The sequence below is a fragment of the Haloarcula sp. CGMCC 1.6347 genome, from assembly GCF_037078395.1.
Taxonomy (GTDB): domain Archaea; phylum Halobacteriota; class Halobacteria; order Halobacteriales; family Haloarculaceae; genus Haloarcula; species Haloarcula amylolytica.
Map to the genome: position 1 here is coordinate 1225501 of NZ_JAYMGX010000001.1, position 54104 is coordinate 1279604.

Annotated in this window: 59 protein-coding genes and 3 tRNA genes (2 of these 62 only partly in view); 30 read left to right on the plus strand and 32 right to left on the minus strand. The window is 65.0% G+C overall.

Features of this window, described 5'->3' with window-relative positions; translation table 11 throughout:
• Positions 1-310 carry the 5' portion of an Rrf2 family transcriptional regulator gene (locus VI340_RS06480; protein ID WP_023843253.1) on the minus strand. It extends 221 nt beyond the left edge of the window, so 310 of the gene's 531 nt are visible here — the first part of the coding sequence; its start codon is at positions 308-310; its stop codon lies off the left edge, out of view.
• Positions 311-386: 76 nt separating this feature from the next.
• Complete coding sequence (locus VI340_RS06485) at positions 387-1931, minus strand: alkaline phosphatase family protein (protein ID WP_336358040.1); 1545 nt, start codon at positions 1929-1931, stop codon at positions 387-389.
• Positions 1932-2053: 122 nt separating this feature from the next.
• Here VI340_RS06485 and VI340_RS06490 point away from each other — a divergent pair, with 122 nt between their 5' ends.
• Positions 2054-2479, plus strand: a complete 426-nt coding sequence (locus VI340_RS06490) for a DUF5796 family protein (RefSeq protein ID WP_050038025.1) — start codon at positions 2054-2056, stop codon at positions 2477-2479.
• A gap of 42 nt (positions 2480-2521) precedes the next feature.
• Here the strand turns inward: VI340_RS06490 and VI340_RS06495 are convergent, their stop codons facing one another.
• On the minus strand, positions 2522-2656 hold the full coding sequence (locus VI340_RS06495) for a DUF7128 family protein (RefSeq protein ID WP_004517924.1): 135 nt from the start codon (positions 2654-2656) through the stop codon (positions 2522-2524).
• A gap of 85 nt (positions 2657-2741) precedes the next feature.
• Here VI340_RS06495 and VI340_RS06500 point away from each other — a divergent pair, with 85 nt between their 5' ends.
• Positions 2742-4862, plus strand: a complete 2121-nt coding sequence (locus VI340_RS06500) for a CDC48 family AAA ATPase (protein ID WP_008309275.1) — start codon at positions 2742-2744, stop codon at positions 4860-4862.
• A 255-nt stretch (positions 4863-5117) separates the two neighbouring features.
• Here VI340_RS06500 and VI340_RS06505 read toward each other — a convergent pair whose 3' ends face one another.
• From VI340_RS06505 to VI340_RS06550, 10 genes are all read right to left on the minus strand, one after another.
• Positions 5118-6137, minus strand: coding sequence for a DUF4349 domain-containing protein (locus tag VI340_RS06505; RefSeq protein WP_336358041.1), 1020 nt, complete (start codon positions 6135-6137; stop codon positions 5118-5120).
• A gap of 78 nt (positions 6138-6215) precedes the next feature.
• On the minus strand, positions 6216-7034 hold the full coding sequence (locus tag VI340_RS06510; RefSeq protein ID WP_336358042.1) for a carbon-nitrogen family hydrolase: 819 nt from the start codon (positions 7032-7034) through the stop codon (positions 6216-6218).
• Positions 7031-7462, minus strand: a complete 432-nt coding sequence (locus VI340_RS06515) for an SRPBCC family protein (RefSeq protein ID WP_336330470.1) — start codon at positions 7460-7462, stop codon at positions 7031-7033. The genes VI340_RS06510 and VI340_RS06515 overlap by 4 nt, the downstream gene beginning before the upstream one ends.
• Positions 7463-7910: 448 nt before the next feature.
• Positions 7911-8138 carry a DUF7123 family protein gene (locus VI340_RS06520; protein WP_004592831.1) on the minus strand — a complete coding sequence of 76 codons (228 nt, stop codon included), beginning with the start codon at positions 8136-8138 and terminating at the stop codon, positions 7911-7913.
• Positions 8139-8202: 64 nt separating this feature from the next.
• Complete coding sequence (locus VI340_RS06525) at positions 8203-8433, minus strand: DUF7525 family protein (protein WP_239642279.1); 231 nt, start codon at positions 8431-8433, stop codon at positions 8203-8205.
• 54 nt (positions 8434-8487) lie between these two features.
• A complete protein-coding gene (locus VI340_RS06530) occupies positions 8488-9522 on the minus strand; it encodes a phosphate signaling complex PhoU family protein (RefSeq protein WP_004961528.1) in 1035 nt (344 codons plus the stop codon).
• A 107-nt stretch (positions 9523-9629) separates the two neighbouring features.
• Complete coding sequence (locus VI340_RS06535; RefSeq protein WP_336358043.1) at positions 9630-10700, minus strand: ATP-NAD kinase family protein; 1071 nt, start codon at positions 10698-10700, stop codon at positions 9630-9632.
• 196 nt (positions 10701-10896) lie between these two features.
• The gene (locus VI340_RS06540) at positions 10897-11592 is read right to left on the minus strand and encodes a competence/damage-inducible protein A (protein ID WP_008309260.1); all 696 of its coding nucleotides are present in this window, start codon (positions 11590-11592) and stop codon (positions 10897-10899) included.
• An 80-nt stretch (positions 11593-11672) separates the two neighbouring features.
• Positions 11673-11747 (minus strand) — tRNA-Glu (locus VI340_RS06545).
• Between the two features lie 140 nt (positions 11748-11887).
• Positions 11888-13099 (minus strand): helix-turn-helix transcriptional regulator, encoded by a 1212-nt coding sequence (locus VI340_RS06550; protein ID WP_336330467.1) that lies wholly within the window; start codon positions 13097-13099, stop codon positions 11888-11890.
• 319 nt (positions 13100-13418) lie between these two features.
• Here VI340_RS06550 and VI340_RS06555 point away from each other — a divergent pair, with 319 nt between their 5' ends.
• From VI340_RS06555 to VI340_RS06570, 4 genes are read left to right on the plus strand one after another with little or no spacing between them, the layout of a single operon-like run.
• Positions 13419-14534, plus strand: a complete 1116-nt coding sequence (locus VI340_RS06555; protein WP_336358044.1) for a branched-chain amino acid ABC transporter permease — start codon at positions 13419-13421, stop codon at positions 14532-14534.
• Complete coding sequence (locus VI340_RS06560) at positions 14531-15814, plus strand: branched-chain amino acid ABC transporter permease (RefSeq protein WP_336330466.1); 1284 nt, start codon at positions 14531-14533, stop codon at positions 15812-15814. Before VI340_RS06555 ends, VI340_RS06560 begins: the two co-directional genes overlap by 4 nt.
• Positions 15807-16637, plus strand: coding sequence for an ABC transporter ATP-binding protein (locus VI340_RS06565; RefSeq protein ID WP_336358045.1), 831 nt, complete (start codon positions 15807-15809; stop codon positions 16635-16637). Before VI340_RS06560 ends, VI340_RS06565 begins: the two co-directional genes overlap by 8 nt.
• Positions 16634-17389 carry an ABC transporter ATP-binding protein gene (locus VI340_RS06570; protein ID WP_336330464.1) on the plus strand — a complete coding sequence of 252 codons (756 nt, stop codon included), beginning with the start codon at positions 16634-16636 and terminating at the stop codon, positions 17387-17389. The genes VI340_RS06565 and VI340_RS06570 overlap by 4 nt, the downstream gene beginning before the upstream one ends.
• A gap of 31 nt (positions 17390-17420) precedes the next feature.
• Here the strand turns inward: VI340_RS06570 and VI340_RS06575 are convergent, their stop codons facing one another.
• From VI340_RS06575 to VI340_RS06585, 3 genes are all read right to left on the minus strand, one after another.
• Complete coding sequence (locus VI340_RS06575; protein ID WP_049942891.1) at positions 17421-18791, minus strand: ABC transporter substrate-binding protein; 1371 nt, start codon at positions 18789-18791, stop codon at positions 17421-17423.
• Positions 18792-18979: 188 nt separating this feature from the next.
• Positions 18980-19591: a superoxide dismutase gene (sod, locus tag VI340_RS06580; protein WP_008309249.1), complete on the minus strand. Its 612-nt coding sequence runs from the start codon at positions 19589-19591 to the stop codon at positions 18980-18982.
• A 182-nt stretch (positions 19592-19773) separates the two neighbouring features.
• Positions 19774-21171: a cryptochrome/photolyase family protein gene (locus VI340_RS06585; RefSeq protein WP_008309248.1), complete on the minus strand. Its 1398-nt coding sequence runs from the start codon at positions 21169-21171 to the stop codon at positions 19774-19776.
• Positions 21172-21214: 43 nt separating this feature from the next.
• On the opposite strand from VI340_RS06585, the gene VI340_RS06590 reads away from it, so the two are divergent.
• Positions 21215-22072, plus strand: a complete 858-nt coding sequence (locus VI340_RS06590; protein ID WP_008309247.1) for an enoyl-CoA hydratase/isomerase family protein — start codon at positions 21215-21217, stop codon at positions 22070-22072.
• Positions 22073-22221: 149 nt separating this feature from the next.
• On the plus strand, positions 22222-22740 hold the full coding sequence (locus VI340_RS06595; RefSeq protein ID WP_008309246.1) for an Lrp/AsnC family transcriptional regulator: 519 nt from the start codon (positions 22222-22224) through the stop codon (positions 22738-22740).
• 80 nt (positions 22741-22820) lie between these two features.
• On the opposite strand, the gene VI340_RS06600 is transcribed toward VI340_RS06595, so the two are convergent.
• A complete protein-coding gene (locus VI340_RS06600) occupies positions 22821-23102 on the minus strand; it encodes a UPF0058 family protein (RefSeq protein WP_004517945.1) in 282 nt (93 codons plus the stop codon).
• Positions 23103-23173: 71 nt separating this feature from the next.
• Positions 23174-23389, minus strand: coding sequence for a ribbon-helix-helix domain-containing protein (locus tag VI340_RS06605; RefSeq protein WP_004517946.1), 216 nt, complete (start codon positions 23387-23389; stop codon positions 23174-23176).
• A 267-nt stretch (positions 23390-23656) separates the two neighbouring features.
• Between VI340_RS06605 and VI340_RS06610 the strand changes: the two genes are divergently transcribed.
• On the plus strand, positions 23657-24994 hold the full coding sequence (locus VI340_RS06610; protein ID WP_008309243.1) for an isochorismate synthase: 1338 nt from the start codon (positions 23657-23659) through the stop codon (positions 24992-24994).
• Entirely contained in the window at positions 24991-26769 is a 1779-nt protein-coding gene (gene menD, locus VI340_RS06615; RefSeq protein ID WP_336358046.1) for a 2-succinyl-5-enolpyruvyl-6-hydroxy-3-cyclohexene-1-carboxylic-acid synthase, read from the plus strand. The genes VI340_RS06610 and menD overlap by 4 nt, the downstream gene beginning before the upstream one ends.
• 4 nt (positions 26770-26773) lie before the next feature.
• Here the strand turns inward: menD and VI340_RS06620 are convergent, their stop codons facing one another.
• Together VI340_RS06620 and VI340_RS06625 are read right to left on the minus strand one after the other, a co-directional pair.
• On the minus strand, positions 26774-27721 hold the full coding sequence (locus VI340_RS06620) for a J domain-containing protein (protein WP_008309240.1): 948 nt from the start codon (positions 27719-27721) through the stop codon (positions 26774-26776).
• 58 nt (positions 27722-27779) lie between these two features.
• Entirely contained in the window at positions 27780-28088 is a 309-nt protein-coding gene (locus VI340_RS06625) for a hypothetical protein (RefSeq protein ID WP_049942890.1), read from the minus strand.
• 95 nt (positions 28089-28183) lie between these two features.
• Here VI340_RS06625 and VI340_RS06630 point away from each other — a divergent pair, with 95 nt between their 5' ends.
• A complete protein-coding gene (locus tag VI340_RS06630) occupies positions 28184-29143 on the plus strand; it encodes a 1,4-dihydroxy-2-naphthoyl-CoA synthase (RefSeq protein WP_336358047.1) in 960 nt (319 codons plus the stop codon).
• Between the two features lie 21 nt (positions 29144-29164).
• Here VI340_RS06630 and VI340_RS06635 read toward each other — a convergent pair whose 3' ends face one another.
• From VI340_RS06635 to VI340_RS06655, 5 genes are read right to left on the minus strand one after another with little or no spacing between them, the layout of a single operon-like run.
• The gene (locus tag VI340_RS06635; protein WP_004517952.1) at positions 29165-29515 is read right to left on the minus strand and encodes a helix-turn-helix transcriptional regulator; all 351 of its coding nucleotides are present in this window, start codon (positions 29513-29515) and stop codon (positions 29165-29167) included.
• Between the two features lie 27 nt (positions 29516-29542).
• The gene (locus VI340_RS06640) at positions 29543-30280 is read right to left on the minus strand and encodes an NRDE family protein (RefSeq protein ID WP_008309234.1); all 738 of its coding nucleotides are present in this window, start codon (positions 30278-30280) and stop codon (positions 29543-29545) included.
• Between the two features lie 51 nt (positions 30281-30331).
• Positions 30332-31843: an AMP-binding protein gene (locus tag VI340_RS06645; RefSeq protein ID WP_336358048.1), complete on the minus strand. Its 1512-nt coding sequence runs from the start codon at positions 31841-31843 to the stop codon at positions 30332-30334.
• Complete coding sequence (locus VI340_RS06650; protein WP_336358049.1) at positions 31836-32882, minus strand: mandelate racemase/muconate lactonizing enzyme family protein; 1047 nt, start codon at positions 32880-32882, stop codon at positions 31836-31838. Before VI340_RS06650 ends, VI340_RS06645 begins: the two co-directional genes overlap by 8 nt.
• Positions 32879-33838 carry a 1,4-dihydroxy-2-naphthoate polyprenyltransferase gene (locus VI340_RS06655; RefSeq protein WP_336358050.1) on the minus strand — a complete coding sequence of 320 codons (960 nt, stop codon included), beginning with the start codon at positions 33836-33838 and terminating at the stop codon, positions 32879-32881. Before VI340_RS06655 ends, VI340_RS06650 begins: the two co-directional genes overlap by 4 nt.
• Before the next feature lie 136 nt (positions 33839-33974).
• On the opposite strand from VI340_RS06655, the gene VI340_RS06660 reads away from it, so the two are divergent.
• Entirely contained in the window at positions 33975-35594 is a 1620-nt protein-coding gene (locus VI340_RS06660) for a long-chain-fatty-acid--CoA ligase (RefSeq protein ID WP_014040321.1), read from the plus strand.
• Between the two features lie 157 nt (positions 35595-35751).
• Positions 35752-37998: a hybrid sensor histidine kinase/response regulator gene (locus tag VI340_RS06665; protein WP_336358051.1), complete on the plus strand. Its 2247-nt coding sequence runs from the start codon at positions 35752-35754 to the stop codon at positions 37996-37998.
• 150 nt (positions 37999-38148) lie between these two features.
• On the opposite strand, the gene VI340_RS06670 is transcribed toward VI340_RS06665, so the two are convergent.
• From VI340_RS06670 to VI340_RS06685, 4 genes are all read right to left on the minus strand, one after another.
• Positions 38149-38583, minus strand: a complete 435-nt coding sequence (locus VI340_RS06670; RefSeq protein ID WP_101350036.1) for a hypothetical protein — start codon at positions 38581-38583, stop codon at positions 38149-38151.
• Positions 38584-38808: 225 nt separating this feature from the next.
• Positions 38809-39111 carry a hypothetical protein gene (locus VI340_RS06675; protein ID WP_008309221.1) on the minus strand — a complete coding sequence of 101 codons (303 nt, stop codon included), beginning with the start codon at positions 39109-39111 and terminating at the stop codon, positions 38809-38811.
• Positions 39104-40120: a DUF7490 domain-containing protein gene (locus VI340_RS06680; protein ID WP_336358052.1), complete on the minus strand. Its 1017-nt coding sequence runs from the start codon at positions 40118-40120 to the stop codon at positions 39104-39106. The genes VI340_RS06675 and VI340_RS06680 overlap by 8 nt, the downstream gene beginning before the upstream one ends.
• A gap of 77 nt (positions 40121-40197) precedes the next feature.
• The gene (locus VI340_RS06685) at positions 40198-40980 is read right to left on the minus strand and encodes a DUF2797 domain-containing protein (protein ID WP_008309219.1); all 783 of its coding nucleotides are present in this window, start codon (positions 40978-40980) and stop codon (positions 40198-40200) included.
• A 48-nt stretch (positions 40981-41028) separates the two neighbouring features.
• Here VI340_RS06685 and VI340_RS06690 point away from each other — a divergent pair, with 48 nt between their 5' ends.
• Positions 41029-41484 (plus strand): YbhB/YbcL family Raf kinase inhibitor-like protein, encoded by a 456-nt coding sequence (locus VI340_RS06690; protein ID WP_008309218.1) that lies wholly within the window; start codon positions 41029-41031, stop codon positions 41482-41484.
• Between the two features lie 8 nt (positions 41485-41492).
• On the opposite strand, the gene VI340_RS06695 is transcribed toward VI340_RS06690, so the two are convergent.
• Positions 41493-42419 (minus strand): NAD-dependent epimerase/dehydratase family protein, encoded by a 927-nt coding sequence (locus tag VI340_RS06695; RefSeq protein ID WP_008309217.1) that lies wholly within the window; start codon positions 42417-42419, stop codon positions 41493-41495.
• Between the two features lie 117 nt (positions 42420-42536).
• Between VI340_RS06695 and VI340_RS06700 the strand changes: the two genes are divergently transcribed.
• The 13 genes from VI340_RS06700 (at position 42537) to VI340_RS06760 (ending at position 52205) form a co-directional block, all read left to right on the plus strand.
• Entirely contained in the window at positions 42537-43199 is a 663-nt protein-coding gene (locus VI340_RS06700; protein WP_336330449.1) for a DsbA family protein, read from the plus strand.
• Positions 43196-43735 (plus strand): tRNA (cytidine(56)-2'-O)-methyltransferase, encoded by a 540-nt coding sequence (locus tag VI340_RS06705; RefSeq protein ID WP_008309214.1) that lies wholly within the window; start codon positions 43196-43198, stop codon positions 43733-43735. The genes VI340_RS06700 and VI340_RS06705 overlap by 4 nt, the downstream gene beginning before the upstream one ends.
• Positions 43736-43793: 58 nt before the next feature.
• Complete coding sequence (locus VI340_RS06710; protein ID WP_008309212.1) at positions 43794-45146, plus strand: sulfatase; 1353 nt, start codon at positions 43794-43796, stop codon at positions 45144-45146.
• Positions 45143-45697: a dihydrofolate reductase gene (locus VI340_RS06715; RefSeq protein ID WP_336358053.1), complete on the plus strand. Its 555-nt coding sequence runs from the start codon at positions 45143-45145 to the stop codon at positions 45695-45697. The genes VI340_RS06710 and VI340_RS06715 overlap by 4 nt, the downstream gene beginning before the upstream one ends.
• 96 nt (positions 45698-45793) lie before the next feature.
• On the plus strand, positions 45794-46045 hold the full coding sequence (locus tag VI340_RS06720; RefSeq protein ID WP_008309209.1) for a hypothetical protein: 252 nt from the start codon (positions 45794-45796) through the stop codon (positions 46043-46045).
• A gap of 191 nt (positions 46046-46236) precedes the next feature.
• A complete protein-coding gene (gene tfe, locus VI340_RS06725) occupies positions 46237-46767 on the plus strand; it encodes a transcription factor E (RefSeq protein ID WP_008309207.1) in 531 nt (176 codons plus the stop codon).
• Positions 46767-47441, plus strand: coding sequence for a DUF2110 family protein (locus VI340_RS06730; protein WP_008309204.1), 675 nt, complete (start codon positions 46767-46769; stop codon positions 47439-47441). The genes tfe and VI340_RS06730 overlap by 1 nt, the downstream gene beginning before the upstream one ends.
• Positions 47442-47451: 10 nt before the next feature.
• Entirely contained in the window at positions 47452-48234 is a 783-nt protein-coding gene (locus tag VI340_RS06735; protein ID WP_008309202.1) for a DUF5803 family protein, read from the plus strand.
• A gap of 81 nt (positions 48235-48315) precedes the next feature.
• On the plus strand, positions 48316-49155 hold the full coding sequence (locus tag VI340_RS06740) for an NOP5/NOP56 family protein (protein ID WP_336358054.1): 840 nt from the start codon (positions 48316-48318) through the stop codon (positions 49153-49155).
• Complete coding sequence (locus tag VI340_RS06745) at positions 49152-49784, plus strand: fibrillarin-like rRNA/tRNA 2'-O-methyltransferase (protein ID WP_008309199.1); 633 nt, start codon at positions 49152-49154, stop codon at positions 49782-49784. Before VI340_RS06740 ends, VI340_RS06745 begins: the two co-directional genes overlap by 4 nt.
• 107 nt (positions 49785-49891) lie before the next feature.
• Complete coding sequence (locus VI340_RS06750) at positions 49892-50971, plus strand: glutamate--cysteine ligase (protein ID WP_008309198.1); 1080 nt, start codon at positions 49892-49894, stop codon at positions 50969-50971.
• Positions 50972-51083: 112 nt separating this feature from the next.
• Positions 51084-51647, plus strand: coding sequence for a winged helix-turn-helix domain-containing protein (locus VI340_RS06755; protein ID WP_008309197.1), 564 nt, complete (start codon positions 51084-51086; stop codon positions 51645-51647).
• Positions 51648-51716: 69 nt separating this feature from the next.
• Positions 51717-52205 carry a phosphopantetheine adenylyltransferase gene (locus VI340_RS06760; RefSeq protein WP_008309196.1) on the plus strand — a complete coding sequence of 163 codons (489 nt, stop codon included), beginning with the start codon at positions 51717-51719 and terminating at the stop codon, positions 52203-52205.
• On the opposite strand, the gene VI340_RS06765 is transcribed toward VI340_RS06760, so the two are convergent.
• A complete protein-coding gene (locus tag VI340_RS06765; RefSeq protein ID WP_008309195.1) occupies positions 52206-52514 on the minus strand; it encodes a transcription factor TFIIB in 309 nt (102 codons plus the stop codon).
• A gap of 86 nt (positions 52515-52600) precedes the next feature.
• Between VI340_RS06765 and VI340_RS06770 the strand changes: the two genes are divergently transcribed.
• Positions 52601-52685 (plus strand) — tRNA-Leu (locus VI340_RS06770).
• Between the two features lie 320 nt (positions 52686-53005).
• Entirely contained in the window at positions 53006-53233 is a 228-nt protein-coding gene (locus tag VI340_RS06775) for a DUF7511 domain-containing protein (RefSeq protein WP_239642278.1), read from the plus strand.
• 264 nt (positions 53234-53497) lie between these two features.
• On the opposite strand, the gene VI340_RS06780 is transcribed toward VI340_RS06775, so the two are convergent.
• A tRNA-Leu gene (locus VI340_RS06780) sits at positions 53498-53582 on the minus strand.
• Positions 53583-53713: 131 nt separating this feature from the next.
• On the opposite strand from VI340_RS06780, the gene VI340_RS06785 reads away from it, so the two are divergent.
• Positions 53714-54104, plus strand: partial view of a helix-turn-helix domain-containing protein gene (locus VI340_RS06785; RefSeq protein ID WP_008309193.1) — the 5' portion only. Its footprint extends 113 nt past the window's final position; the window shows 391 of its 504 coding nt (coding positions 1-391); it begins with the start codon at positions 53714-53716; the stop codon falls past the right edge of the window.

Sequence of the window (54104 nt, forward strand, 5' to 3'; positions counted from 1 at the left end):
TTTCCTCGACGGTGACGTCGACACGCTCGTAGTCGTGGGCGACGACGACGCTCTCGGCCTCGTCTATCTGCTGGCGGTCGATTGCGTCGAAGGCCTCGGACGTCGGCTTGTACCCGCCGGTCGGGCCGGGAATACCTTCGACGAGTCCCAGCGAGGTCAGACTCTGCATCTGGTTCCGTACCGTTCCGGGGTTCCGGTCGATCTCCTCAGCGATTGTCTCGCCGGTAACTGCCTCACCGGTCTGTTGATACCTGTTTACCAGCGTCGTAAGCATTGTTCGCTGGCTGTTGTTCAGATCGATGCTAACCATACCGGTGTGTATCGGGAGCGGCTACTTATCCCATTGGGTTCACTCATTTGAACGCCGGTCGAACTCACAGACGGACCTACTCCATGTATCCCAGTTGTTTCAGCCGGTCTTCGACGGCGTCGCCGTCGTCGCTTCCGAGGGCGTCCTCGATACTGAGTGGGGCACGCTCGCCGACAGCGGGGTCCTGGGGGAACACCGGGAGCACCTCGCCGCGCATATCAGTCGGGACAGCACAGCCGTGGGCGGCCAGCACCGTCGGCGCGATGTCGAGAATGCTGATACGGTCGAGTTCGCCCTGTGGTTCGAAGTCCGGCCCGCTGGCGGCGAAGATTCCGTAGGGCGTGTTCTCGGCCGCCCAGCGGTCGGGGCCGCTCTGGATGGCCCCGCCGCCGATGCCGTCGTTGACGTGGACGCCCGGGCGCTGGTCGACGACGACCTCCGGGCCGGCGTCGACGTAGGGGCCGTTGTACACGTCTTCGCCCCTATACACGTCAGTGAACAGCGGGCCGTGCTCGTCTTCCACCTCGCGGAGGTCAGCCATGAGCGACTCACGGACCGATTCCACGTCGAATCGGGGGTTGACGTACACCGGCCCCTGTCCGCTGGCGACGACCTTTGTCTGCTCCAAGTCGATGGCTTCGAGTTTGCGGTCCCGTTTGACGCCGTCGCGCTGCGGGACGAGTTGCTGGATGGACTCCGGAACGACGCGAGCGAGCGTGTCGACCAGCCCGGCGCGCTTTGCGACTGCGAGCAGGTTCTCGCGGTCGAGCCCGATTCGAGTGAGTACGGCGTCGACGCTCGTATCCCGGACCTGGTAGCCGTTCTCGGCCAGCCACTCGTTGATGTAGAACTCCGTCTGGGTCGCGTCACAGCCGTGGTCGGACATCAACACCAGGTTCAGGTCCTCGCGGTCGTCGAGCCGGCCGACCCACTCGTCGACGAGCTGCCACGCGCGCAGGCTCGGCTCGTCGTCCCAGAAGAAGTGATGCAGGACGTTCAGATAGAACAGCGTCACATGGACGAAATCGAGATCCCGTTCGTCCATGAGTGTCGTGGCAACCTCGAAGCGCTTCTCTAGCAGGTCCAGAATGGCCTCGACCTCCGCGCCGCGCTCGTCGTTCGAGGACAGCAGCGGGTCCGGGTGGACGCTGTAGTCGAACCGGGATTCCAGTTCCTCGGCCAGTTCCGGCGGCGAGGTGTAGCCGGAGCTAATCGACCGGTACTCCCCCTCGACGGCGTCCGGGCCGCCGGCGACGACAAGGTCGTCGATGTCCCGCGGGGGGTACATCGTCGGCATGTTGACCACGCCGGCCGATTGCCCCTCGTCGTTGAGGTAGTCCCAGAGTTCGGCGGTGTCGTAGTCGCCGCCGTTCATCACGGTGATTTCGCCCGCGTCGAGGTCGACGTTCTCGAACCAGAAGACGCCGAACCCGCCGGGGTCCTTGCCCGAGGAGTAGCACTTCCAGTTCGGGAACGTCACCGGCGGCAGACAGCTTCGCGTCCCCGCCCAAGTGCCGGTGTCCCGCAGCGCGGCCAGGTTCGGGAGCTCGCCGGTCTCGATCCACGGGTCGAGCAGTTCCCAGCTCGCTCCGTCGAGTCCGACGACGAGGGTCTTCGTCATGTTGAGACGGAGACAGGCGAGTCACTAGTCCCTTTCGCACCCCGTCCGATGGGGTTGGAAACCGACCGCTCGGTCGAAACGGACAACGCGTCACTTTTGAGCGCGCCGCCGGAACTGACGGTATGAGCAACCGGTCGGACATCGCACCGGACACCGTCTCGGTCGAGTTGACCGAGGACGGCGTCGTCGTGGAGTACCTCGACGGCCGCCAGGCGTTCTATCACGGCGTCCCAACGGCGGTCGAAGGGAGTATCCAGACTGCGCCGGGAAAAGACACACACGTCCTGATTACCGACGAGACGGAGACGTCGGGCATCCTCGTGTACGTCAACGACCTCCGCACACATGACGATATTCTCGAAGAGACAGGCGTCGGACGGGTCATCCTCGACGACGGCGAGGAGGACGAACTGTTCCCCGGCGTCACGGTCCGAGACAATCAGATGCGGACGGAAGTAGACGTGGACTACGACGTAACGAACGGCCGCGTGTTCGTCTTCGAGGAGGACGAACTCGGCGAGCGGAGCTTCGAGATCGTCGAAGCGTAATACCGGTGGTAAGGTGACGCGTGATTGTGGGGTCGAGGACCGCTACTGGATGTAGGACGGGTCTTCGTCGTCACAGTTCTCCTCGTGCTGGCGCGCGTCGCTCTGGTCGTCGAACATCAGGCCACAGGTCTCGCACTTGTACCAGGTGACCTCGTCTCGCTCGGTTTGGACAACCATACCTGAAGATCCGACGGCCGACCGTATATTATTTTCCCGCAACACAACGGGAACCCTCAAGGGAGTCGGATTGCAAGAAGGCGGCATGAGCGGGTCCACTGACGCCGGTGTCGAACTCACCGTCGAGGGTGCGAACAAGCGCGACGCCGGGCGCGGTATCGCACGACTGCCAGATTCGGCACGCAGCGAGCTACGCGTCTTGAGTGGCTCACCTGTTATCATTGAGGGCGAGGACAAGACTGTAGTGAAGGTCTGGCCAGATGACGACGAAGACGGCTCCTTCGTCCGCATCGATTCAGACACCAGAGCGAACGCCGGCGTCAACATCGGCGACACGGTGACGGTGACGAGTGGGTCGGTCTCTGAGGCGACCGAAATAGCCATCCAGCCGGTCGAACCGATACCGGGCAGCGAGGACTACGAGAGTCTGGTCAGGAAGCGGCTGGTCGACCAGATCATTCAGGCCGACGAGCGGACCCACATCGAAGGGCTGGGAACGTTCCTCGTTCGCAAGACCTCTCCCTCGGGGCCGGTTCGCGTCACCGGCACGACGGCAGTGACTGTACTGCCGGGCCTCGACGGCGGTAGCGACGCGAGCCAGTCGTCGTCCGGTGAGGCAACAACGGCGAGCACACCGACCGCCGAGACGGAATCGGGGGTAAGCTACGAGGACATCGGCGGCCTCGACGAGGAACTGGATCGCATCCGCGAGATGATAGAGATGCCCCTCTCCGAACCCGAGGAGTTCCGCCGCCTGGGTATCGACCCGCCCAGCGGCGTATTGCTCCACGGCCCGCCCGGGACGGGGAAGACCCTCATCGCGCGAGCGGTGGCAAACGAGGTCGACGCCTACTTCGACACTATCTCCGGCCCCGAAATCGTCTCCAAGTACAAGGGCGAGAGCGAGGAGCGGCTCCGGGAGGCCTTCGAGACGGCGGAGGCGAACGCGCCGGCTATCCTCTTCGTCGACGAAATCGACTCCATCGCCGGCTCTCGCGACGAGGACGCCGACATGGAGAACCGGGTCGTCGCCCAGTTGCTCACGCTGATGGACGGCCTCGAAGACCGGGGCCGGGTCGTCGTCATCGGGGCGACGAACCGCGTCGACGCCATCGACCCGGCGCTACGCCGGGGCGGACGCTTCGACCGCGAAATCGAGATCGGCGTGCCCGGCGAGCACGGCCGCCGTGAGATTATGGATGTCCACACGCGGGACATGCCGCTGCACGAGGACGTGGACCTCGACCGCATCGCCGCACAGACCCACGGCTTCGTCGGCGCTGACCTCGCGTCGCTGACCACCGAGGCCGCGATGGCCGCGCTCCGGGCCGACCGCGACGACGGCGACGTCCACCAGGACGACTTCGAGACCGCGCTCGCCACCGTCGACCCCAGCGCGATGCGGGAGTACGTCGCCGAGTCGCCGACGGCGACCTTCGACGACGTGGGCGGGCTGTCCGAGGTCAAACAGACGCTGACGGAGGCCATCGAGTGGCCGCTCTCGTACAGCGAACTGTTCACCGCGACTAACACCGACCCGCCGAGCGGCATCCTGCTGTACGGCCCACCGGGGACCGGCAAAACCCTGCTCGCTCGGGCCGTCGCCGGCGAGAGCGACGTGAACTTCATCCACGTCGCCGGCCCCGAAATCATGGACCGCTACGTCGGCGAGAGCGAGGAAGCGGTCCGGGAACTGTTCGAGCGCGCCCGCCAGACCGCGCCGAGCATCATCTTCCTCGACGAGATCGACGCCATCGCCAGCCACCGGGGGCAGGGCAACGAGGTCACCGAGCGCGTCGTCTCCCAACTGCTCGCAGAACTGGACGGCATCACGGAGAACCCCAATCTGGTCGTGTTGGCCGCGACCAACCGCCGGGATATGATCGACGATGCGCTGCTGCGGCCGGGTCGCCTCGAACAGCACGTCGAGGTCCCGAACCCCGACCGTGACGCCCGCGAGGAGATTCTCGCCGTCCACACCGACGGAAAGCCACTCGCTGAGGGTGCCGATATCGGGGAGCTCGCCGAGGAGACCGACGGTTTCTCGGGTGCAGAACTGGAGGCCGTCGTCCGCGAAGCGTCGATGCTGGCCATTCGAGAGGTGGCGTCCGCCTACGGGCCGGAAGAGGCCACCGAGAACGCCGATGAAGTGGAGATCACGCCAGAACACTTCCGTGAAGCGCTGGAGCGGGAACGGACGCGGTAGCTCGCAGGGCATCTTCGTCGCAGTAGCTGCTGAGTGGCCGTTTTAGATCGATAGTATCGGAAAGACGAGGAGAGGCGAAAGGATCGACTCCGGGAGAGGAGTGAAAAGGCTGTCCGGACAGCCTTGGCGGACGAGCGACGCCGAGTGGCCGAGCAGCGAGACGGGCGTTAGCGCCGGCATCGACGTGAAAAGCGCCTTGCCGGCAGCTACTCGTAGCGAGTGCACACGCAAAAAAGGCCCGGTGTTCGGTTCCGGCTACGCGTCCTTGTCGGGCGACTCCGTGTCCGATTCCGCAGCGGGTTCCTGCTGTGGGTCGTTTCCTCCGCCAACACCGTCGCCGTCGTCTGTGGCTGGTTCCGACGCGCCACGTCGACCCAGCAGCGGGAGCGACCGACCGCGAAGGAGCCGCCGGCCACCGACGACTGGGACGGCGAGGACAACGAGCCACGGCGCGAGACTCGCCGCAGTCACCAGCAGGCCACGGGTGAACACGTACACGTCATTCACTGACGAGAGGAACGCGGCGACCAGCGACCGCTCGTGGTACGGCACCTGCTGGGCCGACGGTGCCGGCGCTGGCTCGTGAATCTCGACGCGCAGCGTCGAGTAGGCGACCCGCTGTTCGAGCGAGCGCTTCTGGGCTTCGAGGCGTTCGATGTCGTTCTGGACCGACGACAGTTCCTCCTCGATGCGGAGCAGTTCCTCCGTGCTGTTGGCTCGCTCGTAGAAGGTCCGCAGTCGGTCGCGACGCTCCCGGAGGTTGGTCAGCCGCGCTTCGAGGTCGACCAGTTTGTCGGTCACGTCTTTCGTCGTCGTCTCCTCGGAGCGGACCGTCCCCTGCTCGCTCACCATCGACTGCGTCGGTTCGTACTCCTCGCTTGGCACTCTGACCACGATGTAGCCGGTGTACCACGTCTCGCCGTCGTCCCGGTGGAGTTCGCGGTTGGAGTCGCTCACGTACCCGCCGGATGTGCGCGCCCAGGCGGCAATCGCGTCGGCTGTCGTGGAGTAGTTCTCCACTTCGACCACCATCCGACCGTTGCGGATGATGGCCCGGTCGGTCATGGCGTTGCTGGCCTGGACGTTCCCGCTATCAGCCGAATTTGCGCCCGAATCAGCCGCTTCGGGCTGATTCGACCCGCCGTCGCCGCTGGACATCTGTGCGCCGTCACCGCCGCCCTGTGCCTCGCCCGCATCGCCGCTCCCACCCATACCGGTACAGCCGGCAAGGAGGAGGAGACCGACGACAGCGAGGACCCTGATTCGCGAAGCCATACGGGTCGTACTCGTCCTGAAAGCGGCATAACGACGGCGAACGCTCAAAAACCGCTTTTTGTAAAACAGCGACTGCAGTTACGGCCAGTCCGTCCGGCGGTCCGCAAGCGCCGGGAACTCCTCGCGGACCTGGTCGACGCGAGCCGGGTCGAGAGTGGCAGTTACCAGTGCCGGGTGGTCGTCGGCGCTTGCGAGCGTCGTTCCCCACGGGTCGTACACCGTCGACCGACCCAGCAGTTCCGCGTCCTCGAACTGTCCGACGCCGTTCGCGGCGGCGACGTACAGCTGGTTTTCGACGGCCCGAGCGCGGCCGAACAGCTTCCAGTGCTCGACGCGGGGATAGGGCCACGCGCTCGGGACGAGCGTCAGCGTCACCCCCTCGTCGACGAGATGGCGGTACAGCTCCGGGAACCGGAGGTCGTAGCAGGTGGTAATGCCGACGGTGAACCCCTCGAAGTCGAGGGTCGGAATCCTCCGGCCGGCTTCGAGCAGTTGGGACTCCGCCGAGTCGTAGCCGAACAGGTGATGTTTGCGGTACACCGCCTGTCGCTCCCCGTCGCGGTCGAAGAACACGGCGGTGTTCGCCATCCCCTCCGGAGCCGGCGTGTCGAAGCCGCTGTCGGCGCTGGCTTCGAGGTCCTCGACGATACTTCCGGCGAGCACCGCCACGTCGTTGTCCGCGGCGACGCCGCGGATTCGGGTGAGTGTCTCGCCCTCCAGCCCCTCTGCTTCGCGGGCGTAGCGGTCGAACGCGAAGTAGCCGACGTTGAACAGTTCCGGGAGCACGACGAGGTCCGCGCCGTCCGCGGCCGCGTCCCTGATGGCGGTCGTCGCGCGGCCGACGTTCTCAGTCACCGAGTCCGACGACACGTCTATCTGGGCAAGCGTGAGTCTCATGCTTCGACTTCGAGGTCGTCCCGCAGCGCCTGTTCGAGGTTCTGCATCTCGTCGTCGAGGTTCCGCTTGAAGAACCGCTCGACGCCCGGGAGCTTGCCGTCGACGATGAACCGGTTGGTCAGTTTCGTGCCGCCGTCGGCCGTCTCTTCGAGTTCGTGTTCGCCCTGGACGGTCATCACCTTCGAGCGACCGATGAAGCGGGCGTACTCCGGGCGGCGCTGTTCGACGTCCTCGGTTTTCACCGTCATCGTCTGGTTGACAACCGGAATCGGGAGTTCTATCGACCAGTTCGCGTGTGTGTCGTCGATGACTTCCCAGTCTGTGACGACGCTGATCGGCCGGGCCCGTTTATCCGGGTCAGTGATGAATTCCCAGACACGCTCCGGTGTGGCCGGCACAGTCATCGTTCGCTCGGCCCGGACAGTCATGGAAGGTACTCAGGACTACTGGCCGATGAATCCACCGATTGTCGCAGTGCTTGACCTCCTCCCACGGCTGAAGCCGGTGGGATTCCCACGGCACCGCACCGCTAGGTTGGGAGTTTCAGGTTTGCAGTCCAGTCGGCATGACGGGACTCCTGGCGGGGCCAAGCCGCCGTTACTCCTATCCCGGCATGGGATTCAGAGTTACCGTGCGTTTCGGAATCCACAGCCAGCGGCCGGAAGGAAATTCCTTCAGACGTAGTGTGGCCCGAATCCCGATATTATCCGTTTAACAGGGCGGCAAGACCGCCTCGGTGTGGTCATGCTTACATTCTGGTTTAATATAAAACTCCGGGATAGCTCACTCTCGTGGACTGGTTCCCAGTTGTCGGCTTCATCCCACCCGTAAACGGGTGGGCTTTCGCCTCGATACCGCTGTAAAACCCGGCAGCGGCTATCCCGTCGGTGTGACGCGCCACGTCGTCGACCGTGCCCGTCCCCACTTTTCGATCTCGACTTCGTCGGCCTCCTCAGCTAAGCGTGGCAGCCGCGCTCCCACTTGCTTCGACGAGAGGCCGAGCTGCTCAGCGATGTTCTTCGCGCGGAAGTAGCTCTCCCCACGCGAGACGCTGTCCCGGAGATATTCGAGAATGCGTCGGTCTTCCTCGCTGTAATCGGCCATACTAGAGAATAGGTCTCAGCGTTTTTAACGGTTCCCTTCACAGTCTCTCCGCTGATACCAGGCGTCAGGCGTCGTAGGCGTGAATCGCCACGATAGCCACGGCCGCGGCCAGCATCGCGAGCCCGAACGCGCCGCCGGACGTCACAAGAAGATTGCCGGTCTCAAGCTCCTGTGCGTGTAGAATCGCGTAGTTGTAGCTGTTCGTTGCCGTGGCCACGGCCGCGCCGACCGAGACGAGCCCGAACAGCAGGGCCAGGCCCATCCCCATGTCGCTTTTGGACGCCTTGGAACTCATGTACGAGGCTTTCGGTGTTGCCCACTTAGTTCATTCGGGCTGGTGTCGAAAGCGCTATTCGATGGTCGTGTGTTCGGACTCCTCGTTGAGCGCGAGGTTCGTCGCGATCTCGGCGCTCCGGACCGCGAACTCGGCCGTCTGCTGGAGGCTGACGAGCACTTCACGCACTTCCAGCAGCGCCTCGTTGTCCATCTCCGGCAGGTCGTCGAGGATCTCGTGTTCCTTGTCGCCGATGTCCTTGTACAGCTCTCGGACCTGAATCGCGGTGTCGTAGTTGCGGTCGACGGCCGCCTGGACCGCGAGTTCGGTGATATCGTTGACCTGGTCGGTGAACTCGCGGATGCGGCGCATCGTCGAACTGTCGACGTTGAGGGAGTGGTCCTCGGTCTCCAGCGCGATTTCGGCGATGTCCTCGGCGTTGTCCGCCGTCAGTTCGAGGTTCTTCGCAATCGAGCGGTAGCCGATGAGTGGGAAGCCGTCGTTGAGGCCGATGGCCCGCGCGAGGTTGGGGTTCTGGTAGGCCGTGAAGATGAGCCGTAGCAGGAGAACGAATATCTTGTTGGCCTGTCGCTCGCGGTTGAGCGCCCGCTGGGCGAGGTCAGGGTTGCCGTGGGCGAGGGATTTCACCGCCTCGTTTCGCATCGTCGAGCCGGTGGATTCCAGCCGTTCGAGAAGGTTGTTCAGCGTGAAGTCCTCCGGGTCGACGGAGCAGCGAATCGCGATCCGGTCGGGCGTCTCCTCGATGACGCCGAGGCCCATCAGCTGGGTTTCGGCGTTGTAGACGGCGTTGATGTGAGAGGATTCCAGCGTCTCGCCCTCCGGGGCTTCGACGTGGATGACGCGCCGGCCGAGCACGTACTGTGCGACGATAGCCCGCTCGACAGACGCGGCATCGAGATTCTCTGCGTGGATGATAGCCTCTGATTCCTCGGTCTGGACGGACTCGGGCATGACTGTCAGCGTGCCTTTGCCGCCCATCCGTAGCGACACCTCGTCGCCCTTTTCGACGTCGTGCGCACTGGCCCACTCCGCCGGCAACGTCATCGCGAGCGTCGACGGCCCCAATCGCTGGACTTTCCGGGTTTCCATATGTCCTTTGTGGGGCGTGAGATACCTTAATCTTGACTATACATGATAAAATACCGGAGCCGATATATCATGGCTTGCGTCTCTCGGCTGGGGAGGCCACAGAGGGATTAGACGACTTCGACGAGTCGACGCTCGTGACGGCCGACGCGGACCCGCAGCCAGCCGCGCAGTTCCTCGTCGAGGTCCGGGTCGCCGGTGTCGACGCGGAGCGTGCCGATACCGTCCAGTTTCCGGCGGGAGGCGACGACTTCGAGGTCACACTGCCTGATGACCGCCGGCGATAGCTGCTGGTTCCCCCGGCCGAACACGAACCCCTGGCCGCCGATGGGCGAGACGACGATGACGTTTCGGTCGCCAAGGGCGTCGAGAATGTCAGATTCGGCGGCGTCGCGAGCAAGCACCTCTCCGTCGCGCCACACGTCCACGCCGAGCGTCGTCCCGTCGAACCCGAGCTGTTCCTTGATAGCGCCGACAGTGCTCCCTGGTCCGAGGACGTACGTGACGCCCGGTTCGACGGCGTTGGCGACACTCTCGGCAAGTGATTCGACGCTGCCGCCGCCCAGTTGCTTGGCGGACTGGCGCTGGTCGGCGACGGGCACCTCCGCGACGGCCCGGAGTTCAGTGACCACTTCCCCGCCTCTGAAGGCGTCCTCGTCGATATCGTTGACCTCCGCGCGCTCCGTCTCGGAGAAGCGGGCCACAATGCGCCCGGCCGCGCGCGGCGACACGCCAAACACGGAGGAGTACACCTTGACGCCCGCCGGGACGCCCAGAATCGGGATGTCGGCATCCAGTTCGTCGAGGGTCGTCGCCACGTCGACGGCTGTGCCGTCGCCGCCGACGAACAGGATCGCGTCCACATCCGCCTCGGCGAACGCCCGGACCGCAGCTCGGGTGTCCTCGTTGGTCGTCTCGTCGGGAGTCGCCGGGGAGCCGACCACCGTCGGGTCGAACCCCGCCACACGAGCGATACCCTCCCCCATCGGGTCGCCGTAGGTAAGCAGTTTCACGTCCGTCCCCACATCGGCGAGTGACTCCAGCGCCGTCCGTGCGCGGTCCGGTGCGCGTTGCTCCGCGCCGCGGCGGCGCGCCTCCGCGACTTTCCCGTCAGTGCCCTTGAGGCCGACGCGGCCGCCCATCCCGGCGATGGGGTTGACCACGACACCGATTCGTCGCATTCGCCGTCACTACGCGACCCCGCGGCAAAAGGGACCCGGGAGCGTGCCTTTCAAGCCACCCCACGAAGAACGCACAGCTATGTCAGTCCTACTCCAGAGCGGCGTTCAGACAGGGATCATCAACGCGTCCGGCGCGGTCATCACGCTCGGTGGCCTGCTCCTGACGTTTCTCTGGCTGAACCACCTCTACCGGTAGTCACTCCGCCGTCGGTGACTCGACGCGTTCGCCGAACCACGCGGCCGCGTCCTCGACTAGCTCCTCCTCTGTCCCCTCGAACCGGACGGTTACGTGGTCGCCGGGATAGCTTCCGACCTTGACCGGGAACTGCTCCTGTACCTCCGCCAGTCGATCCAGCAGCGCGCTCTCGGGCTCATCGGCGTCGACGGTGCGAACGTACCGCTGCTCGCCGGCGAACTCGCCCGCAATCTCCTCGAACATCCGCTTCATCTCGGCCGGCACGCCCGGCAAGACGTAACAGCTCTCGACGACACAGCCGGGGGCGACGCCCTCGTGATTGGGCAGCACGCGGGACCCCTCCGGCACCTCGCCGGTTCCGTCGGTCAGATCCTCGCGCGTGTAGCCGCCGTGTTCCTCCAGCCACGCGATGGCGTCCTCGCTCTCGACGACGTCCCGGCCGAACGCCGCGGCGACGGCCTCGATGGTTTTGTCGTCGTGTGTCGGTCCAAGGCCGCCGGTGACGATGACGGCGTCGAACTCCGCATGGTACTCGTTGACCACGCGGGCGATATCCGATATCTCGTCGGGGACGACCGTCGTCCGGCCGACAGTGACGCCACGCTGCGCGAGCTGTTGTCCCAGCCACGCGGCGTTCGTGTTGACCGTCTCGCCACTGAGCAGTTCGTCTCCGACGGTGACTACCGCGACGCGCATACCGCCCGGTTGGACTGGGAGACACAAATACTGTCGGTCACAGAACGTGGTGACTGTGTATCCGTCGAATCGGAGAGAAATGCTCCGTCAGGGATTTGAACCCTAGTCATCACCGTGAGAGGGTGATATGATTGGCCGGACTACACCAACGGAGCGTACACAAATTCGTAGCGAGGAGATACGTATAATCATTGCGTTTCGGCCCCGCCCTGTGTTGGTTCCTCATACTGTTGGCTGTAACTATGGCACGGTATTCACAGTGGGAGAGTTCTGTACAGACGTACAGCCGGCGGTCTCACTCGTCGTCGAACGGTGAGCCAGCGGCGTCGGGCTCCTGACCGGCGAGGCTGATGATGTTCTCGCGGCCGACTCTGAGCTTCGAGATGTCGCCGTCGTCCTCCATGTCCGAGAGGAGCATGCTGACCTTCGACTTCGACCAGTCGGTACTGTCGACGATGTCGACCTGCTTCATTCTGCCGCCGTTCTCCTCCAGCAGTTTGCGGACGCGGTCGCTGTCGGTGAGCAGTTCCTCGTCGGGGACGGCCGGTTCGTCTGCTGTGTCGGCGGCCGCCGCCGTCTCGCCCGGCGGAGCCGTCGACGACTGCTCCGCATCCGTAGCGCCCGACGGTGACGCAGCGGGCGGTTCGTCGTCGTCGGTTCCCAGGACCTGTCCCAGTGCGCCGGACCGCCACGCGGCCGCACCGCCGGCGACGATGATGACAACGACGACAGCGGCCGGGAGCATCCACGACGGCCCGCTGGCAGCCTCGTCAGATGTGTCACCGCCCGCCGTGGTGCGCTGCTCCGTACCGGCGCTCTGGCCGGTTTCGCGCGGTTGCAGTTCCACGTAGGGCCGGCGGTCGTTGAACGACTGCTCGCCGTTCCACGTAACGCTCTCGCTGTTTTCGAGCGAGTCCGGGGTACTCTGTGAGTCAGGTTCCGGCTTGACATTGACGAATGCCAGTTCGGGGCCGCGCTCGAAGACGAACGACTGGCTCGACCCGATGTAGAACCCGCCGTCGAACACGTCGCTGACCACGACGGAGTCGCCCTCGACGACAGCGAAGTTATGCCAGCGGAACGACATCCGAACCGTGCCGGTGTTCTGGAGCGGGTCGACCGATGCCGACCGCTTGTAGTCGGTCGCACTCATGTTCCGGTCAGTCACGTTCGTCCCGTACTGTGTCAGCAGCGTCGACTGCTCGACGAAATTCTGGTACAGCGGTTGCTCCGTCTGCTCGAACGCCTCGGCGAACTCCTCAAACTCCTGCTCAGAATCGTTTACCAGTGGAGTCCTGTGGACGATTGCCCACTCGGCTGACCCGTTCTGATACAGTGTGACCTGGAACGTCGTCCGGTCGAACCTATCGGGCGTCTGGACGCCGACGCTCTCGTCGGCCGGCTGTGACATCGCCAGCGGCGCGGCACCGCTCCCCAGCAGGAGAACCAGCACGAGACTGGCGACGACCAGGCGTACCATCTGTCGTATATCATCGATGGACCGCATAAAAGCGCTGTGAATAGCACCGTTCTCAGCCAGTATCCGGCCGGAGTCCGGTGATTTCTCGAGACGGGTACGACTCGAAGCAGTGGTGACCGAAACCGGTGTCGCGCGCCGTGCGGGCGCTCGAATTCGTGATCCGCACTGGGTTCGAAGTGGCGCTATTCGCCAGTCTGTACCGTGGTATCACTAGTCTCTCGCTCGACACGCGACCATGGGAGGGGGCGATTCCTGTTTTGACAGCGGTGTCCTGGCTTCTACACGGTTATTTCGCACGAATTTCCGGTGGGTTATTTAGACAGGAGGGTCCAACGAACGGTAACCTATGGGAATTGCTGAGTTCGCAAGAGACGGCCGCGTGGTGATGGGTGACCGGCCGGGGGCAGCAGTGGTGGCCGCCGTAAGTGGCTTCCTCTTGCTGGATTTAGTTGCAAAGCTCGCTGGGACAACCGTGTTCTTCCTCGGGACCAGGTTACTGGGGGGGTCCCTCACCGTGGGCTCGTTGCTCTCGATGGTGGTGGACGGACTGCTCGTCGGACTGGCGGTCGGCCTCGCCGGAATCGGCCTGTCGATGACGTACAGTATCCTCGACTTCGCCAACTTCGCACACGGGGACACAGTGACGGTGGGGGCGTTCCTGGGGTGGGTCGCCGCGTACATCACCGCCGGTCTCGGGACCGGAGCCCCGATCGCAGAACTGTTCATGCTCAACTCTGGACGGCAGTTGAGCACCGTTTCGACGTTCGCTCCGGTGCTTCTCGGTCTCGTCGTCGCCGGGGTCGGGTCAATCGGTATCGTGTTACTCATCGACCGACTCACCTATCGCCCCATGCGCGATACGGACAACATCTCCTTGCTGATCGCGTCAATCGGTGTCGCACTCGCATTGCGATACCTCATCGCGTTCGTCTTTGGCACGCAGACCAGCGGGGTCGCAAGCGGCGGGTTCCGAGTGACGGTGTTCTCGATGATCTCGGTCACCGACAACGAAATCACCCTGCTGGTGGTGTCGCTCCTGTTGATGCTTGGCGTCCACCTGCTGCTCCAACGGACGAAGCTCGGCAAGGCGATGCGGGCGATGGCCGACAACGAGGACCTCGCACGCGTGACCGGGATTCCGACCGAACGCGTGATCCGGCTCACCTGGATTCTCGGCGGCGGTCTGGCGGGCATCGGTGGCTACCTGCTCGTGCTGGAAAGCGGCACGATATCGTTCAACTTCGGCTGGATTCTGCTCCTGCTCATCTTTGCCGCTGTCATCGTCGGCGGTATCGGCTCGATATACGGGGCGATGGCCGGTGGGATCCTCATCGGGCTGGTCGATAGCCTGGCCCTTATCTGGCTGCCGTCCGGGCTGACGCGGGCCTCCGCGTTCCTGGTACTCATCGTCGTCTTGCTGTTGCGCCCGTCCGGCATCTTCGGGGGGGTGTCGACCGCATGAGTACTGTTGACACTGTTCGAGACCGTCTGGACGCGCTTCCGGACGTGGGGCTGGTTGTCGGCTTCATCGCCAGTATCTGGGCCGTGATGCTCGTGCTGGCAATCGCTGTCGGCGGGGCGAACTGGGCGAACCTCGCCGCCGGCTTCATCGGCAGCGTGACCGTACTCATCGGCGGCTACGCAATCCTCGCGCTGGCACTGAATCTCCAGTGGGGGTACACTGGCCTGTTCAACATCGGCATTGCGGGGTTCATGGCCGTTGGCGCGTACACCACGGCGGTTCTCACTGCACCAACTGACCCGGCCGCCGGGGCGGTCCCTGGGCTCGGCCTCCCGCTGTGGGTCGGCCTCATCGGCGGTATGGTTATGGCCGCTATCGTCGGCGGTCTCGCGGCGCTCCCGGCGCTCAGACTGAAAGCGGACTACCTCGCTATCGTGACAGTCGCGTTCTCGGAGATAATCCGACTCGTTGTCAACTGGAGCGGCCTCGCCGAGTTCTCGCTGTTCGGGGTGCCGGTCGGCACCGGCGGCGCGACCGGCATCTCGTTCAAGTCCGCGAACGAGGTGGCGTCAACACTTATCAACGGCGTCGGGCAGCCACTCGTCACTGCCGCGGAGGGCGTCGGCGTCTCCGGGCCGAACCTGGCGAATCTCACGTACGGGATACTCCTCCTGCTGGTCGTGGCCGGGAGCTACTGGGTGCTCGCCCGCATCACGAACTCGCCGTTCGGTCGCGTGCTGAAAGCGATCCGCGAGGACGAGACCGTGACCCAGTCTCTCGGCAAGGACACCCGCCAGTTCAAAATCAAGACGTTCATGATCGGCTGCGCGCTGATGGGACTGGCCGGTGTCCTGTTCCGCGGACAGGCGGGTTACATCAGCCCACAGCAGTTCAGACCGACGATCACGTTCTACGTGTTCGCGGCCCTCATCATCGGCGGCTCCGGGTCCAACACCGGCAGCATCGTCGGGGCGGCGACGTTCTCCGGACTGCTGTTCTATCTGCCGGCGCGACTGGGAGAGAACGTCTCGCTGGGCGGCACTCGCGCACCCGGCAACATCGTCGACGCGGTCGCCGGATTCGCGTCACTTGACCCGCTCCCTCTCCTCGCATACACCATTAGCAACGTCAGCACGCTCCGGTTCGTGCTCATTGGCGTCGTCCTGATATACATCATCCAGAACCAGCCGGACGGGCTGCTCGGCCACCGGAACGAACCTGCAACGAGTGTGAGTCTGGACAGACCACAGTCCGGGTCCGGAGGTGAGGCCGATGAGTGAACCCGAGGCCGCAGAGCAACGGGAGACGGCCGTCACGAGCGACGCTATCGACTCTCCCCTGCTCGTAGTCGACGGCCTCCGCAAGGAGTTCGGCGGCGTCGTCGCGGTCGACGGGGCGACGTTCTCCGTGGCAGAGGGGTCGCTCACCGGTCTCATCGGGCCGAACGGGGCCGGTAAGTCGACAACGTTCAACTGCATCACGGGCATTCACGAGCCGACCGGTGGGCGGGTCACCTTCGACAGCCAGGACATCACCGGACTCGCGCCGTACACGCTCGCAAACCGCGGGCTGGTCCGGACGTTCCAGATCGCCCGTGAACTGTCCGACATGACAGTTCTGGAGAACGTGATGCTCGCACCGGGCGGACAGGTCGGGGAGTCAGTCGTCCGGTCGGTGACCCCGGGGCTTCGCGGCGACGTCATCAAAGCCGAAGCGGACGTTCGCGACCGCGCGTGGGAGACACTGGAGTTCTTCGAGATCGACCATCTCGCCCACGAAAACGCCGGCAATCTCTCGGGCGGTCAGCGGAAACTGCTGGAGATGGCACGGGTCCTGATGACCGACCCCGAGATGATTCTGCTAGACGAACCGCTGGCCGGCGTCAACCCGACGCTGGAGGAGAAACTGCTGGAGCGGATCCACGAACTCCGCCGGGAGCAGGGGCTGACCTTCCTGCTCGTCGAACACGACATGGACGTCATCATGAACAACTGCGAACACATCATCGTCATGCACCAGGGGAGCGTCCTCGCCGAAGGGGACGCCGAGACTATCACGTCGGACGAGCGGGTACTCGAGGCGTATCTGGGAGGTGACGTATGAGCCAGCGCGCGACGGAGTCCGAGACCGTCACCCTCCCCGACCCGAGCGAACGCCTCCTCGCAATCCGGGACCTCGATGCCGGCTACGGCGACCTGCAGGTCCTCAGCGACGTCCACATGGACGTTGCGGACGGCGAGTACGTCGTTATCGTCGGCCCGAACGGGGCCGGCAAGTCGACGGTGATGAAGTCCGTCTTCGGCCTGACGACGTACATGGGCGGGGACGTCATCTTCGACGGGACCGACATCAGCCGGCGCAACCCCGACGAGATCATTTACGAGGGCATCAGCTACGTCCCCCAGACCGGCAACGTGTTCGGGTCGCTGAGCGTGCGCGAGAACCTCGAAATGGGCGCGTACATCCTCGATGAAGTCCCAGAGGACCGCATCGAGGAGGTGTACGAGCGGTTCCCCATCCTCCGGGAGCGGTCCGACCAGTCGGCCGGGACGCTGTCGGGCGGGCAACAGCAGATGCTCGCCATGGGCCGGGCGCTGATGCTCGACCCCGACCTGCTGTTGCTCGACGAGCCCTCCGCCGGGCTGGCCCCGGACCTCGTCGACGATATGTTCGACCGTATCGACCGCATCAACGACGACGGGACGGCGATTCTGATGGTCGAGCAAAACGCCAAGGAAGCGCTCCGGCGGTGTGATCGGGGCTACGTGCTCGTCCAGGGTCAGAACCGCTACGAGGACGAGGGGACGGTTCTCCTCAACGACGAGCAGGTCCGTCAGGACTTCCTCGGCGGGTAACTCGAAAAAAGAGCCGGCGCTGACAGACCCGTTATTGATTCATCGCGCTGTTGATTTCGGACGTGTAGGAAGACTGCTGTTGCTCGAAGCCGACCTGGTTCACGATGGTCCCGCCTTCCGCTTCGAACGCGCCGGCGAACGCCTCCTGTAGCGCCTGGCCGTAGCTGTTGTTCACGTACAGCGTCGATGCGGTCTCGGCACCGAGTTCGTCCACGCCGACTTGCGCCAGAACCTGCCCCTGCAGCGCGTCGCTGGGCGGGGTTCGGAACATATAATCGTTGTCTTCGAGGTCGGTAATCGTCGGCGACGTGGACGCAGGCGAACAGCCGACGACGCCGCTGTCGACGAGCACGTTTCTGGCGACCTGTATCGACGTCTCGGAGCTGGCCGCTCCGGTGATCGACGGATACCCCTCGCTGACGAGGGAGTTGGCCGCGTCGATGCCCGCCTGTGCCTGGGTCTGGGTGTCACCGACCTGGTAATCGAATTCGAAGTCGACCTCGCCTTCGAGTTGCAGGGCCGGGAGGATCGCCCCGTCGCGGATCGGCCTGCCGAGCGGCCCGAGATCGCCGGTCTCAGGCATCAGCACACCGAACCGGACCGTTCGTCCGGGGTCGCTGCCAGAGCCGTTCGGTTCCGGTTGCGGGATGTCGTCGCCCGCGCTGAAGTCGACGGTGTTGAGCGTATCGACGCCCCCACCGTCCTGAAAGCCGAAGACCTGGTACTGCGCCGAGGCCATGTCCCCGTTTTCGTCGAAGTCGACTGCACTCGAAGCCCCCTCGTACTGAATGTTCTCGCCCGCGGCGGCCGCTTCGACGGCCGCTGGCAGTTCGGAGGGGCCGTACGTGTCGCCGCCCGGATTGGCGACGACACGCATATGATCTCGGACGGCCTGTCCGTCGTTTTCCCCGGCCAGCAGGTTGGCGAGAATCTGGACCGCTGTCGCGTCGTAGGCCTGTGACGTGAACACGCCGGCCTCGTCGTAGTCGAACTCGGAGGTGAACTGCTCCGTGAACGTATCGACGCCGGGCCCGGCCGCTGACGGGGCTGTGCCGCGGACGTTCGACATATCGTCGCCGACGTTACTCGGTAGCTCGCCGTCCTGCAGTCCGTCGGTGACGAGGATGTCGGCGGCGTCGTCGCCGTAGTCGGCGTAGAAGTCCTTGAACAGTTGCACACCGCTCTGGGGATAGCCGACGACCATCAACACGTCCGGCGATTCCGGGCCGCTGTCGCCACCCGAGTCGGTCCCGGTACCGGTCATCCCACCATCGCCGCCGTCTCCGCCGTCTCCGCCGTCAGTCTGTTCGGTTGAACAGCCTGCCAACCCACCAAGCAGACCCACGGTGCCTATCGCCCCAGTGCGCTTCATGAACGCTCGCCGATTGGTATCGCGACTCATACCACTTACCACTGATTCACATCTTATAAAACTATATCCTCCCGTAACCTTGCTGTTCCGTAGTCTGCTCCAGTCACGCCGATATTTTTTGTTGTCGGCGTTAGATATTAACGCCGGAGAAACCGCTATCGGCCCAGACGTCGCTCGGACTCTCAGCACATCCGCGAAAAAACGTCGAGTGTCGCCCCTTATTCGACGCGGCCGACGACCTTGTCGTACTCTTCAGCGGCCTTGTCCCAGTCGACAACCTCGAAGAAGGCGTCGATGAAGTCGCCGCGAGCGGGGCCGTAGTCGTAGTAGTAGGAGTGCTCCCAGACGTCGAGCGCGAGGATTGGATGGGAGCCCCAGAGCGCGCCCTGGTCGTGCTTGTCGACCGGCACGTTGCGCAGTTGCTTGGCAACGGGGTCGTACACGAGCAGCGCCCAGCCGCCGGCGGCTGATGCGGCGGCTTCGAACTCGCCCTTCCAGCCTTCGTAAGAGCCGAAGTCCTCCTCGATGCGGTCGAGGAGCTCGCCTTCCGGCTCACCGCCGCCGTTGGGGTCCATGTTCTCCCAGAACAGCGTGTGGAGATAGTGCCCACAGCCGTTGTGGGTGACGTTGCCCATGGCAGCCGCGCTCGAACCGAAGTCACCGGATTCGCGGTTCTCTGCGAGCGTCTCCTCGGCCGATTCGAGGCCGTTTACGTACCCCTGGTGGTGGGTGTCGTGGTGCCAGGTGAGCACCTGTTCGGAGATGTGTGGCTCCAGTGCGTCGTAGTCGTACGGGAGCGGTGGCAGTTCGGGATTGGAATGTTCGGGCATATGAAAACGCCTCCATCACTATCTGTCGCGCGGCTGCCTGTTAAACGTTTAGGAGCCATTTGGTAGCACTGTACACGGACAGCGGGACGGAACCGTAACTGTCCGTTGTTGCACCGCCACATATCGGCTCCGCCGCGGGTGTAAGTGTTCAGGAGAGTCCAGCACAGCAGAATGTTCCCATCCTAGTCGTCACCCCTGGCCCGCTCGAACATCGAGAGGGCCTGTTCGCGGCGCTTGCTGTGGTCGACAACGGGGTCAGGATACTCCGGGGCGGCGTTGCGCCGCTGGGTGAGCGAGCAGTCGTTCCAGTCGTGGATTACTTCGGGCGCGGCGTCCCGCAGTTCCGGGACGTACTCCTTGATGTACTCGGCGTCCGGGTCGTAGTCTTCGCCCTGCGTCATCGGATTGAAGATGCGGAAGTAGGGCTGAGCGTCGGTCCCCGTGGAGGCCGCCCACTGCCAGCCGCCGTTGTCGTTGGCCGTGTCGTGGTCGACCAGTTTCTCCCGGAACCACTCGTAGCCGTGGCGCCAGTCGACGAGCAGGTCCTTCGTGAGGAAAGAGGCGACGATCATCCGGACGCGGTTGTGCATGTACGCCTCCTCGCGGAGCTGTCTCATTCCGGCGTCGACGATGGGATAGCCCGTCTCGCCGTCCTTCCAGGCCTGCAACAGCTCCTCGTCGTTTTCCCACTCGATAGGGTTCTCGTAGGACTTGTAGTTCGAGCTGACGACGTGCGGATGGGCAAACAGCACCTGTGTGTAGAACTCCCGCCAGGCTAGCTGGGACTGGAACTCCCGGACGGACTCCCGTCGGTCACCGCCAGTCCCCTCTTTGGCGTCCTCGGTGCGGTCGTACACTTCGCGGATGCCGATGGTCCCGAACTTCAGATGAGCCGAGAGCCGCGAGGTGCACTCGTCGGCCGGGAAGTCCCGGCGCTCCTCGTACTCGTAGACGTTCTCGTCGAGGAAATCATCGAGCAGGGCGCGTGCTTCGTCGGTCCCCGCTGCGGGCACGTCCGCCTCTGGCTCATCGAAGCCGAGGTCGGCCAGCGTCGGGAGCGCGTCGCCGTCGACATCAGCCAGTTCGTCGGCTGACGGGGGTTCGTAGGGGGCCGTCTTCTCGCGGTCGTGCCACTTCCGGCCGAAGTAAGTGAAGACGCTGTAGGGGTCGCCGTCGTTCGTCGTGATCTCGCCCGGTTCGTGCAACACGGCGTTCTGGACCGCTTCGCGAGCAACGTCCGCGTCGTCGAGCGCTTGCCGGACCACTGCGTCGCGCTCCCGAGCGAGTCCGGAGTAGTCTTTGCCCCAGGTGACCGTGTCGACGCCGTATTCGACCGCCAGGTCCGGGATGACGGCGGTCGGGTCCCCGCGGGCGACGACGAGGTCACTGCCGCGGTCGCGGTACCACTCGCGCAAGCTGTCGAGAGCGTCCAGCATGAACGCGACCCGGGGCGGGCCGGCGTGGTCGAGAACGGCCCTGTCGAAGACGAACACCGGGACAACGGGGTCGGACGGGGTCGCCGCGGCGAGGCCGGCGTTGTCCGTCGCCCGGAGGTCACGGCGATGCCAGTGCAGGCGCATACCTAGTACACGGACTAGCCCGGGCAAAAGGTACTGCCCAACGATGTTGGTCTGGCAGGCGCTGACGGACACCACTGTTATCTTTCCGCCGGTCGAGAGCCACCACATGGAAGATGCGACAGTGACGCTGTCTGTCGACGACGGGATTGCCACAGTGACGCTGAACCAGCCGGAGTCGCGAAACGCTCTGTCGGCGGAGTTGGCCGAAGCACTCACTGCCCGGTTCGAATCGGTGACCGACAGCGACGCCCGGTGTGTCGTGCTGGAGGGCGCGGGCCCGGCGTTCTGTGCCGGCGGGGACATCAATGCAATGCTACAGGGAGTGAAGCACGACCGACCGCCGGCCACACAGGTCGAACTGGTGGTCTCGTCACTCCACGAAGCGATCCGGACCGTCCACAGCTGTCCCCTCCCGGTCGTCGCGAAAATCGACGGCCCCGCCTTCGGTGCCGGTGCGGGACTTGCGCTGGCCTGTGATATACAGGTTGCGAGCACTGCCGGCCAGATCGGCTTCGGCTTCCGCCAGGTCGGACTGGCGAGTGACTCCGGCGTCTCCTATTTCCTTCCGCGAATCGTCGGCCCGAACAAGGCCAAGGAACTGCTGTTCACCGGCGAACTGCTGGACGCCGAGGCGGCCGGGGAACTCGGGCTGTTCACCCGGGTGTTCGACACGGAGACGTTCGAATCGGAGTTTTCGGAACTCGTCGCCGACATCGCCGCTGGACCGACGGTCGCGCTCGGCCACGCCAAGCGGTTAGTCAACCGGAGTCTGGACAGTTCGCTGGAGCAGGCACTCGAAAACGAAGCCACCGCACAGGGCGTCGCTTTCACGACCGACGACCACGAGGAGGGCGCAACCGCGTTCGTCGAGAAACGTGACCCGGAGTTCACGGGTCAGTAAACTGATTACTGTGACCAGCGTCAGGACTGGTCCACCCAGCCACCACCGGAGAGACAGATGCCAGCTACGATCCATCTCACACCGGACCGAGCATCGACCGGAACCACGACTACCCGCTCTTTCTCCCACAAGTGGAGGGCGACTGTAGCATGACCGACGACCCCCCGGACTGGGAGTTCAGCGAGCGGGACATGTACATTCTGCGCGAACTCTCGGCGGACCCACAGCGGTCGTCCCGCGAGCTTGCGGACTTGCTGGAGTCCGAATACGGCATCGACGTGTCCCATGTAACGGTCAGCGAATCGATCCGGGAGATGCGCGCCGCGGGCGTCTTCCGGGAGACAATCGTCCCGAACGAGGAACTGTTCAATTTCGCGCTGTTCGAGTTCAAGTTCAACCCCGAGCATTTCGCCGACTCTTGGCACGACGCGATGGTCGCTATCCGGGACGACCGGCACACGCTGTTTTACTTCCTCTCCGACGGCGAGTATCAGTGGAAGTCAGTGATGATGTTCCCGAGTCGGACGGCCGAATCCCGCTGGATACACGACTTCTACAAGGACCACGGCGACGTGATTCAGAACATCCGGAACTCAGTCGTCCACAACGTCCTGAAATTCAAGACGGACCCGGAGCTGTTCACCGAACTCGACGGAGAGCGGTCGTAACCAAGGGGGAGAGCGATCGTAACCAAGGGAAGACAGATCGACATAAAGACGAGAGAGACTGCGACTCGATAGCGTCGTGCTTACAGTTTCCGCTCGGCGTCTTCGGCCAGTTCCTTCATTCGCTTGCTGACCCGGCCCGCATCCGAGAACTCGTCTTCGCTCATCGCCGTCGCCAGGGAGTTCCCGAGCACGAACACGGCGTGTTTATGCTCGCTTTTCGACTTGTGGACATCCGATGGCCGCACGTCGAGTTCCTGATAGGCGTCAAAGAGGTCCGGGTCGACCGAGTCCATGTCGTCGCGGAAGTACTCCATGATCGTCACCATCTGCTCGTGTAGCTCGAGAAGCTCGTCTTTGTGCATAGCTACAGTATGCGGTGGCACGTCCATAAGAATTGCTTGAGAAGGGATACCAGACGCTCACGCCCGTATTTTCAGAAGACGTACTCGTCGTCGTGGCCCATCATGCCGTCTTCTTCGAACCCTGGCTCCTCGTCTTCGTCCTGTGGTCCGGAGGTTTTGTACGCCTTGAGCCCGGTCGACAGGAGGTCCTCGATGGCTTCCTCGCGGTTGAGGAACTCGCCTTTCTCGACGAGCTGCGCGATCTGCATCTCCAGGTGTTCCGGGATATTGATCTCTACCTTAGGCATCGCAACATAGGGGGCTTCGACTATGCCCTATTTAAACCTGACGGGGGTGTGTTCGCAGATTGCAGAATTACAATTGTAGAACCGTGAGAGGAAATTCGTAAACTCGGAGATTAATTTCCGCGAATCTGAACCAATAGCCGGCAGAGTACGTGGCGGGCCAGAACGGCGTGAAATCGACAGTTCCACCGTGTCCCTCTGATTGATTCCGACTACGCAGAATCGAGCGTATAGTTAGGCTCAAAGGTGCGCAATCCTAAGGCATTGCTGATGGAACCACTGCGTGGTGACGAGACGACGGTTGGTGAGACAACGGTCGTCGCACGCGGGTGTCGCCTCGACGATGCACCGGTTCGGGCGGTACTCGAAACGGACGCTCGCCCCCGGTTCTTCTGGGCGGCCGGTACAGAGTCAATCGCGGCCCGCGGGAGCGCGGCGACTGTGACTGCCGACGGGCAGTCGCGGTTCGACGACGTGCGGACAGCGCTCGAGGCGCTGTTCGCTGACTGCTCAGTTCCCGACGACCTCCCGAGCGCCGCCCGACCGCGAGCGTTCGGTGGGTTCGCTTTTCACAACGGAACGCACGAGGAGGCGGACTCTCCCTGGGACGGGTTCCCCAGTGCGGCGTTTTTCCTCCCCGAGATACAGGTAACCAAGAAAGACGACGACGCCTGGCTCACAACGGTCGCGACAGGTCCCGAGGCCGCGACCGAAGCGGAGACGCTGCTTGAGGAGTGGCGCGACCGACTGGTCGCAGACTCCGAGAGCGAGCCGGGAATCCCACCGGGGATCTCACACCGGGAGCGCACGCCGACACAGGACGGCTGGCGCGAGCAGGTGGCGGCCGCCGTCGCGAGCGTCGACCGCGGCGACCTGCAGAAGGTCGTGCTCGCCCAGAGCCTCAGCGCCACGTTGGACACGGAGCTCTCGGTCCCGGACGTGATGGCGCGGCTGTCTCGAACCTACCCGGACTGCTACCGGTTCATGCTGTCGCCGGACGCCGGCGGCACCTTCTTCGGGGCCACGCCGGAGCGGCTGGTGTCGGTCCGCGGACGGACGGTGCGCACGGAGGCGCTCGCCGGCTCGACGGGGCGGGGCGACACACCTGCCGAGGACGAGTGGCTCGCCGCCGAACTCCTCGACAGCGAGAAGGACCGTCACGAACAGAAGCTCGTCGCCGACGCGATACGAGACCAGCTGGAACCGTTCGCCTCGACAGTCCGTATCGGCGACCGGACCATCCGCCGGCTCGCCACGGTCCAGCACCTCCGGACGTCGATAACGGCCGAACTCGACGACGACGAGCACGTCCTCTCGCTAGTCGAAGCGCTTCACCCGACACCGGCTGTCGGCGGGCTGCCGCCGGACGCGGCGCTGCGAACTATCCGCGAGACGGAGGCGTTCGACCGCGGCTGGTACGCCGCCCCGATTGGCTGGGTCGACGCCGCCGGCAACGGCACCTTCGCCGTCGGCATCCGGTCGGCCGTCGCCACGGAGCGCGAGGCGACCCTCTTTGCGGGCGCGGGTATCGTCGCGGACAGCGACCCCGACCGCGAGTGGGACGAGGTCCAGCTCAAATACCGGCCGATACTCGACGAACTAGAATGACTGCCCCGAACGTCAACACGCTGTGGGCGGAGACGCTCGTTTCCGAACTCGCCGAGGGTGGCGTCGACGCGGTGTGTCTCTCGCCCGGCAGTCGCTCGACGCCGCTGACGGTGGCATTCGCCGAGCACCCCGACATCGACGTGTTCTCCCACCTCGACGAGCGCTCGGCGGCCTTCTTCGCGCTGGGACGCGCCCGCCGAACCGGCGAACCGACGCCGCTGGTCTGCACATCGGGGACCGCCGCGGCGAACTACCACCCGGCGGTCATCGAGGCGAACCAGTCGGGCGTCCCGCTGCTCTTGCTGACGGCGGACCGACCGCCCGAGCTCATCGACAGCGGAGCAAACCAGACCGTCGACCAGGAGAAACTGTACGGCGACGCCGTCCGCTGGTATCGGGACATGCCCGAACCCGAGGCCGAGCCACGGAAGGTTCGGATGCTGCGGACCACCGCGGCCCGCGCGCTCGCGGAGAGTACCGGAGCCGACCCGGGACCGGTCCACCTGAACTGTCGGTTCCGGAAGCCCCTGGAGCCGACGCCGATACCCGAGGAGGACCCGGCGGGCGTTTCGGCCGACTGGGCGGACGGCGACGACGCGGCCGAAACCGGACGCGACGGACCGTTCGTCACGACGAGCGAGGGCGTCGCCACTCCGGACGAACGGACGGTGCGCCGCGTGCGAGACGCGCTCCGGGCCGCCGAACGGGGACTCATCGTCGCCGGGCCCGCCGATGACGGGCTCAGTACCGCATCGCTGGAACGACTGGCGTCAGCGACCGGCTTCCCCGTCCTCGCGGACCCGCTCTCTGACCTTCGGTTCGGCCCGCACGTCGACCGCCTCGACGTGCCGGTCTGTGGCGGCTACGACGGCTATCTCGGCAGCGACGGCGTCGACGAGTGGAGCGACCCCGATGTCGTCGTCCGCTTCGGCGCGTCGCCGACCTCAAAGCCGCTGCGTCACTACCTCCGGGACGCCGACTGCCAACAGTTCCTCGTTGACCCGGCCGGGGGCTGGTCGGAGGCCGAGTTCACGGCGACGGACCTGCTCGTTGCCGACCCCGACGCCACCGCGGATGCGCTCGCGGCAGGGTCGCTGGGTAGCGTTGCGGCGTCGTGGCGCGAACAGTTCGCCAGGGCGGAACAGACCCACTGGGACGCCGTGAGCGAAACCGCCGCGGAGACCTACTGGGAAGGCGGCGTCCTCTCTGACGTGGCCGCGCTGGCCCCAGACCCGGCCACGCTGTTCGTCTCCAACAGCATGCCGATACGGGACATGGACCGCTTTGGCCGCCCCCGTGACGCCGACCTGACCGTGCTGGGCAACCGCGGGGCCAGCGGTATCGACGGCATCACTTCGACGGCGCTCGGGGCAGGGAGCGCGACGGCGGACCCGCTCGTGCTCGTCACCGGCGACCTGGCGTACTACCACGACATGAACGGCCTCCTCGCGCTCGGTCGCTGTGCGGTGGACGCGACGGTCGTCCTCATAAACAACGACGGCGGCGGCATCTTCCACATGCTCCCAATCGAGGACCACCCAACCTTCGAGGACCAGTTCCGGACGCCACACGGCCTCGATTTCGAGCCGACGGAGGCGCTCTATTCGCTGGAGTTCGAACGGGTGGCTGACCGCCGGCAGTTCCGCGAGCGGTTCGCCGAGTCAGTCCGGGCCGACGGGACGCAGGTCATCGAGGTCCAGTTCGACGCGGACGACAGCCACGCGGTCAGAGACCGGCTTGCCGAACAGGTCGCCGAGAGCATCGCTGGCGACTGATCTTTCAGAGCCGTAACACGGACGCTGTCAGCAGCGACAGTCCGAACGGAAGCCACGTCCCTGACAGCGCGAGCGCCCCAATGAGCGAGAACGCGCTGATGTTCAGCGTGACCAGCAGCACCGTCGTCGTCAGACTCCAGCTCCCGAACACCATGATCGCGATAGTGGGTTCGGACTGGAGGTAGCCCACCATGAAGAGGGTACAGACCCCGATTGTCAGGTTGACCCACAGCGGGAACGCCGGGAGCAGCGCGCTGAACAGCATTACCGGATAGAGCGCGAAGATGATAGCAAACAGCGTCAGCCCCCGGCCGGTCGGCATTTCGAGGAGCGGCCCGCGCGAGAGTGTGTCGGTCTGGCGGACGGAGTACGCGGACGACGAACTCCAGGTGGCACCGCTGCCGGCATTGTCGCTGAAGCCGCTGGTCGCGGTAGTCTCGGAGCGCCGGGCCGACTCTGCGTTCGACGCAGTCGCCGTCCCGCTGGCCCCATCTGTCGACTGCTCGTCGTTCGACGACGCCTCTGCAGCAGCGGTCGAGCGTCCGTCCTCGGCGACGCGGTCCCTGGCGGCCCGTTCGCGTTGTGCTCGCTCTCGGGCGTTCGTCCGAGCTGTACTGCGGTCAGTGCTCGCTTCGGCCCGGTCGCCAGCCGACGCAGACCCGTCATAGCCCGCACGCCGTGCCGCTTCGGCCGCGTCACTGCCGCTGCCCTCCGCTATGTTGCTCTCGCCCGCGACGTAGGCGTCGTGACCCACCCGGTCGTACCGCGCCCGCTCGTCCTCGTCGGTGAGCACGTCGCGGGCTTCGATGAGCCGCTGTGTCGCCTCGCCGGCGTCGGCCGCGTCGCTCACGTCGGGATGGGTCTCCTTCAGCCGCTCCCGGTACGCCGCTTCGATAGCCGCCGTCGACGCGTCGGTCGGAACGCCCAGTACCTCGTAGAACGTCTCCGTCATGCCGGATATAACACCTGTAGGGGAGTGACCGGTACCAACTGCCAGCTACCGCATTCAATCACTCGTTCTCGACGCCCCCTTCTGGCTCTGTGCCGCGTTCGTACGACTCCGACGGCTGCTGATAGTCTCCAGCGGGTCCAGTGGACTCCTGCTCCCGGGCGCGAACCGAAGCGAGCTGTTCCAGCGCCGTGGCAATTCGTTCGAGCGTGAAGATGAACCGCACGACCAGATACAGGAGCCATGGGACCACGGCCACGATCAGTCCGAGCAGAATCTGCTGGACGATGATGAGACTGTACAGGACAACAACGATGGAGAGGCCCGCGAGTATCCCCATCATTGCTTTCTTATTCGATGTGGAGGGCATCGCTAGTCGGTTCAGGTGCGCGACACCAAAGGGTTTCCTCCGCTATGGTAGCACGTACGAGGAATCTTTTTGCGAGGGCCGTCCCGAGCCACGGTATGGTCTCTGAAATATTCGACCCGGTGCGGTGGGCGGCCATCGACCGGTTCGACTTCGCCGACATCACCTATCACCGCTCGACCGACACGGGCGCGGTGCGTATCGCCTTCGACCGGCCGGAGAAGCGCAACGCCTTCCGGCCGGAGACAGTCGACGAACTCGCGACGGCGCTGGACCACGCCAAGCGCCAGACCGACGTTGGCTGTGTCCTCCTGACCGGGAACGGCCCCTCGCCGAAGGACGGCGGCTGGGCCTTCTGTTCCGGCGGAGACCAGAGCATCAGGGGCGAAAGTGGGTACGAGTACAGCGAGTCGCCACGCGACTCGAACACGACGAGCGGGGAGCAAAGCGACCCGCGAGACACAGAAGCCAGCGACGGTGTGGAAGACGACGCGCCAGAGAACGTCGGCCGGCTCCACATTCTCGAAGTCCAGCGCCAGATCCGCCACATCCCGAAACCCGTCGTCGCCGTCGTCCCGGGATGGGCCGTCGGCGGCGGCCACTCGCTGCACGTCGTTTGTGACCTCACGCTCGCCAGCGAGGAGCACGCGAAATTCCTCCAGACGGACCCCGACGTGGGGAGTTTCGACGGCGGCTTCGGCTCGGCGTATCTCGCGCGACAGGTGGGCCAGAAGAAGGCCCGGGAAGTGTTCTTCCTCGGCAAGACCTACGACGCCAAAGAGGCCGCCGACATGGGGATGGTCAACGACGTGGTGGCCCACGAGGACCTGGAAGACACCGCTATCGAGTGGGCCGAGCGAATGAACGAGAAGTCACCGACGGCGATGCGGATGCTGAAATACGCGTTCAATCTCGACTCCGACGGGATGGTCGGCCAGCAGGTGTTCGCCGGCGAGGCGACGCGGCTGGCGTACATGACCGACGAGGCCCAGGAGGGTCGGGACGCGTTCAACGAAGGGCGCAAGCCGGACTTCGACGACGTGCCGTGGCACTACTGACTCACGCCGCGGGACTGTCGGTCAGTCCTCGTAGGCGAGGGTCATGACCCACTGCGAGAAGGTGTCGTCGTGGGGGTCCACCTCTTCGTCGCCGATGAACGGCGAGAGCTGGTCACCGGCCATCAGAAGCGAGAAGTCGAGGTCGCGGGCCGCGGGCGTCAGGTAGTACGTGTTGTGCCCCTCGTACACCGTCTCCTCACGCTGGATGAGGTCCTTCTCGAACAGGGACTCGACGATGCGACTCCCCTTCCGCGAGGAGACGTCGAGTTCCTTCCAGAAGTCGCTCTGGTGGATGCCACCGGACTCCCGAATCAGTTCGAGCCCGGCCCGCTCGCCGTCAGAAAGGTCCGCCTCCGACGCTGCTGAACTCATGTATTGTGTACACCGTGAGACGGCCGCTTAAATCTGACCTTCGACCGGGCGGTAGGGCGTCCGGCACGGTGGCCCATCTGCGTACTGATACTCCCTGTCGGCACCCAGCGTGATGAGCGACGACGACCGCGTGCCGAACCCGTTGCCGTGGACGCAGACGCCGTACTCGTGGTCGCTGATGGTGTCGCCCGCGCGGTCCATCCACTCGTCGGCGGATTCACCGGGCTCCGGAACCAGCGCCTCGCGCAGCCGCGTCGCGTTGTTCGCCTGCTCCTCGCCGGCGTCGGGACGGTGGGCCGGAATCCGGTAGTCGCCGTCCGCGCCGACGTTGACGACGACGTGAACGCCGGGCTGGAAGTTCCGGACCGCGAGTTGGCCGTCCCATTCCAGCAGGACGGCGGCGTTCTCGTCGGCCAGCAGGAGGTTGAAACCGTCGTACTCGGCGTCTCTGGTCGCCTGTTCGACGGCCCGAGCGGCCGACTCAGCGCTCTCGTGGCTCAGCGCGTCCCGGACGAGGAGTCCGCGCGAGCGGTCGCCAGCTAGATCGGCGTCGACCCAGCGATTGGTCACCGCCGCCAGCAGCCCCTGCTCGTTGTAGCCGATCCACGTCCCGTCGGCCTCTTCGTCGGCCGGCGCGACGACGCGACTGCCCCAGTGACGCTGCTGTGGCGGCTGCGACGGCCTTTCAAGCCGCTCGTCGCGGTTCGCCGCGACCGCGACCGGCGTGTCGTCAAAGACCTGCCACGCGAGGACGATTGTACACACAGGACTGCATACACTGCGGACGTAGAAAACCGCTTGGCTCGGCGTCCCGAACTACTGGGTTGAGTCGCCAGATTCGCCATCTTCATAAAGCCGCGACCGAACCGCAGACCGGTCGACAGTCCCCGAGGCCGTCCGCGGGAGCGCGTCAGCGATCTGAACCGTCTTCGGGACTTCGTACGGCGCGAGTCGCTCGGCGCAGTGGTCGCGAACCGCCGCGGGCGAGATGTCCCCGACGACCAGCGCGGCGACGCGCTGGCCCCATTCCTCGTCGGAGAGCCCCACGACGGCCGCTTCGGCAACTGCTGAATGGTCGCGAATCGCCGCGGCGACCGTGCTCGCGTCGACGTTCTCCCCGCCGGTCACGATCTGGTCGTCGACACGACCCTCGACCCAGAGATGGCCGTCCGCGTCCCGGTAGCCGATGTCGCCGGTCCGGAACCCGTAGTCGCCGAACGCGTCGCCGTCGCCGTTCAGGTAGCCCGGTGTCACCGTCGGCCCGTCGACGACGATTTCTCCTCGCTCGCCGGGGCCGCACGGTTCGCCATCAGCGACGACCGTCACGTCGGTGAACACGAGGGGCTGGCCGACGGTGCCGCTGTGCTCGAACGCCGTCTCGGGTCGCGCCGTCGCTATCTGCGAGGCGGTTTCGGTCATCCCGTAGGTCGGACAAACCGGGAGGCTCCGTTCCTGACAGCGCTCGATGAGTGATTCGCTGGCCGGCCCGCCGCCGAGCAGGACGAAGCGAAGCGAGGCCGGCGGTTCCCAGCCCGCCTCAAGCAGCCGCGAGAGCATCGTCGGCACCAGCGAGACGCCCGTCACTGACCGGTCGGCGATGACCTGCTGTGTCGCCTCGGCGTCGAAGGAGCGCTGAACGACGACGGCGGTGCCGTACAGCGCGCTTCGGACGAACGGGGCCAGCCCGCCCATGTGGTAGGTCGGCAGGCAGACCAGCCAGCGGTCGGTAGGCAGGACGCCGAGGCGGTACGAGGACGCGACGGCGCTGGCGACGAGGTTGCCGACGGTCAGCCGGACGCCCTTCGGCTCGCTGGTGGTTCCCGAGGTGAAGATGACCAGTTGGGTGTCCGTCCGGGACAGGGTCGCTGGTGTCACGCGGGCAGATATGTCCGTAGGCTCGTGGTCTGTCGCTGCCGCCCCAGACAAGCCTTCGTCGACGGAGACGACCGGATAATCGGCTGTTTCGGCGGCCAGCGAAGCAGTTCCCTCCCCGCAAACCAGCAGGTCAGCGTCGACCGCCGAGAGCTGCGTCCGGAGCGTCTCCGCGTCGAGTTCGACGTTAAGTGGCGCGAGCGTCGCGCCCAGTCGCATCGTCGCGAACAGGACCGTCCCGACCGCTGGCTGGGTCGGCAAGAGCGTCGCGACGGTGGCGTCCGGGGCGTCGATCCGCCGGTCGAGTTCGGCAGCCACCGCATCGACAGCGGCGTCGAGTTCCCGGTAGGTGACCGCGTTCCCGGAGTCCGCCGCGACCATCGCCGTCCGGTCAGGCGTCGTGTCGGCGCGGTGGGCGACGAGGTCTTGTGTCGGCCAGTCAACAGGGTCACGCATCCGTTCCCACCTCCGCCGGGTCCAGGCCGATGCCGGTCTCTTGGGGGACCGACATCGTCCCGTCGGTTACTGTCGTCGGGTCCACTGCGAGGTCGGCAGCGAGTCGGTCCCCGGTCGCCAGGCCACAGGCCCCGACGTCGGGAATCGCGGCAGCGACGTGCAGCGCCGCGAGGCGGGCGACGACGGCATCGATGGTCGTCGTGACGACCGGTTCGATGCCCTGCTCGCGGGCCCGGAGCGCCAGCGTGTGGGCGTTGCCGGGGCCGCCGAGCACCATCGGTTTCAGTATCAGCACGTCGGCCGCGTCGGCGTCGAGCACGCTGTCGACCCGGCGGTCGGCGAGCGACTCGTCGAGCGCGACGCCGACGCCGTTGCCCCGAAGCACCGCGTGCCCGGCGAGGTCGTCGGCCGGGAGCGGCTGCTCGACGTAAGCCACGTTCAGCGGCGCGAGGCGGTCGAAGGCGTTCTCGGCCTGGTCGCGGGACCACGCACCGTTGGCGTCGGCGCGAAGCGTCACGTCGTCGCCCACCCGCTCGCGGACGGTCCGAACGCGCGCGACGTCCTCGTCGACGGTGCGCTTCCCGACTTTGAGCTTACAGCAGTCGTAGCCGGCTTCGACAGCCTGCTCGACGGCGTCGGCTGTCTCGGCCGGTGACCCGTCGCCGACCGTCGCGTTGACGGGAACCCGGTCACATCGCCTGTCAGAATCGAACCACTGGTACAGCGGCACGCCGTCGGCCCTGGCGTCGGCGTCCAGCAGCGCGGTCGCAAAGCCGTGCCGGGCGGCGGGGACGGACGCGGCGTCGAGCGAGAGGAGAATGTCGGTGTGGCCGCCGTCGATTGCAACCGTGGCCGCGTCGTCGAGCCCGCGCCGGCAGTCGTCGAGCGACTCCGTCCAGCCTGGGAGCGGCGTGGCTTCGCCGACGCCCGTTTCGCCGCGGTGGTTGTAGCGGACGACGAACCCTGAACGCTGGCTGATAGTCTCGCGGGCGGTGGCGAGCGGACTCGAGAGCGGGAGCGAGAACGGGTCGACCTTCATAGTAGCTGTGGGACAGCGAGTCCCAGCGCGAACAGAACGGAGTGGACGAACAGCGTCTGCCCGACCCGTTCGAGCGTCGGATTCAATGCGTCGCCGCCGGTCTGTGTGAGGACTGTCTTCGAAATAATCGCCGCCAGTGGTAGCGTCAGCAGGGGGGCCAGTGCCGGCAGGCCGTACTGGCTGTCGAGGGCGAACACGACCGGGACGACGTAGGCCATCCCGACCATCAGGAGGAACTCGACGCGGCTCCACCCGTAGCCCAGATAGACGGCCAGCGTCTTCTTGCCGGCGGCGCGGTCCGTCTCCCGGTCGCGGATGTTGTTGACGACGAGAATCGCGGTCGACAGGCCGGCCGCCGGGAGACTCGCTGTAATGGCGGCGGCAGTGACCGACCCCGGCGGTAGCGTCATCGGGAACGTGCCGACGCCGCTTGCGCTCGCAACGGCCTGCACGTAGTAGGTCCCGGTAACAGCGACAAGGCCGAAGTAGACGAAGACGAACAGGTCGCCCAGGCCGCGGTAGCCGTAGGGGAACGGACCGCCGGTGTAGAGAATCCCGGCGGCGATACCCGAAAGGCCGACGACGACGATGGGCAGACCGCCGACGGCGACGAGATAGATACCGATGACGACGGCGAGCCCGTAGGTCGCGATCATCGCTCGTTTGACCTCGTCAGCGTCGATGAGGCCGCCAGCCGTCACGCGGGTGAACCCCTCGCGCTCATCGGTGTCGGCCCCCTTCACCGCGTCGTAGTAGTCGTTCGCGAAGTTCGTTCCGACCTGGATGAGCAGCGCGCCCACCAAGGCTGCGACTGCCGGCAACGGAGCGAAGACGCCGGCGTGGACTGCCAGCCCCATTCCGACGATGACCGGCGCGGCCCCGGCAGGCAGTGTCTGTGGCCGCGCGGCCATCACCCACGCCTGCCGCTTCGAGACGTCCGCCGTCGCTGTACTCATTGGTGAAATCTGGGGACGCTATCCTCAAAGCGGCTGTGGTTCGACGGAACTCCCCAAATATGACCCGTTCGCGTGACAGCAAGATCAGGGGTGTATCACAACCACTTTATCATGATTAACCATACGATAGCCTGAGATGCATAAGCCACTGCTGACCACGGATTTTCTCGACCGGGCGCGGGAATACTACGGCGACAAAGAGGCTGTCGTCGCCACGACCGGTGAGCGGTTCACGTACGACGAGTTCGGCGAGCGAGCTGACGGGTTCTCGGCGGCGATGGCTGCCCGTGGCATCGAGAAGGGGGACCGGGTGGCCGTGCTGGACCCGAACACGCACTACCAGCTCGAAGCGGCCTACGGGACCATGCAACTGGGCGCGGTCCACACGCCGCTGAACTACCGGCTCGTGCCGGACGATTTCGAATATATCCTCTCGGACGCCGAGGTCGACGCCGTCTACGCGGACTACGAGTACGCGGATAAAATCGAGCCGATCCGCGACGAGGTTCCCACTGACATCTTCGTGACCAACGACACGGACGCCGTCGACGGCGACTGGGAGTCCTTCGACGAGATCATCGAGGAGGCGGGAACCGACTACGAGCGCCCCGAGATGGACGAGGACGACCTCATCACCATCAACTACACGTCCGGAACCACCGGCGACCCGAAGGGCGTCTGCCGGACCCACCGGACCGAGACGCTCCATGCCTACATCGTCGCGCTCCACCAGGAGATCTCGGACGACGACGTCTACCTCTGGACGCTGCCGATGTTCCACGTCAACGGCTGGGGCCACATCTTCTCGGTCACCGGCATGGGCGCGAAACACGTCTGCACTCGCGGCGTTGACGCCGAGGGTATCTTCGACGCCGTCAGGACCGAAGACGTCTCCTATCTCTGTGGCGCGCCGACGGTACTGAACATCCTTGCGGACCGCTACGAGGACCACGACGGGGAGATCGAGACGACCGGTGCCAACGACGTGCGCATCGCGACGGCCGGCAGCGCGCCGCCGGAGGCCGTCATCCGAACCGTCGAGGACGACTTCGGCTGGTATCTGAAACACGTCTACGGCGCGACCGAAACCGGCCCGCTCGTCACGACCTCCGACGCTCGCCGCTTCTTCGAGGACGGCAGCGACGCCCGCTTCAGCGTCAAGAAGCGCCAGGGCATCGGCTACCTCGGGACGGATGTCCGGGTCGTCGACGAGGACGGCAACGATGTGCCACACGACGACGAGACGCTGGGGGAGGTCGTCGTCCGCGGCAATCAGGTAATGGACCGCTACTGGAACAAGCCCGAACAGACGGAGGAGGCCTTCTCCGACCGCGTCGAGGGCTACTATCACATGGGCGACCTGGCGACAGTCGACGAGGACGGGATGATCGCCATCCGCGACCGCAAGAAGGACATCATCATCTCAGGCGGCGAGAACATCTCCAGCATCGAACTGGAGGACACGCTCTACGAACACGACGCCGTCAGCGACGTCGCGGTCATCCCCGCGCCGAGCGACGAGTGGGGCGAGACGCCGAAGGCCTTCGTCGTCCCGAACTCCGGTGACCCCGACAACCCGGGCGTGACGGCCGAGGACCTCCGGAACTTCACCCGAGAAGAACTGGCGACCTACAAAGTCGTCCGCCGCGTCGAGTTCGTCGAGGAACTGCCCACGACAGCGACCGGGAAAGTCCAGAAGTACGAACTCCGCGAGCAGGAGTGGGAAGACGAGGACGAGATGGTCGGTCAGGGATAGAAGCAGCCAACAGACAGAAAATATCAGAAAAGTGTGATATTCTTCGGGACGAAATATATCCCAGAATGACCGTTAACGGCGTCGATATGTCACCTTCTGAGCACAGAGACGGTCTTTTAACTCGGCGTCCTGTAATGTGTGACTACTGGGCAAAGTTATGACTGATATCGCTGGGACGATGCGTATTCTCCACGTCGACGACGAGCCGGGATTCGCCGACATGACGGCGACGTTTCTCGAACGCGAGGACGACCGGCTGGACGTGCAGGCCGCGACGAGCGCCGCGGCGGGACTGGAAATCCTGACCGACACCGACATCGACTGCGTCGTCTCCGACTACGACATGCCCGACCGGAACGGGATTCAGTTCCTCGAAGCCGTCCGTGAGAAGTACGGTTCGCTCCCCTTCATTCTCTACACCGGCAAAGGCTCCGAAGAGATCGCCAGCGACGCGATCTCGGCCGGCGTCACCGACTATCTGCAGAAGGGGAGCGGCACCGACCAGTACGCGGTGCTCGCCAACAGAATCACGAACGCTGTCGAGTCTCAGCGCGTCAAGCGGGAGCGTAACCGCCAGCTCGATGCTATCGAGACCGCACAGGAGGGGATCAGCATCCTCGACGAAGACGGCCAGTTCATTTTCGTCAACGAGGCCTACGCCGACCTCTACGGCTACGAACCGGACGAGATGGTCGGCGAACACTGGGAGCTGCTGTACGAAGATACGGATGTTCCACACGTCCACGAAGAGATAATGCCGACTGTCGAAGAAACCGGGTACTGGAGCGGGACGACGACCGGGCTCCGCGCCGACGGGAGCACGTTCACCGAAGACCACGTACTCGCGCGGACCGACCGTGGTGAGTTAGTCTGTACTGTCCGGGATGTCACCGATCAGCGAGATGGTGAACAGGAACTCGCCCGAACCAAACGTGCCATGGACGAGGCACCGGTCGGGATTACGATTACCAGCCCCGAACAGGAGGATAACCCGATCACCTACGCGAACAGGCGGTTTCTGGAGCTGACCGGCTACACGGAGTCTGAGGTCCTCGGCCGAAACTGCCGGTTCCTGCAGGGCGAGGAGACCGAGTCCGAGCCAGTCGACACGATGCGAGCGGCCGTTGACGAGGACGAACCCGTGTCGGTCGAACTCCGGAACTACCGGAAGGACGGAACGATGTTCTGGAATCAGGTGACTATCGCCCCGGTCCGCGACGACGACGGCACAGTCGTCAACCACGTCGGGTTCCAGCAGGACATTACTGAACGGAAGGAACACGAACACCGCCTCAAAGCGCTCAGTGAGTCGGTACAGGACCTCCTTCAGGCAGACACACGCGAGGAAGTCGCCGAGATCGGCGTCGAGACGGCGCGCACCGTGCTCGGGCTCGAAGCGAACACGATCCACCTCTACGACCCGGACGAACGGACCCTCGAACCGATCGCCGCCTCCGACGGAGTGTATGATATAGTTGACGAATTGCCAACATTCAGGCCGGGAGACAGCATCGCGTGGCGCGTCTACGAGTCCGGCGACGCACTCGCTATCGATGACGTCCATGCAGATCGGGACGTCTATAACCAGGACACGCCGGTCAGAAGCGAGCTATTTCTCCCCCTCAGCGGGCACGGAATCCTGTTGGCCGGATCAGAGACAGCCGCGGCGTTCGACCAGCAGGACGTCGTCCTCGGGGAGATTCTGGCCGGGCACGTCACCAGCGCGCTCAACCAGATCGAAGGAACCGAACAGTTACGCGACCGCGAGCGGGACCTCAAACAGCACAACGACCGGCTCGAAGCGTTTACCAGCGTCGTCTCGCACGACCTGCGGAATCCGCTGAACGTCGCCCGGGGACGACTGCAACTGGCACGCGAGGAGTGCGAGAGCGAGCATCTGGCCGCTGTCGAGCGGGCACACGAGCGGATGGACACGCTGATAACGGATCTGCTCACACTGGCACGCGACGGTGAGACCGTGACCGACCGGGAGCCGGTCGCGCTCGAACCGCTCGTGGATAGTTGCTGGTCGAACGTCGAGACGGCCGATGCCACGCTCGTCACAGATATCGACCGGACCGTCCTGGCAAACGAGAGCCGTCTGAAGCAGCTATTCGAGAACCTCGTTCGGAACGCGGTCGAGCACGCCGGACCGGACGTGACCGTGACGGTCGGGGCGGTAGACGACGGGTTCTACGTCGCGGACGACGGCCCCGGAATCCCCGAGAAGGACCGTGAGGCGGTGTTCGAAGCCGGTTACTCGACGAGCACGGAGGGGACCGGGTTCGGGCTGAGTATCGCCAGACAGGTCGCAGAGGCACACGGCTGGGAGATAAGCGTTCGCGACAGTGCAGACGGCGGCGCACGCTTCGAAATCACCGGCGTCTCGTTTGGCGATGTGTAGCGACTGGCGGGGCGTCCTTTTGCAGTCTTACTGGCAGCCGCACAGAGACGGCCGTCGCCTCGCCACCGTTCGATGATGAGCGACGCTAGCTATCAGGAGCAGATATCTCTGTCCCGTTCGGCCGCAAAAACGTCGGCAGGTCGTGTTCCGTTAGTCTTCGAGCGCGTCGGCGATGCGGTCGAGCGAGCGTCGCATGTCGTGGACTTCGTCCCGGAGCTTTCGCATCTCGCGGGTGAGTTCCTCGTTGTCGCTCCCGCCCGATTCCTCGTGCTGCCCTGGCGGGCCGCCGCCCATGCCGCCGGGGCCGCCCGGACCGGGACCGCCGGGGCCGCCGCCCATCATGCCGCCCATCATCTGCGCAAAGGGGTTGCCCCCGCCCATGCCGCCGGGGCCGCCGCCACCGCCCATCATCTCTTCCATGCGCTCTTCGCGGCTCATCTCTTCGCCGTCGCCCTCGCCTTCTTCGCGCTCCTCGGCGCGCTGCTGTCGGATCTCCTCGACCCGCTCGCGGAAGGACTTCTCCTCGCCGCCGTCCTCGGTCGCGTCCGCCGATTCGTCAGCGTTTTCGGGTTCGTCGTCTGCCATACGCCCGGTTTTGGTTGGCCCGCTGAAAAGGGTTGTCGTCCGAAGACAGGCCGCGTAAACGGCCGGCCAGCGAGGGACGCTGGTCCGGAGAATCGTGCCGTCTTCGGGGGGTCGTCGCCCCGGTACAGTTAGCCAGACTCAGATCATCGATGGCGCTGCAACTCGCCTGAGACCTCGGAACACTGAAACGGCGACTGCGGGCGCTTGATATGGATGGTATCGGGCTCAGGCGAGCCGTCGGACCAGCACCGAGAGGCCAAGCCCACAGGCGAGCACCACGGCGAGGTTGAACGCCGCGTTGAAAAGCGGTCGATACCGGTCAGTGACGAACGTATCAATCGCCGACGACGCGGAGAAGTAGAACTGCAGTGTCGCGATGAGCGCAACGAGCGTGAGAATAGCGAACACTGCCCACTGCGCGTAGACAGCTATTGCCGGACCGGAGTCGTCGTCCGACTCGTCAACAGTATCGCCGGTCTCCGCGTCGATATCCTGTGCCACTGTGTCGGTATTGGAGGTATCACTCATTGGTCTGTCTCCGTGCGATGAGGAGCGCGCTTGCGAGGACCGCAATCAGTCCGATCAGCGCCGTGAAGCCGGGACCTTCCCCGGCCGCGGTCTGCTGTGGTCCGTCCATCTCTCGTTCTTCGGGGCGGTCCTGCTCGAAGTCGCTGGACTGGAAGCCGACTTCCTGTCGGGTTTCGTTCTCCTGGAGACGCTCCGTCGGATGGAGGTTCGCCGGGGAGCTCTCCGTCCCGACGATGACGCTGTCGGAGAGCAGCATGCCGTCGAGCCAGTAGTTGTAGCCGTCAGGCACCGTCAGTTGGGTTCTGACGATCTCAGTCCGACCGGGTCGAATCTGGCCGACCCGCACGGTCGACTCGTCGGCGATGACGTTCGAGTCGGCCTGCCGCGCTCGGAGCCGGAGCGAGAGGTCATCAGACGGGTCGTTGCCGGCGTTCGTGACGTACACTGAGACGTTCAGTGTCGTCCGGTTGTCCGAGACGCCGTCGATTCGGTAGGTGATGGAATCGAGCGGGACGCCGGCGTTCTCGAACCGCTGGAAGGTCACGGTACTGCGGGCGTACGCCGGCGTGAGCGCGTCGACGTTCTGAACCGACTGCTGACCGGTCTCGACGCGGTTCCCGTCCTCGTAGACGATTGTGTCGATCCGATAGCCGCCCGCCCGCTCGACCGTGATGTTCGACCGCACCGATACCTCTCGTTCCCCTTCGATTGTGCCGACCGACTGCCGCGTCGTCGTCGCGACGAGGCCGGTGTCCGCGTCGATGGCCCGCGTCTCGACGGTGACGTTCTCGGCGGGACCGCCGCGGTGCGAGAGCCGAGCGTCGATAGAGAGCGTCACTGTCTGGCCGTCGACCGACGCCGGTTCGATGGTCGTCTCGCGGAGGTCGAGATAGCTCTCGCGAACGTTGTCCTGGGGTTCGGAGAGCGCGCCGGGGACCGCTGTTGCGCCGATGAGCATGGCCAGGACGACCACGACCACGCCACCGGTCAGGAGGGTTTCACGTCGCACACGAGGATGGGCAACAGCCGCCACTAAATGTCTTCTGCACAGACAAGTGCGGATTACAGCGACGCCAGTCTCGCGTGTTACCTGAACGCGCCGAGACTCGACTGGAGATCGCGGTCCGTTCCGCCGTCTGTGAGTTCGTAGCCGACGAGCTGTCGGAGGTCGACGGCGTAGACGCTGCCGTTGTTCGCAAGCACGGCGACTCGCCCCTTCGTCCCCCGGACAGTCCCCGTCGCCAGGGTTTCGGCCATCGGACGGTCCGAGAGGTCGAGCCCGTATTCGAAATCGTAGGTTGTCAGCGGGTCGTAGCGCTCACAGAGCGACGCCCACCAGTCGGTGTCGACGGACTGGTCGAAGCCCGCTATTTTGGTGGGTACTCTGACCCGGTCCCCCAACTCGACGGCGATGTCGGCCTCGACCTGCCGGGCGATTCGGCCGTCGGCGACGGTCTGGAGGTGGGCGGCCCTGTCGGCCCCCTGCTCGCGGAGGCGGGTCTCCAGTCGCCAGGATCGGGTGACGCCGACCTTGACGACGTCCGGCGCAAACGCCGCCAGATACACCGCGTGTTCCTCGTCACACGTTTCGAGCGGCTTGTTGCAGTCCCCGGTACAGCGGGCACACGGCCAGATGTCCGTGTGTTCTGGACAGCACGGCGCGGGGTCGTTGTCGCATCGAAAATGCTGCTCCCCGTCCACCGCGCCGGCGCAGTGGCGCTCCCCGAGCGTATAGGAGAGTTCGGTTCCCGGGTCAAGTCGCTCAGTAGTGACGCTCCCGTCCTCGGCTAACAGGAGCGCGGCGTGTTCGTCGACCCGTGCGCGGTAGCCCACGACCTGCACGTCCGGCGGTTCGGCGCGGAGCCGCAAATGGCTGCCGGGACGACGTTTTTGTGTTTGTCTGTCAAATATCCGCACATGGCAGACCTACAGCTCCGGAGTCCGGCCTTCGACGACGGCGAGCGCATCCCCGAGGAACACGGCTACTCGGCAGCGAACACGAACCCCCCGCTGGAAGTCGAGAACGTCCCGTCGAACGCGTCGTCGCTCCTCCTCATCGTCGACGACCCGGACGCCGAGGAGCCGGCCGGGAAGGTGTGGGACCACTGGCTCATCTGGAACATCCCGCCGGATATCGACCGGATTCCGGGGGGATGGCGGCCCGACGAGGCCACAGAGGGACAGAACGACTTCGGCGAGGTCGGCTGGGGCGGTCCGAGCCCGCCGGACCGGGAGCACACGTACCGTTTCCTGCTGTACGCACTAGACACGACGCTCGACCTCTCGCCGGCAGCGGACAAGGACGACGTGTACGACGCGGCCAGCGGCCACGTCGTCGATAAAGCGCAGCTGAACGGTACGTACCCAGCCTGACGCCGCGCTCAGAGTTCTTCGAGTAGTTCGCGGGTCGACTGCCGCACCGCGTCGTCGCTCGACTGTTCGGGTTCCCAGCCTAGCGCCGAGAGTTTGTCGACGGAGAGGCGCATCCGCGGGACGTCGCCGGTCCAGCCGCGGTCACCGCCGGTGTATTCGTACTCGGGGTCGATGTCCATTTCGTCGGCGACGATGCTGGCGATGCGGTCGACTGACGTGGTGGTCCGCGTCCCGAGATTGAACACGTTGTGGTCCTTGTCGGCGTGTTCGACGGCGAACAGCATCGCGTCGATGCACTCGGAGATGTGCATGTAGGACTTCTCCTGGCGGCCGTCGCCGAGAATCGTCAGCGTCGACGAGTCTTCGGTGAGCTTCTCGATGAAATCGGGAATAACCGCGCCGCGCAGGCGCGGGCCGACGATGTTCGCAAACCGGAACACCCAGGACTGGATGTCGTGGCTGTGGGCGTACGTCGAGACGAGCGACTCCTCGGCGAGTTTCGTCGCACCGTAGACGCTGATCGGTTCGAGCGGCGCGTAATCCTCCGGAGTCGGCCGCGGCGCTTCGCCGTACACAGTAGATGACGACGTAAACACGAGGTTCTCGACGCCGGCCTCCTGCATCCGTTCGAGGATGTTGTACGTGATGTCGCTGTTGTCCTCGAACTGTCGGCGGGGCGTGTCCGTGTCGACCAGTTTCGACGCCGCGAGGTGGACGACGAGGTCGACATCGCTCGTGATGGCCTCGGCGACGACGTCGGGGTCGGTGAGGTCACCATCCAGATAGGTCGCGTCCTCGTGGACCCACTCGGATTGCCCGTTCGCTTCGTTGTCGACGACCACTACGTCGTTGTCCGGAACGAGGCGCTCGACCAGGTGCGACCCGATAAAGCCCGCCCCGCCGGTGACGACTATTCGTTTCTCTGATACGTCCATAGGTGCGATGCTTCCCATGCGAGAAAAAACGTTGTGGTCGCGGCCGATTCCGGCGGAGTCGGTAGGCAAGTAACGGATGACAACGTCGTTTTATAGCTTCCCCTGTGAGAGTCGGCTATGACTCGATTCACTCGCCGCGGGCTGCTGGCGGCCACCGTCGGCGCTGTCGGCGCGATCGCCGGCTGTTCCGGCGGTAGCTCGGAGTCGGAATCAGCCGGGACAACGGAGACGGCAACTCCCCTTCCCGGCCAGCCGCTCTCGACGCCTGTCGCGGGCGACCCCGAAGCTGACGTGACCGTTGCAGTGTACGAGGACTACGCCTGTCCACATTGTGCGACCTACTCGGAGTCCGTTTTCCCGCAGCTCAGCGACGACTACCTCGCTGACGGAACCGTCCGCTACGAGCACCACGACTTCCCGATTCCGGTCGACGAGGAAGTCTCGTGGCAGGCCGCAAGCGCCGCGCGCGCCGTTCAAGATAACGTCGGCGCGGAGGCCTTCTTCACGTATTCCAAGCGCCTGTTCGCGAACCAGAACCAGCTTGGCCCAGACACCTACGCCGAACTGACGGAGGGGCTGGACGTCGACGGCGAAACGGTTCGAGCGGCTGCGACGGGAGAACTGTACCGCCCGACAGTCTCCGGCGACCGCGATGCTGGTATCGACCGCGGCGTTCAGGGGACTCCGACGGTGTTCGTCAACGACGAGCGGGTCGAGTGGAGCGAAATCGCCTATGAGCCCGTCCGGTCAGCTATCGAAGCGGCACGGAGCGACGGATGAGAGAGTCGCCGCAGGTGACGGTGCTCCGACTGGGTCACCGGCCCGGCCGGGACGAGCGGATGACGACCCATGTCGGGCTGACCGCTCGCGCGCTCGGGGCTGACAAGGTCGTGCTGGCCAACGCCGCACGCAATCAGGCCGACACCGTCATCGACATCACCGACCGGTTCGGTGGCCCCTTCGACGTGGCCTCGACCGAGGAGCCAAAGCGGCTCATCCGCGATTTCGAGGGTCGCGTCGTCCATCTGACGATGTACGGCGAACCGGTGCAGGATATCGAGGACGAGGTCCGCGAGGCCCACGCCGAGGACCCACTGCTTGTCGTCGTCGGCGCGGAGAAAGTCCCCTTCGAGGTTTACGAACACGCCGACTGGAACGTCGGCGTCACCAACCAGCCACACTCCGAAGTCGCTTCCCTGGCCGTCTTCCTCGACCGCCTCTTCGAGGGCCGGGAACTGGACCGCGAGTGGGAGAACCCCGAGAGAGTCGTCGTCCCGCAGGAAACCGGCAAACGAGTCGTCGACCCCGACGAGTAGCGATACCCACGCAGTTGTGCCGCGGGCCTTTTATCGCTCGACGCTAACTGTGGTGCAGATGTCGCGTCACAACGTGTTGGTCGTCGTCGCCGACAGTCTCCGCGCCCGGAACACCTCCGTCCTGGGCTATCGCCGGGAGACGACGCCCTTTCTCGACGCTTTCGCTGAGGAGGCGACGGTGTACACGCAGGCTCGCAGCCCGAGCAACTGGACCGTCCCCAGCCACGTCAGTCTGTTCACGGGCCACGAGGTCCACGAACACGGCGTCGACCACAGCGCTAGACTCGACGCCGGCCACACGATCTTCGAGGAACTGGCAGCAGCGGGCTATGACACGGGGTTGTTCTCCGACAATCCGTTCCTGACTGACCACGAGTCGGGGCTTGACGAAGTGTTTCAAACCGCCGTCGGTTCGCCCGAGCAGTACGACTCAGCCTACGAGACGAACGGCTCGCTGGGCGACTGGCCAAACGGCTTCTGGTACGCCGACCGGACGCTGGAGTGGATTGACGAGCGTGAGAGCGAGTGGGCCGCCTGCATCAATCTGATGGACACCCACCGCCCGTACGAACCGCTCGCCGAGTACGACGAGTGGAGCGACGAGCGCTCCCGCGAACTCCAGGAGTCGATGGGGTTCAAGTGGCACTGGGAGTTCCTCTCGGGGAACCTGTCGCTTGGCTTTGCCAGCATTCTCGAACAGATATACGACGGCGCGGTCCGGCAGGCCGACGCCATCTTCGAGACGCTCATCCGCGGACTGGACGAGCAGGGCGTCCTCGACGACACGCTGGTCGTCTTCGCCGGTGACCACGGCGAGGGCTTCGGCGAACCGACGGCGATTCCTGAGGAACCGCCGGCCGTCAGCCACCGTATCGGGACCCACGACGCGATGTACCACGTCCCGCTCGTCGTCCGTGCCCCCGGCCAGCGGCACGGACACCGCGTGACCGATCTGGCGACGCTCAGCCGCTTCCCCGACGCCGTCCGCGCGATGGCGCTCGGCGACGGCAACGCGGACGGCCCGGCCTTCGCCTCGCCGAACGGGACCGTCGTCGCGTCCCAGGCCCCCGTCGGCCCGGCGATGCGTGAGGAAGCCGAACGGATCTGTGGCGACGCCGCACCCTTTGCGAAGCACGCCCGGCTGGTCTACCACGACCGGCCCGGCGACGAGGTCCGAAAGCGGGCGGCGTGGGGCGACAGCGCCCACGAATCTGTCATCAAGGGCTGTGGGGGTACGACCGAGGACAGCGATATCGACGCCGCTGTCGTCCGGAACCACTTCGACAGCGACCGGTACGCCGACGTGGATATCGCGACGCCGCTCGACGGATACACCGAGTTCGAGGACGCGTCCGACACACAGTTCGCCGGGGCGCTCGACGACCGACTGGAGGCACTTGGTTACAAATGACAGCACCCCACACCGAACTGGTCCTCGTAGTCGCAGCCGACGAGAACAACGTCATCGGCCTGGACGGCGGCGTCCCCTGGCACTATCCCGAGGACGTGCGCCAGTACAAGGACCGCATCGCGGGCCACCCGGTCATCCTCGGCCGCCGGACGTTCGATTCGATGGACCCGCTCCCGGACTGTTACACCGTCGTCTTGACGAGTGACGACAGCCGGAGCGCCGACTCGGAGACGGTCGAGTACGCCACGACGCCACAGATAGCCGTCGATGCTGCCGCCCGCGCCGGCGCGACTGAGGCGTTCAGCGGTGACGTCACTGGAACGGGCGACTCGCCACCGATCACCTACGTCATCGGCGGCGAGGCGGTGTACGACCTGTTCCTCCCGTTCGCAAGCCGGGTTTTCCTCAGCCGCATCCACGAGCGCAACGATGGGGACCGCTACTTCCCGGACCTGGGAGCGGAATGGACGGAGTTGACCCGGGAGTCCCACGACGGGTTCGACGTTATCGAATACGAACAGGCGTCGCCGCGACCGCTCGACGGCCTCTGACAGCTCGTCAGGGGAAAACCGACTAGAGTTGTCACTGTCTGGGAAATCACAGCTATTAAAGTAATACAAGTGACTAGTATATTGTAACAACTCGCGATGCTAGACAAAATCAAAAAATCCGTATCGGACGCGCTATCGGGTGGGAAGCGGCAGTCGGACAACGGACCACAGGCCGGAACAGTGACGGAGAAACGCGTTCAGGCCAGCTCTGCCGGCGATAGCGGTACGGACGCGGCCGACCAACCTGAATCGAATCTTTACGAGTGCCCCTCCTGTGACTCCGTCTTCGTCGCTATCGACAAAGAGACCTGTTCCTCCTGCCGGACCTCGGTCGAGAAAATCGAATAGCGGGGTTGTCGAGGTCGTCACGGCGGGTACCAGGCTGGTGGTATCGCAAAAGCGACTGCTGTCCGTCGTTGTTGCCCGTCTGCAGGCACATCGGGAACTCCCCGACAGCATCATGGCCCCGCCCTCTGCGTCAGCGTTCGAGAGAGGACGACCCGATGGTTTTAACCACATGACTCCCGGATGTGCGGGTAATGGCTTTTGAGGAACTCTTGGAGGACCCCGTCATACAGAAGTACCTCCACGAGCTGGTCGGACCGAAAGGGATGCCGGTCGCCGCCGCGCCGCCGGACGGCGAAGTGACCGACGAGGAACTGGCCGAGGAGCTCGGGCTCGAACTGAACGACGTGCGCAGAGCGCTGTTTATCCTCTACGAGAACGACCTGGCGACGTACCGCCGGCTCCGCGACGAGGACTCCGGGTGGCTCACGTACCTCTGGACGTTCCAGTACGAGAAGATCCCCGAACAACTGCAAGAGGAGATGTACCGCCTGCTCGACGGCCTCGAAGAGCGCCGCGAGTACGAGCGGGAAAACGAGTTCTACCTCTGTGAGCACTGCGGCATCCGCTTCGAGTTCGGCGAGGCGATGGAGTTCGGCTTCGAGTGCCCCGAATGTGGCAACCAGGTCGAGACGATGGAGAACACCCGTCTCGTCACCGCGATGGAGAACCGCATCGACGAGCTCAGAGACGAACTGAACGCTGACGTGGACGTGGAAGCCTGATGGTCGTTCTCGGTACAAAAGTGTACGTCGCCGGCGACGCCCGGGACCGTACGCTCGACGGACTGCGCTCGATGGTCGGCAACGAACTCGGTGACCTCGACGTGGAGTACGACATCGGCCTCCGGGACGACGAGTTCCCGACGGTGACCGTCGACGGCCCCGACGAGACCGTCGCGAAGAACCTGCTGCGCGAGGAGTTCGGCGAGATGGTCGCCGACCACGAGGACGGCGAGACGTACGTCGGAACGCTCGATAGCTGGGACGAGGACGGGTTCGTCCTCGACGTCGGCTTCGGGCAGACGGTCCGGATTCCGGCCGATCAGCTCGGTCTCGGGCAGGGGACGCCGACCCAGATCCGGAAACGGTTCGGACTGGTCCAGCACCTCCCGCTCCGGTTCGTCGCCGGCGACCCAGCACGCCTCGCGGAGGTCGAGCAGGACCGCCTGTACGAGTGGACCCGTGGCGACAACGGTCGCATCAACGCGAACAGCGTCACGCGCTCTGAGGCGCGCGCGACGGTCAACCGCGCCGGCCACGCACAGGACATCGTCACTGTCGAACGAATCGGCCTGTTAGAACAGAGCATCATCTGCAACCCGGACACCGACCCGCCGGGGCTGCTCGCCGACATCGGGCAGTACATGCCGTCGGAGCTGCTGGCAATCGTGCCCTGACTTTCGAGCTATGAAACGCCGTCACCTCCTGTTGGTCGCCGTTCTCGCACTGGTCGCCCTTTCGGGGTGTAGCGGCTTCTTCGGCTCTGAAGAGGTCGACCCGGAGCGGTTGAACGAGAACGCGAGCTACGACTGGAACACCTCCGCTGACGGGACAATCGTCATCGAGGAGTCGAAGTACACTGCCGTCTACGCCGTCGAAAACGAAACGACGTTCGACGTGTACACCGTCGACGGCCTCGGGCGCGAGCGGAGCGTCCCCATCAGTGCGCTTCGGTTCCGGTACGCGAACGGGACAGTCGTTAGCCCCGCAAACTCCTCGCTGAGCGCTTCGGAGAGTCGCCAGCGAACGACAGTCAATCTCTCCGGGAACGTCTCCGGAAAGGTGGGTTACTCGGTCGCTCGGACCGGCAAGCGCTTTGGCTCACCGACGCTCGTCGAGGACGGTTCGTACACGGTCGTCCTTCCGCCTAATACCGGGGCAGGGATTCCGTTCCTCTCGCGGATCAGTCCCGGTGGCTACGAGTCCGAGACTGTCGACGGTCAGCAGGTCATCCGCTGGGACGAGGTGACCTCCGACCAGATCGTCGTCCGGTACTACCTCGACCGCGACCTGTGGCTGTTCGGCGGCCTGTCGGCCATCGCCACCGTTATCGGCGTCGTGGGGACGCTGTACTACTATCGGCAGTTGCAGGAAGTGATTCGCCGACGCAAGGAGGCCGGTATCGACCTCGAAGAGGACGACGGTGACGACGACCCGCGGGACCGTGGTCCGCCGCCAGGGATGCGTTGAGGCCGGTTCGAAAGCGAGATCCGACGCGTTTCGCAGGCGCTAACCGGGTCACTTTTTCGCGTCGGGCGTACACACACGGCTATGAGCAACGGGTGGTTCGCCGGGCTGGACCCGGACGACGACGCGGCCGCTGTCGAACAGATAGAGGCCGGGCGAGCCGACACGCCGGAGGACTGGCCACAGCAGGCCGTCGAGGCAGGGTTCGCTGACGACGAAGCGGCCTACTACGACCGCCTGCACAAGGTGGCGATGGCGGCCACCAGCGCGGCGGTCGCCGAACGGGAGGGCGCTGACGATCAGCAGCTCGTCCACGCTGTCCGGGCGATGGCCGACTGCGAGCGGACGGCCAACGAACTCGCCGAGCGGGTCGCCGAGTGGGGCGGGAGCCGGCACGGTGACAGCGGGAGCGGCGTCGAGTACGCCCGCTCGCTGGCCGACCGGACCGACGAGGACGAGGGAGACACCGCACTCCGGGCACTCGCCGAACAGACGGCCGAGCTAGCTGACGAGGCGGACTCACTCCGGGCGTACATCGAGCGGACCGCGCCCGCCGTCGCGCCGAACCTCTCGATGCTGGCCGGGCCAGTGCTTGCGGCCCGCCTGATTTCACTGGCCGGCGGGCTCGAAGCACTGGCGAAGAAACCGAGCGGGACGGTGCAGGTTCTCGGTGCGGAGGACGCGCTGTTCGCCCACCTCAAAGGGAACGCGCCGTCGCCGAAACACGGCGTCATCTTCACACACGAGTATGTGCGCGGGACCCGTCGTGAGGAGCGCGGGTCAGCAGCGCGGGCATTCGCCGGAAAGCTCTCGATTGCCGCCCGTATCGACCACTATAGCGGCGACCGCCGGCCGGACTTGCAGGCGGAACTCGACGAACGAATCGAACGGATTCAGGCGCGGGCCGAGGAGGGCGACGAATGACGCTCCCGACTGGCGTCGAGCGCCACGACTTCGACGGCGAGACGAGCCTCGCCACGCAGGGTCAGCCGGTGTACGGCGAGCGGACCGACGGCGACTGGCGGCGGTGGGACCCGCACCGCTCGAAGCTCGGCGCGATGCTCGAACAGGGGATGGACACCGGTCTGGAGGGCGGCGAGACCGTCCTGTACCTCGGCGCGGCGGCCGGGACGACCGTGAGTCACGTCGCTGATTTCGGCGGCCCGACCTACGCCGTCGAGTTCGCGCCCCGGCCCGTGCGGGAACTGCTGGACGCCGCGGAGAGCCGGCGGAATCTCTTCCCGCTGCTCAAGGACGCACGCAAGCCCGAGAGCTACGCCCACGTCGTCGAACCGGTCGACGTCGTCGTGCAGGACGTGGCGACCAGGGGGCAGGCTCGGGTGGCGACGCTCAACAAACAGTTCCTGACTGACGACGGGCGACTCCTCGCGGCTATCAAAGCCAGAAGCGAAGACGTGACCGCCGACCCCGACGCCGTGTTCGACAGTGTGCGTACGGAACTCAGCGCTGAGTACGAACTGCTTGAGACGGCGCGTCTGGACCCGTTCCACGAGGACCACCTCGGTATCGTTGCCCGGCCGCGAGAGGACTAGTTGGGATTGGTACCGCCCGCGAGAATCGCCCGAGACGGAATCCAGTTGTGCGGGCTGAGCGGGCGGGGACGGAAGGCTTTACCGGGTCGATTCCGATGTGCTGAGTAATGGACGCGACGGGATCTGCCGAGCATTTTACCCGGATGGGGACGCTCGGCATCGAGGAAGAGTTCTACGTCGTCGACGAGTTCGGTCGCCCGACGTCTGGCACGGACGAACTCGTCTACGAGACGGAGCCGCCTGCGGTTCTCGACGGTCGGCTCGACCACGAACTGTTCAAGTGCGTTATCGAGACGCAGACGCCGCGTATCGACGACCCGACCGACGCTGGTGAGCATCTTCGGTCAGTCCGGGATGCGCTGGTCGACCACGCCGAAGCGAACGGGTTCGGTATCGCCGCCGCTGGCCTGCACCCGCTGGCGAAGTGGCGCGAACTCGAACACGCCGAGAAGCCCCGGTACAAGTCCCAGCTAGACCGAATCCAGTACCCACAGCACCGCAACACGACCGCGGGCCTGCACGTCCACGTCGGCGTTGACGACGCCGACAAGGCCGTCTGGGTGGCGAACGAACTCCGCTGGCATCTCCCGTTGATGCTTGCGCTGTCGGCCAACTCGCCGTACTGGAACGGCTTCGACACCGGGCTGCAGTCCGCCCGCGGGAAGATATTCGAGGGCCTGCCCAACACCGGGATGCCGACGGCGTTCGACGACTACGACGCCTTCGAGACCTACGAACGGCGGATGCTCGAAACTGGCAGTATCGACGACCGCGGCGAACTCTGGTTCGACGTTCGGCCCCATTCCGGCCACGGTACTGTCGAGGTACGTGCTCCAGACGGGCAAGCCGACCCGGACCGGGTGCTGGCCTTCGTCGAGTACGTCCGCGAACTCGTCGTCGATCTCGCCGAGCGCTACGAAGACGGGGAGTCCGACCGGCGACTCCGCCGGGAGTTCCTCGACGAGAACAAGTGGCGCGCGATCCGCCACGGCCAGTCCGCGGAACTGATATCGCGTGACCTCTCGACGACGCGCTCGGTCGAGGAACTGGTCGAGATGGAAAGCGACCGGCTGGGTATCGACGGACTGTGGGAGCTGTACGACCGCGAAAGCGGCGCCGAGCGACAGCGCCGGCTTCGTGCGGAGGAGGGCGTCATGGCGCTCGCTGACTCGCTTCGCCTGTCCTGATCTGGGCTGTCGTCCGCGGCCGGACTTGACTGCTCGATACTGCGGAGCGACAGGAGAGTCTGAGCCAAGGGTTTTTATCCAGCTGTAGCTTTTGTCCTCACAGAGACAACGCATGTCTGCAGACGACAACGATCACGACGACCCCGAGGACACAGGCGATGTCCGTGAACGAATCGAACAGGAGGCGGACCGCGCGGTCGAGCAGTTCGACGAAGGGATCGTCGACCTGCTGGCGTGGGTGCTTGACACGGAAACGCGGGCGCGGATCTACGTCCACCTGCGACAACATTCCGAGAGCACCAGCGAGGAGATAGCTGAGGGGACCGGTCTGTATCCGAGCACGGTCCGCGAGGCCCTGGCGGCGCTCACCGAGGAGGAGGTCGTGACCCGCCAGAAGCGTGAGAGCGACGGTGCGGGCAACAACCCCTACGAGTACAGCGCTATTCCGCCGAGCGACCTCGTCAACACCATCGTCGGTGACATCCAGTCGGAACTGAACACGGTGTTCAACCTCGACGACCACATCGGCGGCGAAACGACGCTGGAACCCGACGACGAGCCCGTGACGATTTCGGTCGAGGACGCGGACGACGACGCCACCGACACCGATGCAAGCGGGGAAGCAGGCGACGATGCGGGCGACTCCGAGGACGAAGACGACGGCCCCGCTGTGTAGTCAAAGCCGGCTCCGGCGACCGTTTCGCGAGTCGATATTACTAAACCTACCCGCGCCGTTGCCCGGGATATGAATGTCGCGCTGGGGGGAACGTTCGACCCGATTCACGACGGACACCGCGCGCTGTTCGAACGCGCATTCGAACTCGGGGACGTGACAGTTGGCCTCACCAGCGACGACCTCGCGCCGAAGACGCGCCACGACCAGCGCCACGTTCGGCCGTTCAGCGAACGGAAATCTGCACTCGCCGACGAACTCGCGATGCTCGCCGCCGACCAGGAGCGCGAATGGGCGGTCCGGGAACTCACCGAGCCGACCGGTATCGCCACGGAGCCGCAGTTCGACACGCTCGTCGTCTCGCCCGAGACGGAGACCGGCGGCCGCCGCATCAACGAAATCCGCGAGGAGCGGGGCCACGACCCGCTCGAAATCGAAGTCGTCCCGCACGTCCGCGCCGAGGACGGCGACATCATCTCTTCGACCCGGATCGTCGAGGGCGAAATCGACGAACACGGGAACCTCACGCCGAACCGCACCGGCCGTCAGAACATTTCGTAGCTACCAGCCCGGCGCTTCCAGCCCGGCCGTCTCCAGCAGGTCCTTCCAGCGCTGTTGAATCGTCAACCGGGAGACGCCAGTCGCCTCCGCGACAGCGGACTGGGACCGCTCCTCGCCGGCGACCAGCGCGGCGACGTACACGCTGGCAGCCATTGTCGCCTGTTTCGACCGGTCTTCCTCGGGAACTGTCGAGAGGAACAGGTCGACCGCGTGGGACCGCGCCTCCGTCCCGAGGTCGAGCCTGTCCGACGCGGCTTCGATGTCGGAGAGCCACTCGTCGTGCTCGATTCGGTCACTGGCGCGGTACATACAGCGTCGTTGGTCCCCATCCTACCTAAACCTTCGTCGCCCGCAAGCGAAGGGTTCTTGATGCCAACGCGGATACCGACTGGTGCGCGCGGGTTGCCGAGCCAGGCCAAAGGCGTAGCGCTTAGGACGCTATCCCGTAGGGGTCCGCCGGTTCGAATCCGGTCCCGCGCATTTCTCGGCTCGAACAACTCGTGAGAGCCGTGGATGCGGTATGAGGATTCGAAGCACGGAACGAGCGAACAAAGTGAGCGACGTTCAGGCGGTTCGAATCCGGTCCCGCGCATTCTTGCTGCGAGCAAACCGCGAGCAGCAGAATCGCCAGCGGATTCCGAACCCTGGGAGTCGCAGCGGCCGAGCAACGCGAGGCCGACCGTCTCCATCCGGTTCGAATCCGGTCCCGCACACCGCTCTACCCGAACAGTTACTGGGGCGATAGCATCCACCGCCTCTACTGGCTGATTCTCACACCGCAGGAATCACAACTGCCGCTTATGAGGAGTGTCCACGTCGTTTCAAACGAGGGACTGACGATGTCGGTGTATGACCCACTCCGTGATTCGTCTGCTCGCCCCGCGGGATCGGCTCGCTTCGACTATGCGGTTGACGACGCGGACAATCCGACAGAGCTCACTGTCTTCAGCGATCAGGACGACGAGCTCCCCACCCACTGGATTTCGGTCGACATCGAGCACGCGGTCGCGCTCGACGAGATGCGGTGAGCGAGGAGTGGGCTCGCTCAGGCTCGCGGTCATCTATTTTGACGAGAGACGGGACAGCGAGCGCTCTGGAAGCGTTGTGTCCGAAGTAAGTTTGCGTGGGTGCAGTCCCAAGGGAATGCACCTGCGCTCTGAGAGTGCGTGGGACCGGATTCGAACCGGAGCAAGAAATGCTCGCTCACAACAGTTCGCTGCGCGTTCCTCGCAAGGTTCGAATTCGCTCCGACCGACTTACCGAGCGCTCACGATATGTTCGCGCTCAGAGAATGCGTGGGACCGGATTCGAACCGGCGGACCCCTACGGGACAGCGCCCTCAACGCTGCGCCGTTGGCCTGGCTTGGCTACCCACGCGCGCTCTTGCTGAGTGCATTCAACCGTTCCCGGTGGGTCAATAAAAGCGCTTTCGTTTAGACCCGCCCCGGGAGGGTGTGTCACTCGCGCGAACCGGACGTTTGAAATATCACGAAACCGCTACGGGGGGCATGGCCAAATACTCGACCGGCAGTGGTGGCGATAGCGCCGGCGGGAGCTGTGAGCTCTGCGGTAGCGACGGCGGCGACCTCCAGACCGCGAACGTCGCTGGTGCGACCCTCCAGGTGTGTGACAGCTGTGCGCGTGACCACGGGGAAAACGAGCGAACGACGGGCAGTGACAGCTCGCGCGACGGGCAGAACCGGAAACGCAAAGCCGCACAGAACGCGGCGAAGATGCAGGACGCACAGCAGGCCGACACGTCTCACTGGGAGGACGGGGCCGACTACGACGACGACCAGCTCCCGTATCTGGTCAGCGAGTACGGCGAGCGCGTGACGGAGGCGCGTCAGGACGAGGGCCTCCAGACGGGCGAACTGGCCGAGGAACTCGAACTCGACG

What these genes read in the sequence shown, in the direction of transcription:
- VI340_RS06485 (WP_336358040.1), bottom strand. Translation starts at nt 1,931, where the DNA reads ATGACGAAGACCCTCGTCGTCGGACTCGACGGAGCGAGCTGGGAACTG.
- VI340_RS06490 (WP_050038025.1), top strand. Translation starts at nt 2,054, where the DNA reads ATGAGCAACCGGTCGGACATCGCACCGGACACCGTCTCGGTCGAGTTG.
- VI340_RS06495 (WP_004517924.1), bottom strand. Translation starts at nt 2,656, where the DNA reads ATGGTTGTCCAAACCGAGCGAGACGAGGTCACCTGGTACAAGTGCGAG.
- VI340_RS06500 (WP_008309275.1), top strand. Translation starts at nt 2,742, where the DNA reads ATGAGCGGGTCCACTGACGCCGGTGTCGAACTCACCGTCGAGGGTGCG.
- VI340_RS06505 (WP_336358041.1), bottom strand. Translation starts at nt 6,137, where the DNA reads ATGGCTTCGCGAATCAGGGTCCTCGCTGTCGTCGGTCTCCTCCTCCTT.
- VI340_RS06510 (WP_336358042.1), bottom strand. Translation starts at nt 7,034, where the DNA reads ATGAGACTCACGCTTGCCCAGATAGACGTGTCGTCGGACTCGGTGACT.
- VI340_RS06515 (WP_336330470.1), bottom strand. Translation starts at nt 7,462, where the DNA reads ATGACTGTCCGGGCCGAGCGAACGATGACTGTGCCGGCCACACCGGAG.
- VI340_RS06520 (WP_004592831.1), bottom strand. Translation starts at nt 8,138, where the DNA reads ATGGCCGATTACAGCGAGGAAGACCGACGCATTCTCGAATATCTCCGG.
- VI340_RS06525 (WP_239642279.1), bottom strand. Translation starts at nt 8,433, where the DNA reads ATGAGTTCCAAGGCGTCCAAAAGCGACATGGGGATGGGCCTGGCCCTG.
- VI340_RS06530 (WP_004961528.1), bottom strand. Translation starts at nt 9,522, where the DNA reads ATGGAAACCCGGAAAGTCCAGCGATTGGGGCCGTCGACGCTCGCGATG.
- VI340_RS06535 (WP_336358043.1), bottom strand. Translation starts at nt 10,700, where the DNA reads ATGCGACGAATCGGTGTCGTGGTCAACCCCATCGCCGGGATGGGCGGC.
- VI340_RS06540 (WP_008309260.1), bottom strand. Translation starts at nt 11,592, where the DNA reads ATGCGCGTCGCGGTAGTCACCGTCGGAGACGAACTGCTCAGTGGCGAG.
- VI340_RS06550 (WP_336330467.1), bottom strand. Translation starts at nt 13,099, where the DNA reads ATGCGGTCCATCGATGATATACGACAGATGGTACGCCTGGTCGTCGCC.
- VI340_RS06555 (WP_336358044.1), top strand. Translation starts at nt 13,419, where the DNA reads ATGGGAATTGCTGAGTTCGCAAGAGACGGCCGCGTGGTGATGGGTGAC.
- VI340_RS06560 (WP_336330466.1), top strand. Translation starts at nt 14,531, where the DNA reads ATGAGTACTGTTGACACTGTTCGAGACCGTCTGGACGCGCTTCCGGAC.
- VI340_RS06565 (WP_336358045.1), top strand. Translation starts at nt 15,807, where the DNA reads ATGAGTGAACCCGAGGCCGCAGAGCAACGGGAGACGGCCGTCACGAGC.
- VI340_RS06570 (WP_336330464.1), top strand. Translation starts at nt 16,634, where the DNA reads ATGAGCCAGCGCGCGACGGAGTCCGAGACCGTCACCCTCCCCGACCCG.
- VI340_RS06575 (WP_049942891.1), bottom strand. Translation starts at nt 18,791, where the DNA reads ATGAGTCGCGATACCAATCGGCGAGCGTTCATGAAGCGCACTGGGGCG.
- sod (WP_008309249.1), bottom strand. Translation starts at nt 19,591, where the DNA reads ATGCCCGAACATTCCAATCCCGAACTGCCACCGCTCCCGTACGACTAC.
- VI340_RS06585 (WP_008309248.1), bottom strand. Translation starts at nt 21,171, where the DNA reads ATGCGCCTGCACTGGCATCGCCGTGACCTCCGGGCGACGGACAACGCC.
- VI340_RS06590 (WP_008309247.1), top strand. Translation starts at nt 21,215, where the DNA reads ATGTTGGTCTGGCAGGCGCTGACGGACACCACTGTTATCTTTCCGCCG.
- VI340_RS06595 (WP_008309246.1), top strand. Translation starts at nt 22,222, where the DNA reads ATGACCGACGACCCCCCGGACTGGGAGTTCAGCGAGCGGGACATGTAC.
- VI340_RS06600 (WP_004517945.1), bottom strand. Translation starts at nt 23,102, where the DNA reads ATGCACAAAGACGAGCTTCTCGAGCTACACGAGCAGATGGTGACGATC.
- VI340_RS06605 (WP_004517946.1), bottom strand. Translation starts at nt 23,389, where the DNA reads ATGCCTAAGGTAGAGATCAATATCCCGGAACACCTGGAGATGCAGATC.
- VI340_RS06610 (WP_008309243.1), top strand. Translation starts at nt 23,657, where the DNA reads ATGGAACCACTGCGTGGTGACGAGACGACGGTTGGTGAGACAACGGTC.
- menD (WP_336358046.1), top strand. Translation starts at nt 24,991, where the DNA reads ATGACTGCCCCGAACGTCAACACGCTGTGGGCGGAGACGCTCGTTTCC.
- VI340_RS06620 (WP_008309240.1), bottom strand. Translation starts at nt 27,721, where the DNA reads ATGACGGAGACGTTCTACGAGGTACTGGGCGTTCCGACCGACGCGTCG.
- VI340_RS06625 (WP_049942890.1), bottom strand. Translation starts at nt 28,088, where the DNA reads ATGCCCTCCACATCGAATAAGAAAGCAATGATGGGGATACTCGCGGGC.
- VI340_RS06630 (WP_336358047.1), top strand. Translation starts at nt 28,184, where the DNA reads ATGGTCTCTGAAATATTCGACCCGGTGCGGTGGGCGGCCATCGACCGG.
- VI340_RS06635 (WP_004517952.1), bottom strand. Translation starts at nt 29,515, where the DNA reads ATGAGTTCAGCAGCGTCGGAGGCGGACCTTTCTGACGGCGAGCGGGCC.
- VI340_RS06645 (WP_336358048.1), bottom strand. Translation starts at nt 31,843, where the DNA reads ATGCGTGACCCTGTTGACTGGCCGACACAAGACCTCGTCGCCCACCGC.
- VI340_RS06650 (WP_336358049.1), bottom strand. Translation starts at nt 32,882, where the DNA reads ATGAAGGTCGACCCGTTCTCGCTCCCGCTCTCGAGTCCGCTCGCCACC.
- VI340_RS06655 (WP_336358050.1), bottom strand. Translation starts at nt 33,838, where the DNA reads ATGAGTACAGCGACGGCGGACGTCTCGAAGCGGCAGGCGTGGGTGATG.
- VI340_RS06660 (WP_014040321.1), top strand. Translation starts at nt 33,975, where the DNA reads ATGCATAAGCCACTGCTGACCACGGATTTTCTCGACCGGGCGCGGGAA.
- VI340_RS06665 (WP_336358051.1), top strand. Translation starts at nt 35,752, where the DNA reads ATGACTGATATCGCTGGGACGATGCGTATTCTCCACGTCGACGACGAG.
- VI340_RS06670 (WP_101350036.1), bottom strand. Translation starts at nt 38,583, where the DNA reads ATGGCAGACGACGAACCCGAAAACGCTGACGAATCGGCGGACGCGACC.
- VI340_RS06675 (WP_008309221.1), bottom strand. Translation starts at nt 39,111, where the DNA reads ATGAGTGATACCTCCAATACCGACACAGTGGCACAGGATATCGACGCG.
- VI340_RS06690 (WP_008309218.1), top strand. Translation starts at nt 41,029, where the DNA reads ATGGCAGACCTACAGCTCCGGAGTCCGGCCTTCGACGACGGCGAGCGC.
- VI340_RS06695 (WP_008309217.1), bottom strand. Translation starts at nt 42,419, where the DNA reads ATGGACGTATCAGAGAAACGAATAGTCGTCACCGGCGGGGCGGGCTTT.
- VI340_RS06700 (WP_336330449.1), top strand. Translation starts at nt 42,537, where the DNA reads ATGACTCGATTCACTCGCCGCGGGCTGCTGGCGGCCACCGTCGGCGCT.
- VI340_RS06705 (WP_008309214.1), top strand. Translation starts at nt 43,196, where the DNA reads ATGAGAGAGTCGCCGCAGGTGACGGTGCTCCGACTGGGTCACCGGCCC.
- VI340_RS06710 (WP_008309212.1), top strand. Translation starts at nt 43,794, where the DNA reads ATGTCGCGTCACAACGTGTTGGTCGTCGTCGCCGACAGTCTCCGCGCC.
- VI340_RS06715 (WP_336358053.1), top strand. Translation starts at nt 45,143, where the DNA reads ATGACAGCACCCCACACCGAACTGGTCCTCGTAGTCGCAGCCGACGAG.
- VI340_RS06720 (WP_008309209.1), top strand. Translation starts at nt 45,794, where the DNA reads ATGCTAGACAAAATCAAAAAATCCGTATCGGACGCGCTATCGGGTGGG.
- tfe (WP_008309207.1), top strand. Translation starts at nt 46,237, where the DNA reads ATGGCTTTTGAGGAACTCTTGGAGGACCCCGTCATACAGAAGTACCTC.
- VI340_RS06730 (WP_008309204.1), top strand. Translation starts at nt 46,767, where the DNA reads ATGGTCGTTCTCGGTACAAAAGTGTACGTCGCCGGCGACGCCCGGGAC.
- VI340_RS06735 (WP_008309202.1), top strand. Translation starts at nt 47,452, where the DNA reads ATGAAACGCCGTCACCTCCTGTTGGTCGCCGTTCTCGCACTGGTCGCC.
- VI340_RS06740 (WP_336358054.1), top strand. Translation starts at nt 48,316, where the DNA reads ATGAGCAACGGGTGGTTCGCCGGGCTGGACCCGGACGACGACGCGGCC.
- VI340_RS06745 (WP_008309199.1), top strand. Translation starts at nt 49,152, where the DNA reads ATGACGCTCCCGACTGGCGTCGAGCGCCACGACTTCGACGGCGAGACG.
- VI340_RS06750 (WP_008309198.1), top strand. Translation starts at nt 49,892, where the DNA reads ATGGACGCGACGGGATCTGCCGAGCATTTTACCCGGATGGGGACGCTC.
- VI340_RS06755 (WP_008309197.1), top strand. Translation starts at nt 51,084, where the DNA reads ATGTCTGCAGACGACAACGATCACGACGACCCCGAGGACACAGGCGAT.
- VI340_RS06760 (WP_008309196.1), top strand. Translation starts at nt 51,717, where the DNA reads ATGAATGTCGCGCTGGGGGGAACGTTCGACCCGATTCACGACGGACAC.
- VI340_RS06765 (WP_008309195.1), bottom strand. Translation starts at nt 52,514, where the DNA reads ATGTACCGCGCCAGTGACCGAATCGAGCACGACGAGTGGCTCTCCGAC.
- VI340_RS06775 (WP_239642278.1), top strand. Translation starts at nt 53,006, where the DNA reads ATGAGGAGTGTCCACGTCGTTTCAAACGAGGGACTGACGATGTCGGTG.